The following is a 46,227-nucleotide window of genomic DNA, read 5'->3' on the forward strand; positions in this document are numbered from 1 at the left end:
GCGAAGCGTTCCGAGACGCCCAGTGCCGCTGTGACATGCCCCACTGCCGCCCGGCGGCGTGCGGCGCTCAGAAGTTTCCCGAGGCGGCTTCCTTCAGCACCAGCTTCTCCAGCGTCAGATCCGCCACAGCCTTGCGCAGTCGGCCATTCTCCTGCTCCAACTGCTTCAGCCGCTTCACCTGGTCCAGCTTCAGGCCACCGTATTCCGACCGCCAGCGGTAGTAGGTCGCCTCCGTCACCCCAATGACCCGGGCACCCTCGGCCACCGTCTTGCCCTGCGCCACTAACACCTCGACCTGGCGCAGTTTGGCCACGATCTCCTCCGGCTTGTGCTGCTTCCTCGCCATCTCAACCTCCTCCCCTCCGCGTCCCGCCAATCTCACATCAGCGGCGGTCCACTTTTAAGGGGGCAGGTCAGCTCTACGGGATCGCGCGTGGCATGCCCACCTTTCCTAGCTGGCTAGAGTGTCCCCCATTAAACCGGCCACGGGGCTGGTTGAGACTGGGTACGGATGAACTCACGGGGTGAGCGCATCCGCAAGCCTTTATGAGGGTGGGCCTCGTTGTAGTCCTCGAACCAGGCGGGGATCTGCTGGAGGACGGAGATGGCGTCCGGCCTTGGGTTTACGCGGGCATAGTCGCGCTTGAGAGTTTTGACGAAGGCCTCGCAGACGCCGTTGCTTTCGGGGCTGCGGACCGGCGTGAAGCATGGAACAAGGTTCAGCGCGGCGGCGAAGTCGGTCGTGTCCGCAGCGGTGTAGGCAGAGCCGTTGTCAGCGAGCCACTGGACGGGCTGCGGGGCGCGGATGGCGTCGAACCGGCGCTCAACGCAATCCAACATCATGTCGCGGATCATCTCGCCGGAGATGCCGCCGCCGGAGGTGGCGACCCAGGCGATGATCTCGCGGTCATGGGTATCGATGGCGAAGGCGACGCGGACGGCCTCGCCGTTCCAGCAGGGGATCTCGAGGCCATCGGAAGCCCAGCGCTGATTGGAGGCAGGGGCGATGACGGTGCCCTCGTGGGCGCGGATCGGCCGCCTGCCAGTATGGGGCTGAAGCAGCATTGAGAAGAGGCGCATCAGCCGGAAGATGCGCTTGTCGTCTAATCGCGGTCAACCTCGCCTTCGTATGACGTCCCTGTGCCGCGGACCTTGTCGTCTTCGAGGTCGAGACGGGCTCGCCTCATCATGGCCCTCGCCAGCTGGTCCCCCGATGTGATTCACGCGCTCCCTCGCGGGTCGCGTAAGCGGATCCGGGGTGACCTGGCCAGCGTCCCGCTCAGGACGTCTCCCGCCAGTGAGGCGGGAGCTCAGTGGGCTGGTGCGGCCTCGAACTCCGTACCGTCCAGCCAGATGCGGTGCAGGACCGTGGCCAGCTTGCGAGCGACGGCCACCTTCGCCTTACGGCTGCCGATCCGCTTGGCCAGGCTCAGCCCCCAGCCGCGCAGGGCGCAGTCCTTGCGCACCCGCGTCATCAACGCGTTCGCTGCCTCAAACAGCAGGCTGCGCGCTGTGCGGTCTCCCGCCTTCGAGATGCGCCCAGCCAAGTCGATCTCGCCGGACTGGTAGCGCTTCGGTGTGAGCCCGAGGTAAGCCCCGACGTCGCAGGAGCGCCGAAACCGGGTTGGGTCGTCGAGCGCCGTCACGAAGGTCAACGAGGTGATCGCGCCCACTCCCGGGACCGTCGCCAAGCGGCGGCAGACGTCCTGCTCACGCGCGATCCGCACCAGCTGCCGCTCGAGTGCCACCTTCCGTTCGCCCGCAACCTTCCAGGCGCACAGCAGGGCGTCCACCGCGTCACGCACCAACGGATCGTCCGGACACTCGGCGTTCACAGCCCGCTCGAAGGTTCCTCCAGTTCCTGGACCCAGAACCACGCCGAAGGTCTTCAGCAAGCCGCGGATCTGGTTGTAGAGGCCGGTCCGTACCTCGACGAGCTGGCGCCGAGCCGCCAGGATGGCCCTCACGCGGCAGCTTTGCATGCTCTTGATGGCCACGGGGCGATACCAGCCCGAGCGGACCACCTGGGCGATGCCGTGGGCGTCGTTGGTGTCAGTCTTGTTCACCTGCAGCGACAGGGCCGCGGCGACGTGGCGGGCGTGCAGGCACTCGATCGGGACACCCAGAGCTTTCAAGCCATGCCACAGCCAGATGGCAAGTGGTCCGGTTTCCATGCCGACCTTGGCGGCATCCGGCGCCCGCTGGCGCAGCGCATCGGCAATCGCGTCGGGCCGCGAGGGGCACTTGCCGCGCCAGGTGCGACGGCCTTCCGCGTCGAGGACGCAGATCTCCGTTTCCCTCTGCGACACGTCCAGGCCTACGTAGAGCATCATCGCATCCTCCAGCGCGTGGAACCGGGACAGAGCCTACCCCCACTCCGGATGCGATTAGGCCATGTGATTGAGCGGGGGCTCGCCGGAGCTGCGCCTGGCGCGGTTCAGCAGGGCGGTGACGCGGCGATAGCCGTAGGTGGGGCGTGCGTCGGTGATGGCGCGGATCTCGGCCAGCACGGCCTCGTCCTCGGCGCGGCGGTAGGGGCCACGCCGCGGCCGGTCGGGGCGCCGGAGCTGGTCGGCCAGGTTGGATCTGGCGACGCCGAGCGTGTCGGCCACGGCCTTCACCGGGAACCGCCCCGTGGCGGCGACGGCAAGCGCAACGCATGTTTTTTTGGGCGTGCGGCTTCCAGGGCCTCGCGGAGGATCTCGGTTTCCATGGTCTTGCGGCCGAGGAGGCGCTCCAACTCGCGCACCTTCGCCTCGAGCTCGCGGACGCGGCTCGCGGCCACCACGTGCCCGGTTCTGGTCCGACGGCGAGGACCGCGCTCGCACTGCCCTGCGCCTTCAGCTGTCCCCTGCCCCGCCGCTCGAAGGCAGGGTTCAGAGGATGGATTCAGCCCACCGGATCCCCGAGGCCGCGGTTCCGCCCCACACTGGTGGAGGACGGCGAGCCTTGCCTAGGCGCCGGTTCCGCGAAGAGGGCCTCGCTCATCCTAGACACCTCAGCCTTCAGCAGACCGACCACCTCTGGCACTCGGTCGGCCTCGAGCCGCGGCGCGATGGCGCCGATCCCGAGCGAACCGACGGGGTGACCCCGTGGCGACAGGATGGGCACGGCGACTCCCGTCACGCCCGGCAGGATCGGGCCCGCGTCGTAGACGTGGCCGTCTCGGCGTACCTGCTCCATGTCCCGCTCGCTGGGCACCTGCCCGCCGAGTTGCGCGATCCGGGGGGCGTTGTGCTCCAGGACGACCTCCCGCTCCTTCGGCGGCAGGTGGGACAGGATAGCAAGGCTGCCCGGCCCGAGGCCCAGCGGGGTGACCCCGCCGATGCCGCCCGTCAGGCTCCGGATCGTGTAGCCGCCGTCCTGCCTGTCAACGCAAACGGCATCGAAGCCGCTCGGGGCCATAAGGAAGACGCAGTCGCCCGTGGCCGCCACGGTCCGAAGGACCGAGGGCCTCGCGGCGACTACCAAGCCGCCGGGCTCGCGGTGCCGCGCCGCGAGACTGAGGAACCGGAGACCGAGGACGAAGCGTTTGTTTTCCGGGAGCTGGTCCACCAGCCCTCGCCTCGCCAAGCCTTGGACTAAACGGTGCGCCGTGGCGACGCTGAGCCCGCTCGTGGCCGCGATGTCGGTGATGCGGAGACCGTCACTCGCCTCGGCGATGGCGAAGAGGAGATCGATGGCCCGGTCGAACGCCTGGGTACCTGTCGCGCGGGGTGGCATGTCTTCCCAAAACCTTTTTCCACACTGTGGTAATGGCTCCGAGAATTTCCGCAAGATGTGGGAAACCGTTTGACACGACGGTTCGGGACCGGAAGGATACCGTTCAAGGTTTCGCTCCCGGTGCCGGGTGGATCCGGCAACCCTCAGACGGAGGATTGGTGGATGCAACTTGACCGGCGTGCACTCATGGCTCTCGCCCTCGGAACCCTCGCAACGGCCTCGTCCGCCCTCGCCCCGCCGGTACGGGCACAAGCCCCGGCCTCCGGCGAGACGGAGCTCCAGCGCATCGTGCGCACCAAGCTGGTCCGGGTGGGCGCGGTGGAAGCGGCCCCCTGGTACATGCGGGATCTGCGCAGCGACAAATGGATCGGCGTGGTTCCAGAGCAGGTCGAACTCATCTTCGGCAGCATCGGCGTGAAGGTGGAGTACGTGCCAACGCAGTGGGGCTCCGCTGTCGCGGGCCTGCAATCGGACAAGTTCGACATCATGGGCGCCTTCGTCGCGAACCCGCAGCGCGCGCTGGTCGTCGATTTCACGACATCTCCCTACGACGGCCGCAACGGATTGGTGGTGCTCAAGGGTGAGGTGCCGGACGGCGCCCCTTGGTCCAGCCTGAACAAGCCGGAAACCAAGGTCGCGGGCGTGGACGGCGCGGGATCCACCACCGCCATCCAGCGCCTCATCCCGGCGGCGACCTGGACCATGGTGCAGTCGAATGACGCCCTGATGCTGGAGTTGGACAGTGGCCGCGTCGACATGATCGCCTCCAACGAGCCGACGCTGCGCTCCTATGTGGAGAAGCGGCGGCGCGGGAAGATGGTGATGCCGACGCCGCTCATCACGACCGGGTCGAACTTCGCCATGCGCAAGTCGGTAGACGGCGAGCTGCTGCGCTGGATGGACACCGCCCTCGACTATTTCCGCAAGTCGGGCCAGTTGCAGATGATCGGCGACAAGCATCTCCTGGGCGGACCCTGACGACGGGCGGGAGCCGAGATGGACGTCCCCGCCAAGCCCCTTCTGACCATCAGGGGCCTTGAGAAGAGCTTCGGCCCCCTGAAGGTCCTCAAGGGCATCGACCTCGCCGTCCGCCGGGGCGAGGTCGTTGGCCTGATCGGGGCCAGTGGCTCCGGGAAGTCGACCCTGCTCCGCTGCATCAATTTGCTGGAGGCGCCGAGCGCGGGCGAGATCCGTCTCGATGGCCAGCGCGTCGGGTTCCGGGAGGACGGGTCACGCAGGCTGCGGGACGCCGAGGTGAGCGCGCAGCGCCGCCGCATGGCCATGGTGTTCCAGCAGTTCAATCTGTGGCCGCACAAGACTGCCCTGGAGAACGTCGTCGAAGCCCCCGTCGTGATGAACCGCCTGGGGCGGGAGGCCGCGCGCGCGCTGGGCCTCCGCATGCTCGAGAAGGTCGGGATGACGGCGAAAGCCGACACCTATCCCAGCCGACTTTCGGGAGGACAGCAGCAACGTGTGGGCATCGCCCGCGCGCTGGCGCTGGAGCCGGACCTCCTCCTCTTCGACGAGCCGACCTCCGCGCTCGACCCCGAGCTCGTCGACGAGGTGCTCAGGGTGATGAAGGCGCTCGCCTCCGAGGGAACGACGATGATCGTGGTGACCCACGAGATGGGCTTCGCCCACGAGGTCTGCGATCAGGTGGTCCTCCTCGCCGACGGCGAGATCGTCGACCAAGGCTCCGCGCGGCACATCTTCGAGACGACCGGCAATCCGAGAACGCGCGCCTTCCTCGAGCGGTACAGACGGTCCGGCCAGGCGCAGGCGGCGGCAGACGCAGGGGGGAACGTGGCATGAACGGCGCCTACAACTGGGACTTCTCGGTTGTCTGGGAATACCAGGACATGCTCGCCCGCGCTGCGGTCCTAACCCTCGGCGTGGCGGCGGGCACCATCGCCTGCGGTGTCGTCTTCGGCCTGCTACTTGCCATGCTTCGCCTGTCCCGCCTGCGCACGCTGGCCGCCGTGGTGATGATGGTAATCGAGGTCCTGCGGGCGGTGCCGCCTGTGGTTCTCGTGGTCTGGATCTACTACTGCATGCCGATCCTGACGGGCTGGTCGCTGAACGCCGTGCAGACCAGCATCATGGCGCTCGCGCTGTACTCCGGCGCGTTCTACGCGGAGATCTTCCGCGCTGGAATCCAGTCGGTGAGCCGGGGGCACCTGGAAGCCGCCTACGCCTGCGGCATGACGCGCTTCCGGACGATGACGCGGATCACCGCGCCGCTCGCCTTCCAAAGTGTGCTGCCGCCCTTCATCAGCCAGTGCGTGCTGGTGGTGAAGAACACCTCGCTCGCGAGCTTCATCGCGGTGCCGGAGATCGTCTACCAGGGCCAGCGGCTGAGCATCCAGACCTTCCGCCCTCTGGAGATCCTGACCTCCATCGCGGTCATCTTTATCGCGCTGATCATCCCGCTGACCCTGCTGGCCAACCTGGCCGAGGCGCGGATCCGGCGCAAATATTACGCCTGACCCGGCGCCGCCCGGGTTTGCCCCGGGATCCACGGCCGAACCCGAGGACAACCCATGCCATCCAGCTCCGGACCGCTGACCGCCGATTTCAAGGCTAAGCCCTACTGGTGGGAGGCGGCGGCGCCCGACGGAACCGCGTCCGGCCCGCTGCCAGGCGAGGCTGACGTCGTGGTGGTCGGCTCCGGCTTCGCGGGCCTCTGCTGCGCCCTGGAGCTGGCGGAGGGCGGCCACTCCGTGGTCGTGCTGGACGCCGAAGAACTTGGCGCGGGCGCGAGCACCCGCAGCGGCGCCATGGTCACCGGCGGGCAGAAGCTGGTCGTGACCGACGCCATCACTGGGCTCCCGGCGGAGCGCCAGGCGGAGATCCTGCACGACGCCAAGGAGTCGCTCTCCATGATGGAAGAGCGGGTTTCCCGCTACATGCTGGATGCCGACTACCACCTCTACGGGCGCCTGATCGTCGCGCACGTACCGAAGCACATGGAGAAGCTCACCCGCTGGGCGGAGCTGCTGCGCAGCCGCGCGGGCTCCGAGGTGGAGGTTCTCAGCACGGCCACCCTGCGCACCGAGTTGGACAGCCCGCGCTATTACGGCGGCATCCTCATCAAGGACTATGGTGGCATCCATCCGGCCAAGTACCATCGCGCGCTGCGTGAAGCGGCCCGCGCCAGGGGAGTGTCGCTGCAGCCCTACTCGCCCGCGACCGCCATCCGCAGGTCGGATGGAGGCTTCGTTGTCGCGACGCCGCGCGGCGAGATCCGTTCGCGGCACGTGATGGTTGGCACCAACGCCTACACCGGCGATGTCACCCCCTGGATGCAGCGGCGCGTCATCCCAGTGGGCGCTTACGCCGTCGCCACGGAGCCCCTGCCCGGCGGCATGGCCTCGGAACTCATCCCTAGGGCACGCATGGTCTCGGACACGCAGCGCGACCTGTTCTGGTTCCGCCAGTCACCCGATGGTACGCGCATCATCTTCGGCGCCCGTCCGTACCTGCGCGAGACGACGCCGGAGGCCGCGGCACCGGTGCTGCATAGGATGCTCGCCTCCGTCTTCCCGCGGCTGGCGGGCGTCCGCATCAGCCACGGCTGGCGCGGCAACGTCGGCATGTCCGCTGACCACGTGCCACACATGGGCGTGCACGATGGCGTCCACTACGCCCTCGCCTGCAACGGGAGTGGCGTCGCCATGATGAGCTATCTCGGCTTCCAGACTGCGCGAAAGATCATGGGCCGCCAGAACCGCCCCTGCGCCTTCGATCGCGAGTCCTTCCCGGCCGTCCCCCTTTACAATGGGAACCCGTGGTTCGTGCCGATCGTCTCCGGCTGGTACCGCATGCAGGACAAGGCCGAGCAGGTGGCGGCGCGCCTGCTCTGACGCGCAGACGCCCGCCGTGCACCGGGTCGTGATCGCGAAGAGGTTCTACGGCGCCGATCTCCGTAAAGGATGCCCAGCGACGCCAGAAGCTGAACCCGCGCAGCCTCACACCGACTGAATTTCGTAGCGGCTGTTGCCTCAGATGCTTTGCTGGCGAGTGCAAGTGACTGGCTGTGGACTACGACAGGTGACCCCCGTTGGCAAATGCAAAACCTGCGCCCGCCTGCGCCGTTCCACGTGGGAGAGGTGGCAACATGGTCGCTGCATCCAAGGCTCCCCCTGGCGCGCTCATCCGCGTCAACCGCGCCCCCGTCCTGACCCTGTGGGCCGCGGTGGTGGCCGAGCGCCTCGGCCATCCGCCGGACACCGCGTTCAGCCTGGCCAGCCATGTCGCGGGCACCGCCGCCCGCGCCAAGGCGCGACGCCTCGGCATCGCCGAAGAGAGCGAGCACCGACAGGACACAGCACCGGCGAAGCCGCGCGAGACGACGAGGCTGCTCGGCAAGGAGGTGCCGCTGGCCCATGACGCGGACGGCGTGGTGCTGGCCGACGCGGGCGGTGGCAAGCCTGCCCCCGCCGCCCCAGCGCGGGCCTACGTCGCCAGGGCGTTCGGCAAGCGCCTGGAGGAGGTTCGCGCGGCCATGCAGGCGCTGGCCGCCCACTATGCGTCGGACGAACTGAACCGCGTTGGCTTCCGGCTCTACGAGCACTTCCGCCCCGAGGTGCCGACGGATGTCCGGGGGTGGGGCGCCAAAGGTGAGTTGGACCTGGAGAAGATCAGGACGGCGGCGCCCTGAGACGACGGCTGCCGCTGCCGCGACTCGCCCACGACCCCAGCTTTCCCCGTTTTCCACACCATTCCCGGCCTGAGCGAGCCATCACGCTGCTTCCCTAAACCTTTTTGTTCGCTTTATGTTCTCTCCCCTGAGTAGAGGAAGCCATGGCGGCAACGGGCAAGGCAGCACGGTTGGAGGAACTGCGCGAGCAGGTGGCGCGGCTGGAAGGCCACGGCGCCGGGCACGCCCGCGCGGTGATTCCGTTTGGCGTGCCTGCGCTCGACGCCGGAGTGCCGGGCGGCGGGATCGCCATGGGCGCGCTGCACGAGGTCGCCGGAGCCGGTCCCGACGTCGAGCACGCCTCCGCGGCGGCGCTGCTGGCGGCAGGCATCCTGGCCCGGACAACCGGGCCGGTCCTCTGGGCCTCTGAGCACTTCGATCTCTTCGCGCCCGCCCTGGCAGCCGTCGGCCTGGAGCCCGCGCGCGTCCTGCACGTCGAGGCTGGACGCGATGTCCTGCTCGCCATGGAGGAAGGCCTGCGCCACCCGGGACTGGCCGGGGTGGTCGGCGAGATTTCCGGCCGCCTGCACCTGACCGCGTCCCGCCGCCTGCAACTCGCCGCCGAGTCGTCGGGTGCGGTGGCCTTTGCCCTCCGGCGCGGCCGCAGGCTCGGCGAGGCGCTGCTCCAGGAGCCCACGGCGGCCGTGACCCGCTGGCGCGTGACCTGCCTCCCCTCCCCGCCCCCGCTGCCCCACGCGCCCGAGACCCCCGGCCTCGGACGGGCGCGATGGCTGCTTGAACTCGTGCGTTGCCGTGGCGGCGAGCCCGGCTCCTGGATTGTGGAGGCCTGTGATGCGCAGGGTCATCTCGCTCTACCTGCCGACCTGGCCCACCGACCGGCTGCGGCGCCTCAACGGAGAGGCCGCGAGGTGCAGCACCTCCGCCGGGCCGCCAGTTGAGCGGCCGTTGGTGACGCGGATGCATGACGGCCGCCGGCAGGTCCTGGCCGCCGCCAATCGCGCGGCCCTGGCGCTCGGCCTGCGCCCTGGCATGGCGCTGGCCCACGCGCAGGCCATGGTGCCTGACCTCCAGGTGGCCGAGGCCGATCCCGAAGGCGACGCCGATGCGCTGGTCGACCTGGCGGCCTGGTGCCTGCGTTGGTCGCCGCTGACCGCGCCCGCGGCGCCGGAGGGGCTCTGGATCGATGCCACCGGCTGCACGCACCTGCACGGCGGCGAGGAGGCGATGCTGGCCGCCATCCTCGGCCGCCTGGAGCGGGCAGGCATCAACGCGCGGGCCGCGCTGGCCGACACGCCCGGTGCCGCCTGGGCGCTGGCTCGGTACAGCGCACGGCCCATCACCATCGTGCCGCCGGATGCGCACGCGGACGCCGTCGCCCTGCTGCCGGTCAGCGCCCTCCGCCTGGAGGACGACACCGTGCAGGCCCTGCGCCGCCTCGGCATCGACCTCGTTGGCCAACTTGTCTCCATGCCGCGTGCCCCGCTGGCGCGGCGCTTCGGCAGCGAACTCCTGCGGCGGCTGGATCAGGCGTTGGGGCGGGAGGCCGAGCCCCTCACGCCGGTGGTGCCGCCCGAGGCGGTCCAGCAGCACCTTGCCTTCCCCGAGCCGTTGCTGACCGCCACCGCCCTGGAGATCGCCATTGAGCGCCTGGTGGCCACGGTCTGTCCCTTGCTGGAGCAGGTCGGGCTAGGCGCCCGCCGCCTCGACCTGGTCTTTGAGCGGGTGGATGACGCCGTGCAGGTCGTGCGCGCCGGAACCGCCCGGCCGACCCGGCATGCGGCACACCTTGCCCGCCTCTTGCGCGAGCGCCTCGAGGGCGTGGATCCCGGCTTCGGCGTCGCGTCCATGCGGCTCGTCGTCACGCTGGCCGAGCCGCTCATGCCCACGCAGGCGACAGCCGCCCTGGACGGCAAGGAAAATGGCGAGGTGGACCTCGCGCCCCTGGTGGACCGGCTCGCCAGCCGCTTCGGTGAGAGCCGGGTCTTCAGCCTGCTGCCGGTGGAGAGCGACGTCCCGGAGCGCGCCGTGCGCCCTGCCCCGCCGCTGGCGCCGCTGACGGCAGCCATCTGGCGCAAGGATTGGCGGCGGCCGGTCCGCCTGCTGACGCCGCCGCAGCCGGTCGAGGCGCTCTCCGCCCTGCCGGACCATCCCCCGGCCATCTTCACCTGGCGCCGCATTCGGCACCGCGTGCGGCGGGCCGACGGGCCGGAGCGTATCGCGGGCGAGTGGTGGCGCCGCGACGGCGAGGTCGCCGCGGTGCGCGACTACTGGGCCGTAGAGGACGAGGACGGTCACCGCTTCTGGCTGTTCCGGCGCGGTGACGGCGCCGATCCGGCGACCGGCGACCTGTCCTGGTTCCTGCACGGCCTCTTCTGACAAGGACAACACGTGACCAACGAGCCCCCCCTGCATCCCGCCTCCGCCGAGGAAATCGCCGAGTCTTTGTCCTACGCCCTGCGGTACGACGGCCGGAAGCGGGTGCACCAAGCCGATGAGGCGATGGCCCGCATCACCGCCGAGCGCCTGGTGCGGCATCTCGAGCGCTGTGGCTACGTGCTGATGCGAAAGCCCGAGACAACGGCGCCGTCCACCACGCCGCACCACCGGCGGTGAGCGCGCCCTACGCCGAATTGCAGGTCACCACGAACTATTCCTTCCTGCGCGGCGCCAGCCATCCTCAGGAACTCTTCGCCCAGGCGGCCGCGCTGGGCGTGCCCGCCCTCGGCATCACCGACCGCAACAGCCTGGCGGGCATCGTGGCCTGTCACCGCGCCACCAAGGAATTCGGTGTCCGGCTGGTGGTGGGATCCCGCCTGGACCTGACGGATGGCCCTTCGGTTCTGGTGTACCCGATGGATCGGGACGCCTACGCGCGCCTGTGCCGCCTGCTGACTCTGGGCAAGGCGCGCGGTGGACCCGGCGCCTGCCTGCTGTCCTGGCGCGACCTGGCTGCCCACGCCGACGGGCTCCTCGCGATCCTGGTGCCGCCCTCCGCCGCCCAGGAATTGGAGGCTTGGCTCCAGAGGCTTCGGACCACCTTCCGCGACCGCGCCTATCTGGCCCTGACCCTGCTACGGCGCCCGGACGACGCGGTCCGGCTGCGAATGCTGGAGGACGCGGCGCAGGCGGCCGGGGTGCGGGCCGTCGTGACCGGCGACGTGCTCTACCACGACCCACGACGGCGAATCCTCCAGGACGTGGTCACCTGCATCCGCGAGCGCTGCACCATCGACGCCGCCGGGTTCCGGCGCGAGCGCTCCGTCGACCGCCACCTGCGCGAGTCCACCGAGATGGCGCGCCTGTTCCGCCGCCACCCTGAGGCCCTGGCCCGCTCCCTCGAAGTCGTCGAGCGCTGCCACTTTTCCTTGGACGAGCTCCGCTACCAGTACCCCAGCGAGGTGGCGGATCCCGCGTTGTCGCCGCAGCAGGCCCTCGAAGCCTTGGTCCAAGAGGCGGCGCCCGGGCGCTATCCCGACGGCGTGCCGGACGACGTCGGCGCGCAGCTTCGCCACGAACTCCGGCTCATCGAGGACCTTGGCTACGCCCCCTACTTCCTCACCGTGCATGCCATCGTGCGCTACGCCCGCAGCAAGGAGATCCTCTGCCAGGGGCGCGGCAGCGCGGCCAATTCGGCGGTCTGCTATGTCCTGGGCATCACCTCCATCGACCCGGTCCGCTCCGGCCTGCTGTTCGAGCGCTTCGTCTCCGCCGAGCGCCGCGAGCCGCCCGACATCGACGTGGATTTTGAGGGCGAGCGGCGCGAGGAGGTGATCCAGTGGATCTACGGCCGCTACGGCCGGGACCGCGCGGCGCTCTGCGCGACGGTGATGCGCTTTCGTGCCCGCGGCGCCGTCCGCGACGTCGGCAAGGTCATGGGCCTGCCGGAGGACGTCACCGGCGCCCTGGCCTCCCAGGTCTGGGGCTGGGCCGAGGACGGTGTGCAGCCCGAGCATGCGGCCGACCTCAATTTGAACCTCGCCGACCGGCGCCTGCGGCTGACCCTGGACCTGGCGCGCGAGCTCATCGGCTTTCCCCGCCAGCTTGGCACCCATCCCGGCGGCTTCGTGCTGACGCGGGACCGGCTGGACGACCTGGTGCCCATCGCCCCCGCCGCCATGGCCGGGCGGCAGGTGGTCGAGTGGGACAAGGACGACATCGACGAGCTCGGCTTCATGAAGGTCGACGTGCTCGGCTTGGGGATGCTGGGCTGCCTCAGGCGGGCCTTTGAGCTCATCGAAGAGCACCACGGCCACGGCCTCGACATGGCCACCGTCCCAGCGGAGGACCCGGCGACCTACGCCATGATCCGGCGCGCCGACACGCTCGGCACCTTCCAGATCGAAAGCCGCGCGCAGATGGCGATGCTGCCGCGGATGCAGCCCCGGACCTTCTACGACCTCGTCATTCAGGTCGCGATCGTCCGCCCCGGCCCGATCCAGGGCGACATGGTGCATCCCTACCTCAGGCGCCGCGAGGGACTGGAACCGGTCAGCTACCCGAAGCCGGAACTGCGGAGGGTGCTCGGCAAGACACTCGGCGTGCCGTTGTTCCAGGAGCAGGCGATGCAGGTGGCTATCCACTGCGCCGGGTTCACGCCCTCCGAAGCCGACCAGCTTCGCCGCTCCATGGCCACCTTCAAGTTCACCGGCGGCGTGTCGGTGTTCCGGGACAAGCTGGTCAGCGGCATGGTGGCGCGCGGCTACACCCAGGAGTTCGCCGAGCGCACCTTTGGGCAGCTGGAGGGCTTCGGCAGCTACGGCTTTCCTGAGAGTCATGCCGCCTCCTTCGCGCTGATCGCCTATGCCAGCGCCTGGGTAAAGTGCCACCATCCCGAAGTGTTCTGCGCCGCCCTGCTGAACAGCCAGCCCATGGGCTTCTACGCCCCCGCCCAGGTGGTGCGAGACGCCCGCAGGCACGGCGTCGAGGTTTGCCCCGTCTGCGTCAACGCCTCGCGCTGGGATTGCACGCTGGAACCCGCGCCGGGTTCACGGCTGGCGGTGCGGCTGGGCCTGCGGATGGTGAAGGGCCTGAACAACGCCGATGCCGCCCGCTTGGTCGCCCACCGCGGCGCCGAGCCCTACCGCAGCATCGAGGAGGTCTGGCGCCGCGTGCGCATCCCGCCCGCCGCCCTGGAGCGGCTGGCCGAGGCGGACGCTTTTGGCAGCCTGGGCGTGGACCGGCGCCAGGCACTGTGGGCGGTGCGGGGGCTAGCCGAGGCGGCACTACCCCTCTTCGCGGCGGCCGACCAAGGCCGTAGACCGGAGCCCGAGATCGTCGAGGCGCCGGTCAGCCTGGCTGCCATGCGCGAGGGCCAGCAGGTTGTCGAGGACTACCGCAGCACCGGGCTGAGCCTGCGGGCGCACCCGGTGTCCTTCCTGCGGCGGGATCTGGCGGCCATGGGCATGGTCCCCTGCGGCGACCTAGCATCGATCCGTGACGCCAAGCGGATTTCGCTCGCGGGCATGGTGTTGGTGCGCCAGAAGCCGGGCTCGGCCAAGGGCGTCATGTTCCTCACCCTCGAGGACGAGACGGGCGTGGCCAACCTGATCGTCTGGCCGTCGCTGTTCGAGGAACGGCGCCGGGTGATCCTGTCGACGGGCATGATGGGATGCCGCGGCCGGGTGCAGCGCGAGGGCGAGGTCATCCACGTCATCGTGCAGCAGGTGGAGGACCTCACCGAAATGCTGCAAGGCGTCGCACAGCGGGAGGGCGGTCGGGGGAATGCAGCAGATCTTGCCGTTCACCGGGCGCGGGACATCTACATTCCGGATCTGCGGCTAGGGTCGGAGATCAAGATTCCAACACGCGATTTTCGGTAGGTAGCCGGATCGATCTCGAGTGGTGAAAGCTGGCGGCGGACCACCAGCCGGCGGGCAAGCACCCAGGACGCGGCAATCAACAGGCCAAGTTGGCGACATGCCTCGAAGTCTTCATCACAGGCTTTGGGCTGGAATATTGGGCCCCGCTGAGCGCGAACCCGACATGGCCGGGTCTGGCCGAAAGCGGAACGGCGGCTTTCGAGCCCGAACGCTGGAAAGCGGACGTCGTTTCCGGAGGCACACCCGACGGCTGTCGACCTATAGCCGCCCTATGGCCACGATAAACAGCGGTGGGCCCGCCGGGCTGGTTACCGCCATACCGCCTGGACCAAGCGTAGAATTGAAATACATTTAGCCGCATCGAGGGAGGACACGATGACGAAGATCCTAGGAATCGATCATGTTGCCGTCACCGCCGCTAACCTTGAGGAGACTTGCGCCTTTTACGGCAAGCTGTTCGGAGTCGAAACTCAGGCGCAATATGTGTCTCAAGGCAGGGTGTTGGTCCGTCAGATCTCAATCGGTGGCGCTGTCCTGAGCGTGCATCAGGCAGGAAATGGGGTGGAGCTCGTTGCCCGAAATCCGACTATTGGCGCCGCCGATATATGCTTCCGCTGGAACGGTAGCATCGAAGAAGCCATTCAACTTCTGACGACGCATGATGTCGGGATTATCGAAGGGCCAACACCTCGCCGCACCGCTGACGGCTTTGCGAGCCTGTCCGTGTTCTTTCGTGATTTGGACGCAAACTTGACCGAGCTTATGGCTGCTACCTAGAGCATAATCTGATCAATCTGGTTCATACCCTGAGGCGGTGAAGTAGCTGGCGCACTCCTGTGGTGAGAACTGCGGGAGGGCGTCGCGGATGGCGTCCCAAAGAGCGTCGATGGTGCGGGTGGCAGCCTTGCGCAGGAGCGCCTTGAGCTTGGAGAAGGCATTCTCGATCGGGTTGAAGTCCGGCGAGTAAGGCGGCAGGAACCGCAGCGTCGCGCCTGCGGCTTGGATGGCTTCCCGGACGGCAGCACCCTTGTGGGCGGGCAGGTTGTCGAGGATGACGATGTCGCCCGGGCGCAGGGTGGGTGCGAGAACCTGCCGTGCATAGGCGGTGAACCACTCGCCGGTCATCGCGCCGTCCAGCACCATCGGCGCGGTCAGGCCAGACAGGCGCAGCGCGCCGGTGAAGGTGGTTGTCTTCCAGTGGCCGTGCGGCACGGGTGCCCGGCAGCGGGTTCCGCGCTTCGAGCGCCCATACAGCCGTGCCATCTTGGTGGAGGCGCTGGTCTCGTCGATGAAGACCAGCCGCTCCGGATCCAGGTCAGGCTGCGCCTCGAACCAGACCTCGCGTCTGGCGGCCACATCTGGCCTCAGTTGCTCGGCCGCGTGGGCGGTCTTTTTTTGACCGTCATGTCGTGGCGGTCCAGCAAGCGCCAGACGGTGCTCGGAGCCACTGCGACACCGTGCTCCCGCCGGAGCATCTCCGCCAGCTCCACCAGCGTGATGTCGACCCTGGCGTCCACCGCCGCGAGGATGATGTCCTTGTAGGCTTCAGCCCGCTGCGACCGGCGGTCGCCGCCCTGGCGGCGTGCCCTGTCCTGGCCGCTCTCTCGCCAGTCCTGCATCCAGCGGATCGCGCTGGACACGGAGACGCCAAACCGGGCCGCCGCGGCGCGGCGGGATGATCCCGCCTCCACGGCCGCAATGACGCGCGACCTGAGGTCGGAAGACAGCGCTCTGCTCATCCCAACCGACCTCCTCCCGGCCAGCAGGGTGAATCAGATTTTCAGCCGCCCGGGAATCCCTCTCCGACTCCGTCAGGTCAGATCATGCTCTAGATAACCTGCTGGCCTCGCTGTCACTTAGGTCGGCTTTCCAGCCAAGTCGGCCATACGCAGCCCGACCGGTCGCGACCGCTTTCTGGAACGCGGGCATGCCATGCGGATAGCAGAGAAGGGCGGATTCCGTTGACAAAGTCGGTGCTCGGCTCGGCTGAGGTCCGGGCCTGTCTGGCCTGGGTGGGCGCTTGCCCGATCAGGTAGGCATTGGCACTGGCCTGATCGGCAGCATCTTGGCCAGCCTGCGGAGGTTCTGGGCGGTTGCGGCGAGGAGGAACTCATCCTTGGCGCCGTTGGGACCTCGGAGGCGGAGGCGATCCAGCTTCAGGATGCGTTTGAGATGCGCGAACAGCATCTCCACCCGCTTCCGCTCGCGTTGCGAGGTGGCATAGGCATCGGTCCTGGCCAGATCACGTGCCAGATCCCGCGCGCCCTCATGAACCGAGCGCAGCACCTTCCGGCCAACATCACCTGGGCGGCAGCGTTCTCTGAACTCGCACGCATGGCAATCCACCTTGCGGGCCCGGTACCTGTAGAGCCCGTCAGCAGGCGGCTTGGCTTTTGCTTCCCGCCCGGGCTGCCAGAACGGCCGGAGCTCCTTCCCGCCAGGGCAGGTGTAGCTGTCTGTCCGGTGATCGTAGATGAAGTCGTCACGGCCGAAGCTGCCGTCGGTGCGGTTCTTCTCGAACACCGGGATATGCGGCTCGATGCCGCGTTCACGGACCAGCCAAGCTAGGTTCGCCGCGTCGCCATAGCCACTGTCAGCGGCAAGCCGCTCCGGCCAGAGGCCGAACCGCTCCTGCGTGCGGTCGAGCATGATCCGCTGTGCGGTCACCTCAGCCTGGCGCACGGCCGTTGTGGCCTCCACGTCCATGATGACAGCATGCTTCAAGTCGATGAGGTAGTTCGTGCAGTAGGCGAAGAAGGCCAGCCCACCATTGGCGCCGGTCCAGCGGGATGCCGGATCGGCCACCGAGATGAACTTGGGGGTGACCGGCGTTGCGCTACCAAACGCAGCGTCACCGAGCACCTCCAGGTACTCCTGCACGGCGCGGCCCGGGGCCTCGGCGGGCAGCCCGTCGCTGCCAGGTACCGAGCGCTGGCGGTTGGCATCCGCCTTGACCACGCTGGCATCGACCGCGAAGCCGTCCCCGCCCACCAGACCCTCGGCCATGCAGCGCGCGACCGTTGTTCTCCAACTCACGCAGGAGATTGCTGTCGCGGAACCGGCCGTGCCGGTTCTTGGAGAATGTCGAATGGTCTGGCACCGCGCCATCCAGGCCAAGACGACAGAACCACCGGTATGCCAAGTTGAGATGCACTTCCTCGCACAGGCGGCGCTCAGAGCGAATGCTGCAGCAGTCGCCGATAATCAGCATGCGGATTAACAGTTCTGGGTCGATCGAAGGCCTGCCCGTCTCGCTGTGGTAGGGCCGCAGGTGCTCCCGGATCCCATTCAGATCGACAAACCTGTCGATCGACCGCAGCAGGTGATCCGCTGGCACATGCTGCTTGAGGCTGAAGCTGTAGAACAGCGCCTCCTGCATCACTGCGCGCTCACCCATCATGGCCCAGCCCTCCGCCACCAGGAGAACTGAATCAGATCGCTACGACGACTTCAACGACGGGTTCTTCAACGCAATCAGCGCAAAGCCGCCATGACTGGCGCCGGTCGAGGGCAGAAGCGGCTGCCGCGAGTGTCCCTGGTGCGAGCATCAGCCGAACGGGTTGGGGATCTGGGTCACGTCGGGCCTGCCCAGGTCCTTCTCCGGCAACTGGTCGCCTTCCCCTTCGAGCACCCGCACGACCGCCTCCAGCAGCGCCCGGAGACGCCGGGCGTCCTCCAGGCCCCGCCGGTCCCGCGTGAGGTCGAGCGCGCCATACAGCGACACCCGGTCGAGCCGGTTCTCGATCGTGAGGCTGCCGACCGAGGTCGAGGCGGCCTCGTCGGCGAAGGGGGTGATCGTCACGGGATCCGCGCCATCGGCGCCTTCTGCGCGCTTGGACATGCCCTTGCTCCTTCAGCGTCGCCCCAGCACCCGGACGAGCAGGATGATCATCACCACCGCAAAGAGACTGCCGACAAGGAGAATGGGCCGGCCCCAGCCGGAGGACCGGGCCTGTTGCGGGGGCGAGGCGGGCGCCGTCGGGCTGGCTCGGCCGGCCTGCGTTCCGCTGCCGGGGCCTGCGCTGGCGATCTCATCCTGCCGCGCACAGGCACCCGCGATGTTGTTCGGCTCCGGCTCCGGGAGCGGGAGGCGCCGATCGCGAGCAGCGGGCGAGAGGCCAGGGAATACTTCGATCCCGGCGATCTGGCGCAGTTCGGACAGGGAGACCGCCCGCCAGGCCAGGCCCGGGGCGTTCTCGGTGAGGTAGGCGGCGGCGCCGCGCCCGGGAAGATAGACGGCCTTGTACAGGGCGGTCGGCACCAGCACGCGGCCGCCGATCCGCTGCAGGGTCTCCCCCGCGAAGACCGGGCCGGTGACCACAAAGACCGCACCCGCGTCCTCCGCCAGGCGGCGGACCGAGGATTCAATGCCTTCCCAGAGGCAGCGGTTCGAGCCTGGGTTCTGCGGCACCATGTTGGCGAGCGAGAAGCTCTCGGCCATGGCGGTGGCGGTGGCCATATCGCCCGCCGGCGCCATGTGGCCGCGGTCGAAGCCGGAGCGGGCGTAGTCGGAAAGCCGCGCCCGTGCGTCGGGCGGGAGCTGTCGTTCCTCATGGAAATTGCCCTCGCGCCGGATCTCGCCCGCTGCCGCCATCCGGGCGCGGGTGAGGTGCTCAGCGACGGCCAGGGGTGTGCGGGAGATGCCGCTGTACAGCACCGCGTAGCCCTCGAAGCACAGCGTGCTGACCTGCGCGGCGAGGGTCGGGCGGACGATGTCGGGGGCGCTCCCGGACGCGAAGTGTTCCGGGCAACTTGTCGGAGCGGCGGCGGCGGGTGCGGAGGCGGTCAGAAGCCCCGTGAGGAGCACCAGGCAGGCAGCATAAGCGAAGGTGCGGCCCCGCCCCATCCAGCGGCGCTTCCTTGCCTCCCCAGGCGCATCACAAGCGGTGCGTCCTGGCACTTCAAGCGACAGTCTCAGCCTAAAGGTGGCCGAAAGCTGCACCCTCGCCTGGACCCATCCTCGCCCGTTGGTCATGCCGAACCGCGCGATCATCCACGTCCACATAGGCCTCTTGTACGCCGCCATCGACAGGACGGCGATCACCAGGTGCGATGCCGGCCGAGAGCAGCCTGGCTGTTTCCAGGATGTCGAGCAGGAAAAAGCGGACGCGCCCTCCCAGCTAGAGCGGTTTCCGGCCTGACTGAATCGCTTGTGACCCTCACGGCCGCCTGAAGCTGATTCACTCGCCCTGTGGCAAAGGGGCGATGGGCATGTCGAAGGCACTGTCGGTGGATCTGCGGGAGCGGGTGGTCGCAGCGGTGGCCTCAGGATCATCCTGCCGGGCGGCAGCCGCCCGCTTCGGGGTCAGCGCGGCGAGTGCGGTCCGCTGGTGCGCGTTGGCGCGTCAGGCAGGTTCGGTCGCGCCGGGGCCTCTCGGCGGCGACCGCCGCTCGGCGCGCCTTGAGGCCCATGCGGCCCTCATCCTGAGCCTGGTGGACCGGAAGTCCGACATCTCGCTGGTGGAGATCCGGGCCGGGTTGGCGGAGATGGGTGTGGCTGTCGGCATCGCCTCGTTGTGGCGCTTCTTCGACCGGCACCGCATCACACGTAAAAAAAGTCGGCGCACGCCGCGGAGCAGGACCGCCCGGACATCCTGAGGCGGCGCTGGGCCTGGTTCGAAGACCAACCTGACCTCGATCCTGACCGCCTAGTGTTCATTGATGAAACCTGGGCCACGACCAACATGGCCCGGACCCACGGCCGGGCACCCCGGGGGGAGCGGTTGCGGGCCGCCATCCCGCACGGGCACTGGAAGACCACCACCTTCGTCGCTGGCCTGCGCAACACCGGCATGATCGCGCCGATGGTTCTGGACGGACCGATCAACGGCGAGTTCTTCCTCACCTATGTCGAGCAGGTGCTGGTACCGGAACTGCGCCCCGGCGACGTCGTCATCATGGACAATCTGGGCAGCCACAAGGGCGCGGGCGTCAGGGCCGCCATCCAGGCCGCGGGGGCGAGCTTGCGCTATCTCCCGCCCTACAGCCCCGACTTCAACCCGATCGAGAACGCCTTCGCCAAGCTGAAAGCCATGCTCCGCAAAGCGGCCGAGCGCACCCTTGAGGCCCTCTGGAGCACCCTCGGCCGCATCACCGAGACCTTCACGCCCGCCGAGTGCACCAACTACTTCGCCGCCGCAGGATACGATGCAGACTGATCGGAAACCGCTCTAAGCGGCGCACCATTCCGGCTGTCGGAGGGCAACATCCAGTGCGAGGCTGGAATTGAAGCAGCGCTCGGCTAAATCCTGCGGGCAGACGCGCCATGGTGGATGCTCGCCTTTGCGCATCAGAATTCCTGAATCCTAGAACCTCAAGAACCGGCTGACGCTGGCAACCCCCCGCGCCGGGAGTCCCGACGGTCGAGGAAGGAGCTGAAGCGATCATGCGGGCGAATGTAGCGCTCAGAAGAGGAAGTCATCCAAGGTCTTGGCCCATGAATTCAGGCGAGCCGAGACCTGCGGGGTAAGAGCCTCGAAGGCAAAGTAAATGCCCATGAGCGCTGCCACCATCACATATCCCATCACCAGTTTGTTCACGATCCACTCGCGTAGAGACAGCTTCAGAAGCCGCTGCTCATTCGCCAGCAACGCAACAGCGGGAATAGCCAGCCCGAACAAAACTACAGCGGTCATGTAATACTTCTCAAAGAACGGAGAAAATGGCTGCGGCAGGTAATTTATCCAAATCATGATGTGGAGCGGAAGCAATACAACCGCCACCATACCCATGAAGGCCGACAAGGCTATTGCGAAGGAGGCGTTGAACCACGTCCTGAAATTGATCGGCCGATTTGGGAATATTTTGTTAGTATAATAGAAAATAGCTGAAACAATGACAACAAAAATCCAAATACGGAACAGAACCTTTGTCGGTGAGCCGGCATCAGAGACGTCAATTGATCTTAGGGCTTGGCTTGTTTTGTCCGTGAGGATGATGATCGCTACGCTGTAGAGCCAATCCTGAAAGAGGGTTTTTGAGGTCGTTTTCGATTCCAGATCAAGCACGGCTGGCAAATTCAAGATGGACCGAGTGATTGAAGAAAGCCGGTCCAAGTAGGCCTTCAGTCGCAATGCGCCTTTGACGGCTTCCTTCCGAAAAGGCCAGTCCATCGTCTGCGGCTACCCCCCAATCGCGGCGCGAGTGGGATGGTATGGGGCCGAATTGTAATTTGATACGAATTTCGGCGCTGCAAGCGGAGCCAAGAACGGCAGCGCCTGGGTGGCACGGGGTCCGCAGAACGTCCGCAGTTGAGGCGAGGTCATGCGGACGCGTTGCGGAACGGTGTCTCCGGCTGGATCTGGACCCAAGCCTTGGGGTGAGGAATCGGCCATTCAGCAGGAGAGAGGCACGTCGGGGGTAAACTTGAACCTTTGAGCAGCGCAGGAGAACGCAGACGCTGATCGTCACACGTGACGGATCCAGGCGCCTCAGTGAATGTCAGCTCGGGGAGCACCAGAGGCAGTGTTGAGTGTCACACACGGCCGCCAAGCGCCCCTTGATGCTGAAGCACCGCCTGCGTTCTCCCAGATCAGCCGTCGCGAGCCAAACCTGACGCTACCGGCCCAGGATCCATCCTTCCCAAGCGGCGGTGCCGTCATGCCGCTCGGTCGCCTCCGCTCGGCGTCCCTCGGCGACCTCGATCATTTTCAGCAGTCCCAGCAGGGCGTCGAACTGATCCTCGCCCCTGGCCGAGGATCCAAAGCCCGAGGCCAGAGCGTCCGCTGCGGGCGCTGTGAAGACCACGCCATGGCGCTCCGCCCAGGCCCAAATGGCCGCCGCCTTCTCCTGCCGGTCCGCTTGGCGCCGCTTGCTCTGCCCTGGCATAAAGCCCGCCCCTACCATGCGGTAGGCCTCGGCAGGATAGGTCTCGGCGAGAACCACGCCGGACGTGCGGGAGAGGTCCGTCAGATTGCCGTCGAAGGGCCAGAGGGCGGCGCCGCGAAGCAAGGCCGGTCGGATCACCGCCTGCCAGCCGGAAAGCGCGCCCTTACCGACCTGGTTGCCGCCAAGGGTCCAGAACAGCGAGCAGGCCGCCTGCCGGTGCGCGGTCCGCCGCTCGCAGACCCGCAGCAGCTCGTCGAAGCTGCCCACCCCCAGGCCGGCCACCAGTTCCGCGCGCGAGACGCCCTTGGTGGCGGAGAGCGGATAGAAGGGGCGGGTGATTGCGATCTCCGCCGGAAGCCGTGCCACCGCGAAGAACTGGCTCCAGCGCCCTTCCCCCAGCAGCGGCAGCAGCTCCCGGAAGCTGCGGATGCCCGTCTGCGTGCCATAGGCCACCGGCACGCCGATCAGAAAGTCAAAGCCAAGCAGCACGCGCTGCTTCCTTACAGCGACAAAGGCGCGGTCGAGGAAGGCTGCAGCCGGTCCGACCAGGGCCGGCGGCTCGACGACCCAGTGGCCGGCCTGGCGCTCTGCGGTGGCGGCCCAGCGCTTACCGGGGCTCACGCTCCAATCCGAATGGATCAGCTTGTCGAACACCGGCTCTCCTCCTGCGCGTCCGAGCATAGGCCGAGGTCGAGCTTCCGCCTACAGCCAGCGAGTAAGCGGCGGCGGCTGGCCGATGAACCCGGTCACCCCACCCGCGTTGATGTGCCATGGAACTCGCTGACCAGGGAGACTACCGGGATGCCAGCCGATGACCGCGTGCTTACGGGAGAGGAGTTGCACGCGTTGGAGAAGATCCTGGCGAAGCTGAGCGGCCAAAGCGGTGATCTGCCCGCGCCGCTGTTTCGCTTCATCACGGAGACGACGCCGACACCGAACGTCGATCTGCTGGTTCGAGACGAGGCGAAGGGCACTCTGCTGGCTTGGCGCGACGACGCGTTCGGGAGCGGCTGGCACGTTCCAGGCAGCATCATCCGTCACCGGGAGGAGGTCGCGCAGCGCGTCGCGGCCTGCGCCCATGACGAGTTCGGCTGCGCGGTCGAGGTGGCTGACCGCCCCGTGGCGCTGATCGAGATCTTCGACGACCGCGGCCACACTCTCGGGCTGTGCTACCAGACCACCTTGCGCGGCAGCCCCAGTAAGCGCGTCATCGGGGCGGACGAACGCCCCGAGGTCGGAGATCTCCGCTGGTTTCCGACGCTGCCCGCCGAGCTTTACCCAAGTCACGTCGTCTACCGAGACCTCTTGGACGCGCTCGACAAGGGTCGGCTGGGCCAGGGTGTGCGCCTGTTCACGCACAACGCCGGCAGCCGCGACAGCGCACAGTCCTCGCCAGGCGGCAGCATCCGCTCGGACGTGCCGCTCACCGGGCCATCTCGGCCGAGCCGCGCGTCCGCGAGGTAGCCGCCGGCGACTGCTACGTCCGATCCGGCACAATCAGCGCGACCGTTGGAAAGTCGCTGTGGTAGCGCGCCGCATCCCGCGTCAGCAGCGGCAGCCTCATCACCGCGGCCTGTGCCCCGATCAGGAAGTCGGGCAGGACCCCGGTGCGGGAACCCCCTCGGGAGCGGTAGGCCTTGAAGACCTTGCCGGCCAGGAACAAGGCCGGGCGGGTGAGCGGCTCCAGCTGGAGGCCAGCCTCCGCCACAAAGGCGTCCACCTGTTCGATCCCGGGAAAGCGGACCGACAGCTCAGCGTAGATGACGTCATTGATCAGCAGCGGTCCCTGTGCCGCGGCCGCCTCGAGTTGCCGCAGGGACCAGTCCGCCCAACGCGGGTCGTCCGTCGCGAGGTCCAGCAGGATGTTGGTATCGACCAGCGTCGCCAAGGGCCGCTCAGCCCTCGCCGCGGGTCAGCGCCATGATCTCGTCCGTGGTCATGCCGGGGCCGGCGGCCCCGCGCAGCCGCGCAAAGCGGCTCCGCGGGCGCGCTGCAGCGTCGGCCCGGGTGAGCAGGACCTGACCCTCGGGCGTCAGGCGAAACTCGACCGCGCTGCCGGTGGTGATGCCCAAGAGATCGCGCACGGGCTTGGGGATGGTGACCTGACCCTTGCTGGTCACGGTGGTGGCCATGGCTGCCTCCTGTAATACACTGCAACTGGAAGGTATTACCTAGGGATCTCCGGGGCCACTGCCAAGCGTGCTCTGGCGCAGGCGGAGGGCGTCGTGGCCGCGAGCCGTCTTCCTCTTACAGAAGGATCGGGTTTCTCAAGACGTCGTCGAATTTCCTGCCTCCTCTGCGGCGCTCAGCTCCCGGCCGAGCGCCATGATCAGTGCCCTGGCGGCATCGGTCTGCCCCATCTCTTCCGCCCCCGACCTGGCGCTGCGCCACCCGGGCTCGTTGAGCATCGAGGTGCTGGCCATGGCCGAGGTGCGGCGCCCGTCTGGAGGAGGTCGCCTGCAGGAATATCGTCTTATTCTACGCGGACGCTCGCAGCGTGGATGACACGGCTCCAGCGGTCGATCTCGGCCTTGAGGAAATCGCTTGCTTCCGTAGGCGTGCTGCCGACAGTGATGAAACCCAGTTCCTCCAGTCGTGCCGAGATCGCGGGCTGGCGCACCATGTCTCCGACTTCTGTAGCAATGCGGTCAATGATGGGAGCCGGCATTTTAGCGGGCGCCAGAAGCATGCACCACGTGCTTGAGACAAAGTCGGGTACGCCCCCTTCGGTAAAAGTGGGAAGGTCGGGCGCAAACTTGGTGCGGGCCGCGCTGGCGATCGCCAGGGGGCGAATGGTGCCTGCGTCGAACTGCGGCTTCAGCGTGGAGTAGGTATCGAACATCGCCGCGATGTTGCCCGCCAGAAGGTCCTGCAGAGCAGGCTGCGTGCCGCGATAAGGAACATGGGTCAGCCGGGCTCCAGTGCGCGCCTGGAGATCCTCCATGGTAAGATGCGCGGCCGCGCCGATGCCGCTTGAGCCATAGTTGAGGTCACCAGGCCGCGCCTTTGCTTCGGCCAAAAACTCGGGGAGCGTACGGGCGGCGATCTTTGTGCTCCCAGCCAGGATCAGAGGCGCCGAGACCACGTGCGAGACGGCAGCAAAGTCAGCAACGGGATCGAACGGGAGCTTTCCTGCATAGAGCGTCGCATTCGCCGCATGCGCCCCGATCACCATGACCAGCGAGTAGCCATCCGGCGGGCTCGATGCGACATTTCCAGCACCGATGATGCTGTTGGCGCCCGGCTTATTCTCAATCACGACGGCCTGGCCAAGCCTCTGGGAGAGCTGCTCCCCCACCATCCGCGTGGCGATGTCCGTGGTACCGCCTGGCGCATAGGGCACCACGATGCGAATAGGCTTTGTCGGGTAGTCGGCGGCCCGAGCCAGTTCGGCTCTGGCTGTCATGCCGCCCAAAGTCGCTGCCAAGGTGAGAGCAGTGCGCCGCGTGATCGCCGCAATGGCCCGGTCGGTCATGGAGTATTCCTCAGCGTTCTTGTTGCTGCCCCGCGCCTCGGCGGAGGAGTGACTTGTCCTGGGGCCGGCCTCTTCCTCTGGCTCCAAGCGACGCCGGTCACGCTGACTTACCCCATGGCAGTCGTCAACCTGGAGGGGGGGGCATGCGCAGTGCCGCACCATGAGAGCCGCGCCCGGCGTTCGGCCGGCGGTTTGCCTTACAGGAACAGCGGCTCGCCCAGGAACCCCTCGAGCTCCGCCGCGCTCCCGGCGTCGCTCATCGCCCGCCCCAGCGCCATGATCAGCGCCATCGCCGCATCGATCTTCTGCTCCGGCCGGGCCTTGCGCGGGTAGACGTTCCCCCGCGCGTCGTAATGGCCGACCACGTTGCCGACGCACCACTCCAGCACCGGGTTGCCGTCGTGCCGCAGCCGCCCGGCCAGCATCGCCGCCCCCAGCTCCTTGGTCGGCTCCGAGAGGTTGCCCGTGCGCATGGGGAACTCCACCACCGGCAACCCGTCGGCCGCGAGCGACTGCCGCATCTGCCGCGCCTGCCAGGGATCGAAGGCCAGGCTCCGCACCCGGAACCGCGCGGCCAGTGAGCGGAGATCCGCCTCGACCGCCTGCATGTCGGTCTCGTTGCCCGGGGTGACGGTCAGCCAGCCCTCCGCCGCCCAGCCCGGGTAGGACGGGTTCCTGGCCTCCAGCACCGCCGCCTCGTTCAGGTAGCAGCGGGCGAGGAGGTCGTAGTGCAGCTTGCCGTCCAGGCCGCGGGCGGGAAACACCAGCGCCAGCGCGGTCAGGTCGGTGGTCGCGGCCAGATCCACCGCCACGTGGCACTCCCGCCCCTCCAGGCGCTCCAGGGTGAGGTCCGGATCGCCGCAGGCCCGCCAGGCGCGGGTCGAGAACAGTGCCTCGTCGGCGCCCACCCAGACGTTCAGGTGCCGGGTCTTGGCCGCCGCCTCCTGGGCCGGGTTGTTGCGGGCCTGCCGCATGATGGCGCGGATCGCCTCCGGCTGCACCGCCTGGCCCCAGGAGGGGTTGGCCTTGACCCAGCTGGCCTCGTCCCAGGGATCGTCCCCATCGTCGATCGTGTAGATCAGCGCGAACAGCCGGTCGTCCTGCTGCAGCCCGTCCAGCACCCGCACCGCATAGTCCCACATCTGTTTCCCGATGCCGCTGTTGTTGCCGGTGGCAGTGCTGATCGACAGCAGCAGCGGGTGGCGGCGTTTGCCCATGGCGGTGAGCAGCACGTCATAGACCAGCGCGGTGCGGTGGCTGGCCAGCTCGTCGCAGACGGCCACGGTGACGTTCAGCCCGTCGAGCGACTTGGCGTCGGAGGAGACCGGCGTGAAGCGGCTAGCGGTGTGCTCCTGGTAGATGGCGTTGGCCCGCTCGGCCACCCCGAAGGCGGTGCGGAACTCTGGGCTGCGGCGGACCATCTGCTGCGCGGCGTCGAACAGGATGCGGGCCTGGTCGCGGGTGACGGCGGCGGCATAGCCCTCGGCGCCGCCCTCCCCCTCGATGAAGGTCAGGTAGAGCGCGATCGGCGCCGCAAAGGTGGTTTTGCCGTTGCCACGCGGGACATAGACCACCGCCTGGCGGAACCGGCGCGTCGTGGTGCCGCGTTCGACGAAGCCGAACAGGCTGGCAAAGACAAAGCGCTGCCAGGGCATCAGGCGCAGCGGCCGCCCGGCCTCGGGGCCCTTAATGTTCGGCAGCTGCGCCGCGAACAACATGGCCGCCTCGGCAAGCTCGGGGCGGAACGCCCAGGGTCCCTCCCCGCGTTCCGCCGCGGCCTTGTCCGAGAGGAAGCGCGCGGCCGCCTGCTGGACGTAGCGGCAGGCGGGGACTTCGCCGCCAGCCACCGCGAGCGCGTAGGCGACCGCCGCCGCGACGCCGGGACAGGGCTCAGGAGGCGTCCGGGCCACCGTGGATGACCTTGAGGCGGGTCCAGGGGCTCTCGACCGTCGGCGCCTCGGTTTGCCCCGGTGCCAGCCGCGGGCGGGAGGCCGGGGTGAAGCCGAGCTCACTGGCCGCCCGCAGCATGGTCTCCGCCGCGTGCCGGATGAGGCGCAAATACGGCGAGGCGATCGGCTGGCCGTCCTTGCCGCGCGTCATCAGCGGCAGCGAGGAGGTGGCGTCCAGCTTGGCCTGCTGGATCACTGCCGTGCGGTGGCGGTCCTCCGCCTCCACCCAGATTGCCAATACGCCGCGGTCGATCGCCTTCAGGATGCCCTTCGGCGCATGCGCCATGGCGTAGGCCCAGCTTTCCTGCTGCCCCGGGCTCATCCACTCCGGCGCGGCAGCACTGAGGTCGCCATCGGCCTCGGGCTCACCGGTGCGGTCGCGGCCATGGCGGGTGGCGTTGAAGGAGCCGCGCAGCTGGTGCAGCGCGGTCGGGATCGGCTTGGGGCCAGGGCGCGGCATCAGGCGGCCTCCACCGCCTCAGGGCCACGTGTGGAGGCAATCTCCGCAAAGCCCCGGCCATCGCCTTCCAGCACTGCCACCTGGCCGCTGAAGGCCTGCCAGCGCAGCACGGCGACGTCGACGTAGGCGGGATCGAGCTCCAGCGCGTGACAGGCGCGGCCACTCATCTCGGCGGCGATCAGCGTCGTGCCCGAACCCGAGAAGGGCTCATAGACCGCCTGGCCCGGCGAGGAGTTGTTCTCGATCGGCCGGCGCATGCATTCGACCGGCTTCTGCGTGCCGTGCACCGTCGTGGCATCCTGGTCGCGCGATGGGATGGACCACAAGGTTGTCTGCTTGCGGTCGCCGGACCAGTGACCCTTCGTTCCCTCCCGCACCGCATACCAGCAGGGTTCATGCTGCCAATGATAGTGGCCGCGGCTCATCACCAACCGATCCTTCGCCCAAATGACTTGCGCGCGGATCTGGAAACCCTCGGCCGTGAGGCTCTCGGCGACGGTCGTGGCATGCAGTGCGCCGTGCCAGACATAGGCCACCGCACCAGGGAACAGTGCCCAGGCGGCGCGCCAGTCGGCGCGGTCGTCGTTCAGCACCTTGCCCGTGCGCCTGGTGCCGGAGAGACCCGCCTGGTTCCGCCAGCTCGGGTCATAGGCCACGCCATAGGGCGGATCGGTGACCATCAGGTGCGGCGCAACGCCGTTCAGCGCCTTCGCAACGTCATCCGTGCTGGTGCTGTCGCCGCAAACCAAACGATGCCGGCCAAGCTGCCAGACATCACCCAGCCGACTGGCCGGCGCGGCAGGAACTTCGGGCACCTCATCCGGATCGGTCAGCCCAGCAGCGCCCTCCGCCGTCAGCGCCGCCACCTCCTCCGCACTGAAGCCCGTCAGCGACAGATCGGCGCCCATCCCGGCGAGATCGGCCAACTCGGCGCGCAGCATCGCCTCATCCCATCCCGCGTTCAGCGCCAGCTTGTTGTCGGCCAACACGTACGCACGCCGCTTGGCCTCGGACCAGCCGCGCGCCACCATGACCGGCACCTCGGTCAGCGCCAAGCGCTGCGCCGCCAGCACGCGGCCGTGGCCCGCGATGATGGTGCCGGCCTCGTCGACCAGCACCGGCACCGTCCAGCCCCATTCGCGGATCGAGGCGGCGATCTGCGCGACCTGCGCGTCGGAGTGGGTGCGCGCGTTGCGGGCGTAGGGTGTCAGGCGCGCCAGCGGCCAGCGTTGCACCTGATCGGCCGGCCACTCGCAGGTCTGCATGCCCAAGCTCTCCTGCCCCGAAAAATGGTCGAATGCGCAACCGTGAAAATTGTGCGGGGGACGCGGTCGGGCGCGAAGCGCGGCCAGGTTTTGAGCCGCCCCCGGGGGTCACGCGATAGCACTCGGATCACCGGGAGAGTCTCGCTGATCAGCCACGCAGGGTCAACAGAAATCTTCCATTTTCTCTCGATAAATCAGCTGGTTAAGAGTTCCAGACGAACGCCTTTGCACGCAGGCGGATGCCACCACACGCACTCGGAAAAACACCCGGGAGGCGTGCGCGCGACGCGTCGGTCCGGTGTGTTGCTGCAAGCGGTGCGGCGTGCTGGCTGGACGCTCCTGCATGCGCAGCGCCGCCCCGGGACAGCCATGTGCCGAGGCGCGGGGGCTGCAATGTTGCAAATGTTGCCTCGCGCGCGCGGGGCACAGGGAGAGACAGGAAGAAGAAAGACACCAGAAAATGCCTTTATGCTCCACGCGCGCGAGGCAACATTTGCAACATTTCCCGCGTTCGAACGGCGGTCCGCGCGCCTCGCCAGCTTTTCTGCGGCTTTCCGCGCGCCTCGCGACGCGCCAAAAGCACCGAAACTGCTGCAACCGTGAAAAGCCGCCACCAACATTTGCAACATTCTCATCGTGCCGCCTGCTGCCGTTTGCGGATCAGTGTTCCCATCTCCGCCTGCGCCTGCTGGCGACGGCTGCGCTCCGCCGCACCCTGCGCCGCAAAGCGCTCCAGCACCTGCGGATTGACCAGCCAGGCGCTCGGCGGGCGCGTCAGATCCGCCCGCGCCTCCGGCCGCACCCAGCCCATGGCGACCAAGCCCTCCATGACCTCCAGCAACTCGCGCCGCCGCTCCGGCGCGCGCAACGCGCCATAGGCCTGGACGATGTCGCGGACCGCGATGCGCGGCTCACCCCGGGCCAGGAGATGCCCGGCGATCCAGCGCGCATGCCCGGTCTGCCGGGTGGCGTACATCACTGCGTCGGCTCGCAGCAGATGCGGCAAAAGGATCTGCTCCAAGTAGGCCGAGGCCCGCCGCGCGGTGGCTTCGCTGAGCACCTCCAAGCCGAGCTGGCCTGCGCTACGGGCACGCCGGTCGGCGGCCTCGATGAGGTGGAAGGTCAGCGCGAGGCGTGCCCAGAGGCCGGGCCACTTGCCGTAGGCCGCCTGCAGCCGCGCCGAGGTGTCCGGCATGGCGGACAGGGCCTGGGCGAGCTCGTTGCTGCCCTCACGGTGCCGGTGCGCCGCCGCGGCGAGCACCACAGGTCGCGCTGGTGCCCCGCACATCCCGCTGGCGGGCCGCAGGCTGGTCAGCGCCTCAATAAGCCCCTGGTAGCGCTCCAGCGCCATGCGGTTGGGCGCGCGGTCCTGGCCGGTGGCCTGGTGGCCGGGCACGCAAAAGCAGAACCGCTGCAGCAGCCCGTCATCCTCCGCCTGCTGCGCCACCTTCTGGATCGGCCCGGGCTGGATGCCGCCGATGAAGCAGGCCGACCAGTTGGGGATGGCAAAGCTGCCGCGCTGAATGCGGTCGATGGTGTAGCGCCCGCCGTTGTAGAGGCGCAGATAGGCCCCGCGATCGGCACTGCCGTTGCTGCCGCTGCGGTAGCGGTCGAAGCCCGCCAGCCACTCGCTCATCTCGTCCTGGCGGACCAGCACCTTGCCGGCCGGCGCGCGCTGCCGCGCCTCGGGATCGTCGCGCAGCGCCTCGGAGAGCGCCTCGATGGTGGCGCCCTCCACCAGGAAGCGGTCAATTCGCGGCGGCTTGGGCTCGTCCCGATCCGGCGCCTTCTCCGCCTTCCAGGCCCTGAGCTCCGCCTTGTGGAGCCGCAGCGCCTCGGCATAGCGCTCGCGACTGGCAGCATCGAGCCGGTCGATCGGACGGGTGCAGGCGCTGATCACCGGCGACTTCAGGATCGAGGGGTCGCCGACGATGGCACACCAGAGGCGCGGGCTCTCGGTCCAGGTGTCGTCATGGCGCTTAGGCTGGATCCGCCAGTCATCCGTCACCACTGCGGCGCAGCTTGCCAGGGCTGCCAGGGCAACACTGGCCGGATCGACGCCCATGCGCGCCGCGGTGTCCTCGACGAAGGGGTAGAGGGCCTCAGGGATGTGCTCCGGCCGCAGGTTGGGAGCGCCGGTCAGCGTGTTGTCGGCGAGGAAGTCGATCGGCTCCGGCCAGGCGTCGGGCTCCTCCTGCGGTGGCGCACGCCGGCTGCGGCCTTGGCCCGCTGAGGGCGCTTCGCTCGCCCTGCGGTGCCCGGCGTCCTTGGCGCGTGCCTCAAGGCCGTAGATGTCGTCCAGGCAGCGATCGAGGTCGTCGCGCCGCGTCCGCCAGCGGGCATCCCGGTCCGGCGGAAACACCGCCTCCATTGCCTCGATCAGCCGCTGGCGGGCCTCCATGTAGGGCACGCCATCCCGCGCCCACCGACCGAGCAGGCGCACGGAGGCGGCGTGGTAGGCCTGGCCGGAGCGGATTTCCTCCAGCAGCGCCGCCTCGTCCAGCGGCCCCTGGCGCGGCTTGCCGTCGGCGCTCCGCGCAGAGGTGGTGTTGGGCTTGCCCTGCCAGATCGGGTCGAGCTCGTGCAGGTGGTCGATCGGCATGCCGTCGACGAGTTCCACCCGGTGCGCCGGGTTCCCGCCCACCGCGCCGAAGTAGTAGGCCTGCGACAGCGCCCAGCTCTCCGTGCTGAAGATCCCGCGAAAGAGGCCGTTCAGCCGGCCCAGGAGCGTAGAGCGCCGCTCGGGCAGCAGATCCTCCGCGGTGGGGCAGAGCACCCGCCAGCGCGGCTTGGCGGCCGTGTGCGACGGCGAGGTGTAGAGGAGGCAGAGCAGGTCGGCCTTGGTGGCGATCTCCACCGCCTCCTCGAACGGCATCGCCTCGCCATCGTAATCGGCCTCGATCCCGGTGATCACCAGCATGTTGCCGTCGTGGCGCAGGCTACCCTTCTCGGACCGCCGATCGCCAAACCGGGCGAGCTTGAGCCAGGGCAAGTGACCTTTCTCGGGCGCTGTCACCGCCTCAATCTGCCGAGCGAGGCTGCGGAGCGAAACGAGCTGCTCGCGCTTGGCGCTGGCGGCGTAGTTGTCGAAGATGGTGATGGCAAAGGGCCGGTCCAGCAGACCGGTCATCTCGGTTCCCAGGCTCCAGCTGCCGTCCATCAGGCGGTCCTCCCGAGGCCGGCCGCGGCGAGTTGGTCCCGCACGGCCTGCAAATGGCGATGGCCTGTGGTTCGAGGCGCCGCGGGGATATCTCGGTCCACGAGGCTCGTGACAACGGCGGCCTGGGCCGGGCTGAGCCGGTCCAGTGCACGACCGAGGTCGAGGCGCAAAGCCAGCGCCACGGTCGGTTCGTGGCGATTGACGGCGTGGCTGCTGTGCAGCCGGAAGCCGTGTCGCTCACGGATCTCCCGCCGGTGCGCCGATACGGCGCGCGCCGCGCGATGCTGGAAACACACCTGCGCAAAGGCCCCGAGGCTACCGCGCGCCGGATCGTAGTGGCGCAGTCGGCGCAGCAGATCGAGCAGCAGGTCCTGCCGCAGATCCTCGCGATCTGCCGTGGGCAGGCGGCCGCTACGAACCGTGCGCCGCGCCATCCGGTCGGCGTCACGATACAGCGTCGCAGTATCGAGGGTGGAGGGGCTGGCGCTCATTGCCCGGCCTCCATCCGCTGCTTGGCGGCCAGGGCGGCGGGGATACTGGCGAACAGCAGCAAGGTGGGCCGGCGATTCCGCCCCGGGCTCGGCGGAATCTCCAGCGCGGCGCGCGGCAACCCGTCAGGATCGGGCGCGTCGAGCAGCAGGTGCAGCTTGATGGAGGGAAGCGAGGGCGAGCGCTTGGGGGTGCTCGTCGGCCGGCCACGTCGGGGGCCGTTCTTGTTGGTCATACGAGGTCCTTTGGTGTGCAAGGACCGCGGAAAGACTGGCGAAGCGCACGGGAGGTCTGCTATGAAGCGGGTGTTGGTCGTCCGCGTTTCACATAGCCCAAAGTGTTCCCGCAGCCCGCCCGGTTCTCACCGCGGCGGGTTGCTTCGTTTTAGGCCGCGTAGCGCGGCAGGCGTTCGAGCCAGCGGCGGAGGCTGCTGTCCAGCACCAGGGTGGTGCGGCCGAACTTGACCGCCTCCAATTCACCGCTGCGGAGCGCGTCATAGATCCGCGTGCGGCTGGCACCGGTGATCGCCACCACGCGATCGATTCGGTGGCTGAGCGGGGTGACCTGTGATTCGTCGTTCGGCTGCATGGCGCTGCGTTCCTCTGTGTGAACGCAGCGACCATCGGTGATCACCCCCCGTGGTGGTGAAGCGCCGTAACTAGTTACGGCTGGCTGTGACCGGTTGTGGCTACTCGACGTACATGGGCGCTTTGTAGGCCGTGGCAGCTTTCAGCAGATCTGGCGGCAAAGGTCCGAGTGGGGGCTGTTGAGCTGTAATGCCGGCTGGAAGCTCCACGGCCTTCTCACGACGCAGCAGCGGCGCCGAAGCACCGCGAGCTTTGTGCTGCAGGCTGAAATCGCGCAACCAAGCCATCCAAGGCAGAAGCTGGCGGAGCAGACGGCTTTGCGCCATCGCTTGTTCTGGTCGCAAACCGCCACTCGCCCAATACTCCTGAGCCAGTAGCACCGCGCCGAACACAGGAGCGACACCGCCGCATCGGCTCCAGACCTGTGGTAGATCTCTCTGGAGGGGGATGGGACCAGTTCGCCTTCCCCATGCCTCCAGGATAGCCAACGCTCGTTTCGTGGAGGCGGTCAGGGTTGGGTGAAAGAGAGCAAGCTGAACAATGAAGAGAAGAAGCCGTCCTGCTGCCATGGCGGGGCCTCTCTGAGCGCGCAGCAGTTCCCTCTCCCAGCACTGCCGCGAGTCCGCATCCCGAAGGCGGCTAACGCCGCCCGCTGGGAGGAACAGGGTGCCGACGACTCTACGATGATACCGCCCCAGCAGGGTCTGTTGGTCGTCATGCAGCAAGCTGACGGCCGCGACTTGCTCGAGCCGTCGGGCAACATAGGCAGGGGCAGTCTCCAGAAGGTCTGCTGCCATGACTGCCAAGAACTCTTTCTGACGCCTTTGATCGAGAGGAGCGGCCAGAAAGGCCATCAGCTGGTAAGCCGCGATGTCGCTATCAGGATGCAGTTTGAGCACGGGCTGTTGTTTCGGCGTTTGAGCAGCCATGAGCACTCCGGCTTTCTCCGCAGGAAACCCAAGGCAGTCCGATGCAGAGGATCCGGACGTTCGGCAAAGCCTAGCCTCGGTCCACCAGCGTACCTCTGTACGCGCATTTGTTCACTTTTCGTTCTCGTGAGCGCGAGGGCCCTCTGAGCGGGCCGAAGATGGAACAAATCGCTGCCCACCTGAGTAGAGACTGGGTGTGAGAGCCCATTCCGCTGCCGGTTTCCCGGCCAACCTCTACCTTCCCCCCCACCTCCGCGAAGTCTGCACCCTGCTCGCCACTGGCCTCCTGCGGCTCCACAGCCGCACCGCCGAGGATCTGGCCCGTGATGCCGCAACAGCCCGGGGCTCGGGAGAGGTTTCGCTACACTTCTGCGCCCACCAGAGCGGTCCTGTGGCTCCACCGACTCGGAGCCCCGCATGACCCGACGCGCCACCGCCCGCAGGCCAGAGATCCCGCCGCCAGAATCCTGCTGCAGGCCTCCAGCACCACCCCTCCCCGCCATCCCGCCGGCGGACGTCCTGGGCCGCTTGGCCGCGCTGCCGGGGGCCGACATCCAGGACCTGAAGCAGCAATGGCGCGAACTCTTTGGCGCCGCGCCACCGCCCTACAACCGTAAGTTCCTGGAGAGCCGCCTCGCCTACCGCATCCAGGAGCTCGCCTATGGCGGGCTGAAGCCGGAGACCGTGGCGCGCCTCGAAGCGCTCGGTGAGCAGCTCGACGGCGGCAACGTGGTGCTCCGCCGCATCCGGGCGGGGGATGGCCCGGTTGCCGGCACGCGGCTGGTCCGCAGCTACCAGGGCGTCGAGCACACGGTGACCGTGCTACCGGATGGCTTCGAATACGAGGGCCGGCCCTACCGCTCCCTCTCCGCCATCGCCCGGCACATCACCGGCACCCGCTGGAACGGCTGGGCTTTCTTTGGCCTGAAGAACCAACGAGGGGTGGCATGAGGCGCAAGGGAACCGCCGCAGCTGAAACCGCCCTGCCGGCCACGGTGAAGAAGCGCCGCTGCGCCATCTACACGCGCAAGAGCACCGAGGAAGGGCTGGAGCAGGCCTTCAACAGCCTGGACGCCCAGCGCGACGCCTGCGAGGCCTTCATCGCCAGCCAGCGTGCCGAGGGCTGGGTCTTGGTGCCGGACCACTATGACGACGGCGGGGTCTCCGGCGGCACGCTGGAGCGCCCGGCCCTGCAACGGCTCCTCCAGGACATCCGGGCCGGGCAGGTCGATGTGGTGGTGGTCTACAAGATCGACCGCCTCAGCCGCTCGCTAGAGCGGTTTCCGGCCTGACTGAATCGCTTGTGACCCTCACGGCCGCCTGAAGCTGATTCACTCGCCCTGTGGCAAAGGGGCGATGGGCATGTCGAAGGCACTGTCGGTGGATCTGCGGGAGCGGGTGGTCGCAGCGGTGGCCTCAGGATCATCCTGCCGGGCGGCAGCCGCCCGCTTCGGGGTCAGCGCGGCGAGTGCGGTCCGCTGGTGCGCGTTGGCGCGTCAGGCAGGTTCGGTCGCGCCGGGGCCTCTCGGCGGCGACCGCCGCTCGGCGCGCCTTGAGGCCCATGCGGCCCTCATCCTGAGCCTGGTGGACCGGAAGTCCGACATCTCGCTGGTGGAGATCCGGGCCGGGTTGGCGGAGATGGGTGTGGCTGTCGGCATCGCCTCGTTGTGGCGCTTCTTCGACCGGCACCGCATCACACGTAAAAAAAGTCGGCGCACGCCGCGGAGCAGGACCGCCCGGACATCCTGAGGCGGCGCTGGGCCTGGTTCGAAGACCAACCTGACCTCGATCCTGACCGCCTAGTGTTCATTGATGAAACCTGGGCCACGACCAACATGGCCCGGACCCACGGCCGGGCACCCCGGGGGGAGCGGTTGCGGGCCGCCATCCCGCACGGGCACTGGAAGACCACCACCTTCGTCGCTGGCCTGCGCAACACCGGCATGATCGCGCCGATGGTTCTGGACGGACCGATCAACGGCGAGTTCTTCCTCACCTATGTCGAGCAGGTGCTGGTACCGGAACTGCGCCCCGGCGACGTCGTCATCATGGACAATCTGGGCAGCCACAAGGGCGCGGGCGTCAGGGCCGCCATCCAGGCCGCGGGGGCGAGCTTGCGCTATCTCCCGCCCTACAGCCCCGACTTCAACCCGATCGAGAACGCCTTCGCCAAGCTGAAAGCCATGCTCCGCAAAGCGGCCGAGCGCACCCTTGAGGCCCTCTGGAGCACCCTCGGCCGCATCACCGAGACCTTCACGCCCGCCGAGTGCACCAACTACTTCGCCGCCGCAGGATACGATGCAGACTGATCGGAAACCGCTCTAATGCACTTTGCCCGGCTGGTCGAGGTGTTCGACGCGCACGACGTCACCTTCGTCTCGGTGACGCAGAGCTTCAACACCACCACCTCCATGGGCCGGCTGACGCTGAACATCCTGCTCAGCTTCGCGCAGTTCGAACGCGAGGTGATCGGCGAGCGGGTGCGCGACAAGTTCGCCGCCTCGCGGGCGCGGGGCCTATGGATGGGCGGGCCGGTGCCGCTCGGCTACACGGTGCAGGACCGCCGGCTGGTGGTGGACGAAGAGGAGGCGGCACGGGTGCGGCGGGTCTTCGCGGGCTTCGCGCAGCTTGGCTCGGCCACGCGGCTGGCCCTTGCCCTGCGCCAGGAGGGCCTACTGACCAAGACCGGCCGGCCCTTCGACAAGGGCGCGGTCTACCGGCTGCTGAACAACCGCACCTACCTCGGCGAGGTGACGCACAAGGGGCAGGTCTTTCCGGGCGAGCACGAACCGATCGTGTCCCAGGAACTCTGGGACCGGGTGCATGCCATCCTGCAGGAGAGCCCCAGGGCTCGCGCCAACCAGAACCGGCGGCAGAGCCCGGCCCTGCTCAAGGGGCTTATCTTCGGGCCAGACGGGCGCGCCCTGTCGCCCACCCACACGCGGCGGCGGGGGCGGCTGTATCGCTACTACGTCAGCCAGGCGGTGCTGAAGGGCGGCGTCGACGACTGCCCGGTCCGGCGCCTTCCCGCGGGCGAAATCGAGACGGCGGTGCTCGACCAGGTCCGGGCGCTGTTGCGGCAGCCGGAGGTGGTGGTCGGCACCTGGCAAGCGGCGCGGGCGGAGGCGCCGGACCTGACCGAGGCCGAGACGCGGGAGGCGCTGGAGCAGCTGGATCCGCTGTGGGACGAGCTGTTCCCGGCCGAGCAGGCGCGCATCGTCCGGCTGCTGGTCGAGCGGGTGGAGGTCAGCCCAACCGGCGCGGATGTGCGGCTGCGGGTGGCAGGACTCGCCAGTCTGGTGCAAGATCTCGGTGGTGTTCCCACTGCGGCGCAGAGGGCGGCATGACGGCGGCCGGCAGCATCACCGTCCGGGTGCCGCTGACCATCCGCCACCGCGGTGGACGCAAACGGGTGGTCACGCCGGACGGCAGCGCGCCGGGTGCCGCGCCAATGCGCGCACGGGCGGACCCAGCTCTGGTGAAGGCGCTGGCCCGGGCGCACCGGTGGAAGCGACTGCTGGAAGATGGTCGCTACGGCTCCCTCAGTGAGCTGGCCACCGCGGAGAAGATCGACCGCTCCTATCTCGGCAAAATGCTGCGGCTGACGCTGCTGGCGCCGGACATTGTCGAGGCAGTTCTGGATGGACGGCAACCCGTGGAGGTGAGCCTACCAAAGCTACTCGAATGTTTCCCGCTGGAGTGGGCGAGGCAATCACGAGCTGCGCCTGCACAGCCACAGGCGTGAAGAAGGCGCCGTGTCCTCAGACAGCTATAGGCTTCTTACGAGAAACCGTTTGAAGGCTTACGAAATCGCGGTAGCGGGCTTCCAAGCTCCGCCGGCTCGGACCCTTGGCTGGATCCTTTGGAATGCGAAGGAGCTTGCCCGCAAGCTTGCCATAGGATGAAGCCCTCAAGGCATCGGCGACAACTACCGTTCGCCTCTTTGGCTCAATCGAAAGAAGGCCGCAGTCAAATAGGGTGTGAAGATCGGTCCGCAGAAGCAGGCCATTCCACACATAATTCGTATGCGCACCCAGATAAGGCGTTATATGGGCTGCTTCGAGGACATCTTCGACGGCACAGCCCGTAATCGCGCAGCGGCCCCCATAGGCTTCTAAAAGCGCGTTGCGAAAAGCCGGTTGGCCCCGACGGACCCGGATCGAGCGGATTGCACGGTCCCGCAGATCATTTTGGCTGTCAGGATCAAAGGCCGGGTCATCCGCTGCGGCCTGATCGACTGCATGCCCGGCGCTTCCGACGGGCGCGAGAAGCCTCTCAAGTTCGGATATGCTCCCCGAAGGAACGGCGGTTCCGCTCGATTGGATCGCGATGAGCGTCGTCGGCACGAGGTCTTGGATTGTCGAAAAGTCGAGCAGAAAGGTATCCAGCGGGTCTACCAGCTGCGTGAAGCGTATGGTGGCGCGATACGTCAGCCCGCCCTCGATATCATCGGGGTCAGGCTGCATGCTCGGTGGGCCGACAATGTCTCCAACGCCAAAAATGCCCTTCGGCCCCGTCCCTTGTTTGAACAGATACACACGATCGCCAATCTGCGCCGCCTTGTGCGAGGCGAGGCGCCATAGAGCCGTCGTGCCTGCCGGATCCGCCTCGAAGCGGCGAACCAGCTCACTCATTTTCTCGGCGGGCCACCCCCTCGGGGAGGAAGATCCGAGGGGCTTATAAGTTAGCCAAAAGGCACGCATCACAGGCTCCAGATGGATGGAGGGTGCAGGGAAGTGCTGTGCCTGAATGCACGATGGTAAGGACGGCCCGCCATCCGCTTACGCAACCGCGCGGCGTCGCACTTCGTCCAGCAAGTCGATCAACGCGACCACCTCTGCTTCCCGGAACACCCCTTCGACGCCCTTGGCACTGAGGCGGGTATAGGGCGCCTCGTACAGGCGGCCTGGATCGACCACGCCAGTTCGCGTCAGGTTCTCAATGATAATCTGAATGAACTCGAGCTGGTTGGCCGAGAGGGTCCGCCCCTCGATGAAAGCGGCCACCGCCTGCTGCGCCGCGGCCCGATCCAGTCCGACCAGGCTGCGCACAAATAACCCCAGCCCCTCGCTCTCCGCCTTGGCCTTGTCGATTTCCTCCGGCGTGCCCGTGCCGCTCTCGACCAGCATCCGCTCCAGCTCCGCGAGGTCGGTGGGCGTCAACGGCAGGTTGCCGCGCAGGCGGTGCACGGCGACATGGTCTTCATGCGCTTGGAGGAACGCGCGCGCCTTCGCACGAAAGCGGGCAAAGGCATCGGCGGAGACGAACTTCTCGAAGACGACTTCCTCGGCCGGGCCGATCTCGTCGGTGAAGTTGGTGTAGAGGATGGGGCGCTTGGTGCGCTCGATCAGGTGCACAAGGCCGCGCAGACGTCGGCGCACCGCCTCCAACTCCGCCAGGCTGACATCCTGCCACCACGCCTCACTCTGAATGTCCAGGATCAGCGGAAGCTCGGCGGCGATGGCGGGGATCGCCTTGCTCTCTGCCAAGGCGGCGGCAATGCCGGTCAGCTTGTCACGAAAGCCGTCATAGCCCGCGCGGGCACCCAGCACGCAGAGCTGCAGGTTCAGCAGCAGCAGGTCGAATTGCTTGGCCTCGATCCTCTCCGGCTCAATGGCCGCAGGGAGGCCAGCCAGTTCCGCGGAGAGCGCCTCACGCGCCGGGTTGTCCAACACCTCCCAGGCCTCGGCCTTGGCGAAGCGCTCCACCAGCCGCCGGTGCGGGCGGACCAGGAAGTTGTCCAGGGTCATCGCCGCCACCTCGGTGCGGAGATGGGCGGCGAGCTCCGCGCGCAGCGTCGTCTCGGCTTCCTGCGCATGGCCGGTCTTGCGGCGCGCATCCAGGCTGCCGATCGCCTCCAGCCGGGCGCGGAACAGCCGCGCGGAGAGGCTTTCCGCCGTGCTACCTTCGACGCGCGGCGCATCCTGGCTGAAGAACTCCAGATTCTGGCAGAAATCGAAGACATAGAAGAATTCTTTGTGCTGACCGGGCCCAAACAGATCCGGGCAGAGCCGCGTGCCGCGGCCGATCATCTGCCAGAACTTCGTCTTTGAGCGCACCAGCTTGAAGAACACCAGATTCACCACCTGCGGCACGTCGATGCCGGTGTCCAGCATGTCCACGCTGATGGCGATGTGCGGCGCCTTGGCAGGGTTGGAGAAGTCGTCGATCAGCGCCTGGGCGTAGTCCACCTGGAAGTCGATGACACGCGCGAAGCTGCCCTTGAGCTGCGGGTAGTTGGCATCGAAGCGCTGCTGGATGAACTCGGCGTGCTTGTGATTCTTGGCGAAGATGATGGTCTTGCCGATGCGGTCGCCGCCCTCGACCTTTTGGCCGTGGGTCATCAGGTGCTGCAGCACCTTGTCCACAGTGTCCTGGTTGAACAGCCACTGGTTGACCGCCTCGGCCTCCACGCGGTCGGGTGGTCCGTCTTCCTCCTCCCATTCCATCTCGTCCCAGCGCTCCTTCTCCTCGTCGGAGAGCTGGTCGTAGAGGATGCCCTGACGCTGGAACTTCAGCGGCACGGAGACAGCCCGCATCGGCACCAGGTAGCCGTCCTTTACCGCGTCTTCCAGCGGATAGGCATCGGTCGGGATGCCGGTGTCGAGGTCGAAGAGCGAATAGGTGTTCTTGTCGATCTCGTCCTTCGGGGTTGCGGTGAGGCCGACCAGCAGGCTGTCGAACCAGCGGAAGATGGCGCGGTAGCGGCGGTAGATGGAACGGTGCGCCTCGTCCACGATGATCAGGTCGAAATGCCCGGGCCCGAAGCGGCGGCCATTCGGGCCCACCTCATCGATCAGCGTCATCATGGTGGGGTAGGTCGAGACATAGACCCGCCCCTGCGCGCCGCGGTCGGTGAGCAGGTTGACGGGCGCAACCTCCGGCAGGTGCGTCTTGAAGGCGTTCACCGCCTGCTTCACCAGCGCGGTGCGGTCGGCCAGGAAGAGAATGCGCTTGGCCCAGTTGGCGCGCATCAGCAGGTCGCACAGCGCGATCACGGTGCGCGTCTTGCCGGCGCCGGTGGCCATGACCACCAGGGCCTTGCGGCGGCTCTCCTGCTCGAAGGTCTCGCCGATGCGGCGGATGGCGCGGGTCTGGTAGGGGCGCTCGGCGATGCTGGCGCGGATCTCGGTCTCGCCCAGCGGGCGGCGGGTGGTGCGGCGCTGGACCAGCAGCTCCAGCTCCTCCCGCCGGTAGAAGCCCTGCACCTCGCGCGGGGGATAGGCGGTGTCGTCCCAGATCCAATGCTCATAGCCGTTGGTGGTGAAGATGACCGGCCGCTGGCCGTGCATCTGCTCCAGGCAATCGGCGTAGAGCTTGGCCTGGTGCTGGCCCTTGGCCGGGCTGTGGCGGGTGGCCTTGGCCTCCACCACCGCCAGCGGCTTGCCATCGGCGCCCCAGAGCACGTAGTCGGCGAAGCCGGTTCCGGTGGCGTTGGGCATGCCGGTGACGGGCACCTCCGCCACGCCGGGGGCGTTCGGGTCCCAGCCGGCCTCGCGCAGCAAGCTGTCGATGTAGAGGTCGCGGGTCTGCGCCTCGGCGTAGTCGTGCGTGTCGGGGCGGGCGGCGTTGGCGGCGGCGGCCCTGGCTACCTCGGCGCGCAGCGCGGCCAGCTCGGCATCCAGCGAGGCGCGGGCGGCGCGTTCCTGTTCCAGTTCCTCGTCGCGGCGGCGCAGGTCCTCGTTCAGCTTGCGGAGCTGCTCCAGGCTCTGGCGCGCGATGGCGATGGCGGGCGGCGGGATCTTCTGCGGGTCGAAGGCGAGGCTATCGGGCGGCGGGGCGGTGCGCGCGTAGTGGCGGGCGAGCCAGAAGCCGATCTGGAAGAGCTCGGCCAGGAGGGCGCGGGATTCCGCCTCGGCCACCGGCTTGTTGCTGTGCACGGCGCGGTTGCCGGCATCCTTCACCAGCACCGCCTTGCGATACACCGCCTCCCCCGCCAGCCGGCGGAATGAGGGTTCATGCACCAGCGCGGCCAGATTGTCCTGCACCGGCGGGGCCAGGCGCTGCTCGGCGCGGTAGAGCCAGGCCAGCGCCAGCTCCAGGAAGCGGCGGGCGTAGAAGACACTGGCACGCGGGTCGCCGCGCGCCGCGGCCTCGGCGCGCGCGGCGGCGGTGTAGAGATCCGGCCACTCAGGTTGGAGAAAGCCGAATTGCGACATGGGGCTGCCTTTTTACAGCTCGCCGCGGAAGGCGCGGTGTTGGAGGGAGGAGAAGAGGTGATCTGTTTCAGCAAAAGCCACCAAGCTGGATAGCTGTAGATCGTCAAGTTCATCCAGAGCAGCCGAGAATTCTTGCTGGAGGTGAAGAGGTGGTAGGATCACCCTCAACTGTCGAAGTTTGGCTTTAGATATGTTCGGCATGGATCCAGCCGATCCACCAGCTAGTTTCTGGACCGCCGCCCGTTGCACAGGAAACACCAATAGACCTTGGAGGAAAGCTGCCTTCACGGAAGCGGTGGGTTTAATCCTCAGACGAAAGATGAGATCCGGCAACATCAGACGTGGCGGTGTTCTGCGAACATAGGCGCAAGCGGCTACTAGATCGTGCGTATTTTTTCGGGTGAAAAGAAGGTCGCCAGGTTTCACCTCAAGAGCGGGCCGTGGCGCCAACTGAGAGGGAAGTCCCTTGTTTTGCGTGGGGTCGAAGATGCACCGAGTAACTGCCCCAAGCTTTAGGACACCCCACTCATCGCCTTCGGCTGGCCGGTCTAAACATGTCGGGCTCCAACCGCTCTCGATGTCTTCGAGCAGATCATCAAGAGCAACTGTGCCCCACTCCCTCTCGTTTACCTGCGGATCCCCGAACATCTCCACAAAAATCGCCCGCGCCATCTCGTCGAGTTGCGCCAGCACCGCCCGCCGCTTCGCCCGCAGCGCGTCGGCCTCATCGAGGATGGCGGCGATGCGGCGCTGTTCGGGGAGAGGGGGAAGAGGGATCAGCGATTGCCGAACAATTCGATCCGTGACAGCCGGGTAGCTCGCGCCTGTCGCGTGGCGGACCATATGCTCAATAAATGTGGGCGACCTAGCCCAGTGAAAAAGGTAATTTTGATTCAGATGATTTTGATTTGGCCGCAGAACACAAAATCCGGTCGAAGCAATCGCTCCATCTAAATCCGAAGGGACTATTGCGATGCCATTCAAATTAGGACGGACTGTTGAAACCAGAACGTCACCGCTACAAATCACTTGCCTTGCACGGCTTGGCGCCTCTGCCCCGGGTATTTTGCGTGCGCCGTTGATAATTTTATTATCCTGATCAACGGCGCTGAGGTCCACATAAGTGAATTCGTTTTCCGGTGCCACAGAGGCTGGGTTGACGGTTCGGACAGGCTGGACGTGCAAGCCAATGTCCACCAAAGGATAGCGTCCTTTGTGCTGAACACCATCCAGCATCACGACAGCATCCCCTCCAGCCGCGCCATCCCCTCGCTGATCTCCGCCTCCAGCCGGCGCAACTCGGACAGAATCTCGCGCGGGCTGCGGTGTGCCACCTCTTCCCGTACCACCTCTTTGTAGCGGTTGAGCGAAAGATCATAGCCCGCGGCGGCGATATCTTCGCGCGGCACACAGAAGCTTTGCGCCGTGCGCGGGCGGTTCCGCTCCTCCCTCGCGCGCTGGCGCCAGCGGGAAAGAGCATCGGGCAGGTTGTTCCTAGTGTGCTCCTCCGGCACCAGGGCCTCCGCCGGGGCGGGGCCGAGCTTCGCCTCGGGCAACAGGGGCGTGCGCTTGTCGTCCAGGCTCCAGCCATCGGCCTGCATGTCGTAGAACCACACCGGGTCCGTGCCGCCGCTGTCCGTGCGGGTGAAGAACAGGATGCCGCAGGAGACGCCGGCATAGGGGCGGAACACGCCGGAGGGCAGGCTCACCACGCCCTCCAGCCTGTGGTCCTCCACCAGCATGCGGCGCAGTTCCTTGTGCGCCTTGGAGGAGCCGAAGAGCACGCCATCCGGCACGATCACCGCCGCGCGCCCGCCCGGCTTCAGCAGGCGCAGGAAGAGGGCGAGGAAGAGCAGCTCCGTCTTGCGCGTCCGGACGATGGCGGTCAGGTCCTTGGCCACCGTCTCGGCATCCAGGCTGCCGGCGAAGGGCGGGTTGGCCAACACCAGCGTGTAGCGCTCGGCATCCTCCGCATGGTCCTGCGCCAGGCTGTCGCGGTAGCGCACATCGGGGTTCTCCACCCCGTGCAGCAGCATGTTCATGCTGCCGATGCGCAGCATGGTGGCGTCGAAGTCGAAGCCGTGGAACATGTGGTGGTGGAAGTGCTCGCGCGCCGCATCCTCCAGCAGGGCCTCGGCGTGGTGGCGCTGCACATGCTCCTGCGCGGCGACGAGGAAGCCGCAGGTGCCGCTGGCCGGGTCCACGATGATGTCCTGCGGCACCGGCGCCGTCATTTCCACCATGAGCTGGATGATGTGGCGCGGCGTGCGGAACTGCCCATTCTGCCCGGCGGTCGCGATCTTGCCGAGCATGTATTCGTAGATGTCGCCCTTGGTGTCCGTCTCCTCCATCGGCACCGCCTCCAGCATGTCCACCACACGGGAGAGCAGGGCCGGGGTCGGGATGGTGAAGCGGGCGTCGCGCATGTGGTGGGAATAGGTGGAGCCATCGCCCCCCAGCGTGCGCAGGAAGGGGAAGACATGCTCGCCCACCACGGCGAACATCTCGGGCGCGGCGAAGTGGCGGAAGCGGGACCAGCGAAGATCCTCATAGGGCCGGCCCTTGGGGTCGGTGCCCTCGGGGAAGAGGCGGCGGGCCATGGGGCGGCGCAGCCGGGCGGCCTTGCGCTCCTCCAGCGTGTGCAGTTCGTCCAGCCGGCGGATGAAGAGCAGGTAGGTGATCTGCTCGATGACCTCGAGCGGGTTGGAGATGCCGCCCGTCCAGAAGCTGTCCCAGATGCGGTCGATCTGGCTGCGAAGTTCGCCGGTTACCATCGAAGTCCCTGTCTCCTGTCGGAGCGCAGGAAGAACCGCCCCGACCATCAGAAGACAAGGATATTGCTAGGCAAGAAGGGCCTTGGCTAGCGCAACTGACGCGTTCGCCATCGGCCAAAAGGCTTAGGCGGAGTTCCGGAGGACCACGCTGGAGTGGGCCGAAACGATGAGTCCTCGCCTCGGAGGCAACTCATGACGGCCCGTCGTCGATAGGATGTTCGGGCCGTGCCGATTCGCCTCCCCTTAGGGGATGCAAACATCGGGCAGTACGCGCCAAACGTAAGCTGTTGATTTTCCATGCCTGGAGACCTTGGGACTAAACCGGCCAAGTCCCCAGGTCCGGAGAGATTCCGCCGTTCAGAGAGAGAATTCAGCTCCTCTCCCGCCCTGGCACTCCCAAGGTCCTCGCGCGAACCCAGGCGGAATCTGCGGTTCCAGGCGCCCTCGGCGCAGCCGGAGAGCGAGTTCTCAAGAAGGAAATGGTGTCCGCGGCGGGATTCGAACCCACGACCCCAGGATTCATACCACTTCGGCTTTCGCCGCCGCCTGTCTGGGCGTTTGTGGTCTGGACTGTCCCTTCACCTTAGGCCGAAGCCGTTAGGTGCCACCCGTCCAGTCTCTACACCTTCCCAGGCTTAGGCCTGGACTTGGCTCGGGATTGGCAGGGCACAATGGCCTGAGCTTTCCCCGACTTTGAGTGGATCCATCGCGCCGTTTCCGAGCGCGACGCCCAGTTAAAAATTACAAGGAATCCTGTGCTCTATCCTGCTGAGCTACGCGGACGCTCGTAGCAGAAAAGCATATAGCATACTCCGATGGGAAGGGAAATGCCCTAGGCGGTGGTGACGATTTCAGCGGAGTAGGATGGCGATTGAGGCGAGCAGAACGAAGCCGCGGAAGTTGGCGAGGAGCTTGTCGTAGCGGGTTGCGACGCGACGGAACTGCTTGAGG

Annotated in this window: 39 protein-coding genes and 5 pseudogenes; 17 read left to right on the forward strand and 27 right to left on the reverse strand. The window is 67.5% G+C overall.

Going from position 1 to position 46,227, the window contains the following annotated elements:
* From QMO56_RS23300 to QMO56_RS23320, 5 genes and pseudogenes are all read right to left on the reverse strand, one after another.
* Positions 1 to 346 (reverse strand): annotated as a pseudogene (locus QMO56_RS23300) (transposase); the annotation flags it as partial.
* A gap of 128 nt (positions 347 to 474) precedes the next feature.
* Positions 475 to 1,065 (reverse strand): DDE-type integrase/transposase/recombinase, encoded by a 591-nt coding sequence (locus tag QMO56_RS23305; protein WP_408906549.1) that lies wholly within the window; start codon positions 1,063 to 1,065, stop codon positions 475 to 477.
* Positions 1,066 to 1,310: 245 nt separating this feature from the next.
* Positions 1,311 to 2,333, reverse strand: coding sequence for an IS110 family transposase (locus QMO56_RS23310; protein ID WP_283529651.1), 1,023 nt, complete (start codon positions 2,331 to 2,333; stop codon positions 1,311 to 1,313).
* Between the two features lie 66 nt (positions 2,334 to 2,399).
* Positions 2,400 to 2,788 (reverse strand): annotated as a pseudogene (locus QMO56_RS23315) (IS3 family transposase); the annotation flags it as partial.
* A gap of 101 nt (positions 2,789 to 2,889) precedes the next feature.
* A complete protein-coding gene (locus tag QMO56_RS23320) occupies positions 2,890 to 3,723 on the reverse strand; it encodes an IclR family transcriptional regulator (RefSeq protein WP_283529652.1) in 834 nt (277 codons plus the stop codon).
* 162 nt (positions 3,724 to 3,885) lie between these two features.
* Here QMO56_RS23320 and QMO56_RS23325 point away from each other — a divergent pair, with 162 nt between their 5' ends.
* The 10 genes from QMO56_RS23325 to QMO56_RS23370 all read left to right on the forward strand — a co-directional run bounded on the left by QMO56_RS23325 (position 3,886) and on the right by QMO56_RS23370 (position 14,979).
* On the forward strand, positions 3,886 to 4,701 hold the full coding sequence (locus tag QMO56_RS23325; RefSeq protein ID WP_283529653.1) for a transporter substrate-binding domain-containing protein: 816 nt from the start codon (positions 3,886 to 3,888) through the stop codon (positions 4,699 to 4,701).
* Between the two features lie 18 nt (positions 4,702 to 4,719).
* On the forward strand, positions 4,720 to 5,535 hold the full coding sequence (locus QMO56_RS23330; protein WP_283529654.1) for an amino acid ABC transporter ATP-binding protein: 816 nt from the start codon (positions 4,720 to 4,722) through the stop codon (positions 5,533 to 5,535).
* Positions 5,532 to 6,209: an amino acid ABC transporter permease gene (locus QMO56_RS23335; protein WP_283529655.1), complete on the forward strand. Its 678-nt coding sequence runs from the start codon at positions 5,532 to 5,534 to the stop codon at positions 6,207 to 6,209. Before QMO56_RS23330 ends, QMO56_RS23335 begins: the two co-directional genes overlap by 4 nt.
* Before the next feature lie 54 nt (positions 6,210 to 6,263).
* A complete protein-coding gene (locus tag QMO56_RS23340) occupies positions 6,264 to 7,586 on the forward strand; it encodes an FAD-binding oxidoreductase (protein ID WP_283529656.1) in 1,323 nt (440 codons plus the stop codon).
* A 254-nt stretch (positions 7,587 to 7,840) separates the two neighbouring features.
* Positions 7,841 to 8,383, forward strand: coding sequence for a hypothetical protein (locus QMO56_RS23345; protein ID WP_283529658.1), 543 nt, complete (start codon positions 7,841 to 7,843; stop codon positions 8,381 to 8,383).
* A gap of 143 nt (positions 8,384 to 8,526) precedes the next feature.
* Complete coding sequence (locus QMO56_RS23350) at positions 8,527 to 9,321, forward strand: ImuA family protein (protein WP_283529659.1); 795 nt, start codon at positions 8,527 to 8,529, stop codon at positions 9,319 to 9,321.
* Positions 9,215 to 10,759, forward strand: a complete 1,545-nt coding sequence (locus QMO56_RS23355; RefSeq protein WP_283529660.1) for a DNA polymerase Y family protein — start codon at positions 9,215 to 9,217, stop codon at positions 10,757 to 10,759. The genes QMO56_RS23350 and QMO56_RS23355 overlap by 107 nt, the downstream gene beginning before the upstream one ends.
* 12 nt (positions 10,760 to 10,771) lie before the next feature.
* Positions 10,772 to 10,996 (forward strand): hypothetical protein, encoded by a 225-nt coding sequence (locus QMO56_RS23360; RefSeq protein WP_283529661.1) that lies wholly within the window; start codon positions 10,772 to 10,774, stop codon positions 10,994 to 10,996.
* Positions 10,993 to 14,202 (forward strand): error-prone DNA polymerase, encoded by a 3,210-nt coding sequence (locus QMO56_RS23365; protein WP_283529662.1) that lies wholly within the window; start codon positions 10,993 to 10,995, stop codon positions 14,200 to 14,202. The genes QMO56_RS23360 and QMO56_RS23365 overlap by 4 nt, the downstream gene beginning before the upstream one ends.
* 375 nt (positions 14,203 to 14,577) lie before the next feature.
* A complete protein-coding gene (locus tag QMO56_RS23370; protein ID WP_283529663.1) occupies positions 14,578 to 14,979 on the forward strand; it encodes a VOC family protein in 402 nt (133 codons plus the stop codon).
* A 12-nt stretch (positions 14,980 to 14,991) separates the two neighbouring features.
* Here the strand turns inward: QMO56_RS23370 and QMO56_RS23375 are convergent.
* The 4 genes and pseudogenes from QMO56_RS23375 to QMO56_RS23390 form a co-directional block, all read right to left on the reverse strand.
* Positions 14,992 to 15,941, reverse strand: a protein-coding gene (locus QMO56_RS23375) for an IS630 family transposase (RefSeq protein ID WP_283529664.1) whose coding sequence is annotated in 2 segments (ribosomal slippage) — positions 14,992 to 15,602 and positions 15,602 to 15,941 — 951 coding nt in all. Because the reading frame shifts where the segments join, the coding sequence is not laid out codon by codon here.
* Positions 15,942 to 16,230: 289 nt separating this feature from the next.
* Positions 16,231 to 17,602, reverse strand: a pseudogene (locus tag QMO56_RS23380) (transposase).
* Positions 17,603 to 17,749: 147 nt separating this feature from the next.
* The gene (locus tag QMO56_RS23385) at positions 17,750 to 18,043 is read right to left on the reverse strand and encodes a hypothetical protein (RefSeq protein WP_283529666.1); all 294 of its coding nucleotides are present in this window, start codon (positions 18,041 to 18,043) and stop codon (positions 17,750 to 17,752) included.
* Positions 18,044 to 18,055: 12 nt separating this feature from the next.
* Entirely contained in the window at positions 18,056 to 19,246 is a 1,191-nt protein-coding gene (locus tag QMO56_RS23390) for a DNA/RNA non-specific endonuclease (protein ID WP_283529667.1), read from the reverse strand.
* A 167-nt stretch (positions 19,247 to 19,413) separates the two neighbouring features.
* Here QMO56_RS23390 and QMO56_RS23395 point away from each other — a divergent pair.
* Positions 19,414 to 20,360, forward strand: a protein-coding gene (locus tag QMO56_RS23395; RefSeq protein ID WP_283529668.1) for an IS630 family transposase whose coding sequence is annotated in 2 segments (ribosomal slippage) — positions 19,414 to 19,753 and positions 19,753 to 20,360 — 948 coding nt in all. Because the reading frame shifts where the segments join, the coding sequence is not laid out codon by codon here.
* A 246-nt stretch (positions 20,361 to 20,606) separates the two neighbouring features.
* On the opposite strand, the gene QMO56_RS23400 is transcribed toward QMO56_RS23395, so the two are convergent.
* A complete protein-coding gene (locus QMO56_RS23400) occupies positions 20,607 to 21,314 on the reverse strand; it encodes a hypothetical protein (RefSeq protein WP_283529669.1) in 708 nt (235 codons plus the stop codon).
* A gap of 445 nt (positions 21,315 to 21,759) precedes the next feature.
* On the reverse strand, positions 21,760 to 22,683 hold the full coding sequence (locus tag QMO56_RS23405; RefSeq protein WP_283529670.1) for a hypothetical protein: 924 nt from the start codon (positions 22,681 to 22,683) through the stop codon (positions 21,760 to 21,762).
* 192 nt (positions 22,684 to 22,875) lie between these two features.
* On the opposite strand from QMO56_RS23405, the gene QMO56_RS23410 reads away from it, so the two are divergent.
* A complete protein-coding gene (locus QMO56_RS23410; RefSeq protein ID WP_283529671.1) occupies positions 22,876 to 23,493 on the forward strand; it encodes a hypothetical protein in 618 nt (205 codons plus the stop codon).
* Positions 23,494 to 23,506: 13 nt separating this feature from the next.
* Here QMO56_RS23410 and QMO56_RS23415 read toward each other — a convergent pair whose 3' ends face one another.
* The 11 genes from QMO56_RS23415 to QMO56_RS23465 all read right to left on the reverse strand — a co-directional run bounded on the left by QMO56_RS23415 (position 23,507) and on the right by QMO56_RS23465 (position 34,343).
* Positions 23,507 to 23,917: a type II toxin-antitoxin system VapC family toxin gene (locus tag QMO56_RS23415; RefSeq protein WP_283529673.1), complete on the reverse strand. Its 411-nt coding sequence runs from the start codon at positions 23,915 to 23,917 to the stop codon at positions 23,507 to 23,509.
* Between the two features lie 7 nt (positions 23,918 to 23,924).
* Complete coding sequence (locus QMO56_RS23420; protein ID WP_283529674.1) at positions 23,925 to 24,161, reverse strand: AbrB/MazE/SpoVT family DNA-binding domain-containing protein; 237 nt, start codon at positions 24,159 to 24,161, stop codon at positions 23,925 to 23,927.
* Between the two features lie 341 nt (positions 24,162 to 24,502).
* Positions 24,503 to 25,504 (reverse strand): tripartite tricarboxylate transporter substrate binding protein, encoded by a 1,002-nt coding sequence (locus QMO56_RS23425; RefSeq protein ID WP_283529675.1) that lies wholly within the window; start codon positions 25,502 to 25,504, stop codon positions 24,503 to 24,505.
* Positions 25,505 to 25,701: 197 nt separating this feature from the next.
* The gene (locus QMO56_RS23430) at positions 25,702 to 27,414 is read right to left on the reverse strand and encodes a terminase large subunit (RefSeq protein ID WP_283529676.1); all 1,713 of its coding nucleotides are present in this window, start codon (positions 27,412 to 27,414) and stop codon (positions 25,702 to 25,704) included.
* The gene (locus QMO56_RS23435) at positions 27,395 to 27,913 is read right to left on the reverse strand and encodes a P27 family phage terminase small subunit (protein WP_283529677.1); all 519 of its coding nucleotides are present in this window, start codon (positions 27,911 to 27,913) and stop codon (positions 27,395 to 27,397) included. The genes QMO56_RS23430 and QMO56_RS23435 overlap by 20 nt, the downstream gene beginning before the upstream one ends.
* Entirely contained in the window at positions 27,913 to 29,178 is a 1,266-nt protein-coding gene (locus tag QMO56_RS23440; protein WP_283529678.1) for a site-specific DNA-methyltransferase, read from the reverse strand. Before QMO56_RS23440 ends, QMO56_RS23435 begins: the two co-directional genes overlap by 1 nt.
* Before the next feature lie 631 nt (positions 29,179 to 29,809).
* Entirely contained in the window at positions 29,810 to 32,338 is a 2,529-nt protein-coding gene (locus QMO56_RS23445) for a DUF3987 domain-containing protein (RefSeq protein ID WP_283529680.1), read from the reverse strand.
* Positions 32,338 to 32,829 carry a sigma factor gene (locus QMO56_RS23450; RefSeq protein ID WP_283529681.1) on the reverse strand — a complete coding sequence of 164 codons (492 nt, stop codon included), beginning with the start codon at positions 32,827 to 32,829 and terminating at the stop codon, positions 32,338 to 32,340. The genes QMO56_RS23445 and QMO56_RS23450 overlap by 1 nt, the downstream gene beginning before the upstream one ends.
* Positions 32,826 to 33,062 (reverse strand): hypothetical protein, encoded by a 237-nt coding sequence (locus QMO56_RS23455; protein WP_283529682.1) that lies wholly within the window; start codon positions 33,060 to 33,062, stop codon positions 32,826 to 32,828. Before QMO56_RS23455 ends, QMO56_RS23450 begins: the two co-directional genes overlap by 4 nt.
* Before the next feature lie 149 nt (positions 33,063 to 33,211).
* Positions 33,212 to 33,415, reverse strand: coding sequence for a helix-turn-helix domain-containing protein (locus QMO56_RS23460; RefSeq protein ID WP_283529683.1), 204 nt, complete (start codon positions 33,413 to 33,415; stop codon positions 33,212 to 33,214).
* Between the two features lie 100 nt (positions 33,416 to 33,515).
* Positions 33,516 to 34,343 carry a hypothetical protein gene (locus QMO56_RS23465; RefSeq protein ID WP_283529684.1) on the reverse strand — a complete coding sequence of 276 codons (828 nt, stop codon included), beginning with the start codon at positions 34,341 to 34,343 and terminating at the stop codon, positions 33,516 to 33,518.
* 417 nt (positions 34,344 to 34,760) lie between these two features.
* Between QMO56_RS23465 and QMO56_RS23470 the strand changes: the two genes are divergently transcribed.
* The 5 genes and pseudogenes from QMO56_RS23470 (at position 34,761) to QMO56_RS23490 (ending at position 38,088) form a co-directional block, all read left to right on the forward strand.
* A complete protein-coding gene (locus QMO56_RS23470) occupies positions 34,761 to 35,294 on the forward strand; it encodes a DUF2924 domain-containing protein (RefSeq protein ID WP_283529685.1) in 534 nt (177 codons plus the stop codon).
* A pseudogene (locus QMO56_RS23475) lies at positions 35,291 to 35,626 on the forward strand (recombinase family protein); the annotation flags it as partial. The gene QMO56_RS23470 and the pseudogene QMO56_RS23475, both read left to right, overlap by 4 nt.
* A gap of 79 nt (positions 35,627 to 35,705) precedes the next feature.
* A protein-coding gene (locus QMO56_RS23480; RefSeq protein WP_283529668.1) for an IS630 family transposase occupies positions 35,706 to 36,652 on the forward strand; the annotation gives its coding sequence in 2 pieces (ribosomal slippage) (positions 35,706 to 36,045 and positions 36,045 to 36,652; 948 coding nt in all).
* A 15-nt stretch (positions 36,653 to 36,667) separates the two neighbouring features.
* Positions 36,668 to 37,690 (forward strand): recombinase family protein, encoded by a 1,023-nt coding sequence (locus tag QMO56_RS23485; RefSeq protein ID WP_283529686.1) that lies wholly within the window; start codon positions 36,668 to 36,670, stop codon positions 37,688 to 37,690.
* Positions 37,687 to 38,088, forward strand: a complete 402-nt coding sequence (locus QMO56_RS23490; protein WP_283529688.1) for a hypothetical protein — start codon at positions 37,687 to 37,689, stop codon at positions 38,086 to 38,088. The genes QMO56_RS23485 and QMO56_RS23490 overlap by 4 nt, the downstream gene beginning before the upstream one ends.
* Before the next feature lie 16 nt (positions 38,089 to 38,104).
* On the opposite strand, the gene QMO56_RS23495 is transcribed toward QMO56_RS23490, so the two are convergent.
* The 5 genes and pseudogenes from QMO56_RS23495 to QMO56_RS23515 all read right to left on the reverse strand — a co-directional run.
* Positions 38,105 to 38,977 carry an HNH endonuclease gene (locus tag QMO56_RS23495; protein ID WP_283529689.1) on the reverse strand — a complete coding sequence of 291 codons (873 nt, stop codon included), beginning with the start codon at positions 38,975 to 38,977 and terminating at the stop codon, positions 38,105 to 38,107.
* Between the two features lie 147 nt (positions 38,978 to 39,124).
* Complete coding sequence (locus QMO56_RS23500) at positions 39,125 to 42,502, reverse strand: DEAD/DEAH box helicase family protein (RefSeq protein WP_283529690.1); 3,378 nt, start codon at positions 42,500 to 42,502, stop codon at positions 39,125 to 39,127.
* A gap of 12 nt (positions 42,503 to 42,514) precedes the next feature.
* Entirely contained in the window at positions 42,515 to 43,738 is a 1,224-nt protein-coding gene (locus QMO56_RS23505) for a restriction endonuclease subunit S (protein ID WP_283529692.1), read from the reverse strand.
* Positions 43,738 to 45,276, reverse strand: coding sequence for a class I SAM-dependent DNA methyltransferase (locus QMO56_RS23510; RefSeq protein ID WP_283529693.1), 1,539 nt, complete (start codon positions 45,274 to 45,276; stop codon positions 43,738 to 43,740). Before QMO56_RS23510 ends, QMO56_RS23505 begins: the two co-directional genes overlap by 1 nt.
* Positions 45,277 to 46,127: 851 nt before the next feature.
* Positions 46,128 to 46,227 (reverse strand): annotated as a pseudogene (locus QMO56_RS23515) (IS5/IS1182 family transposase); the annotation flags it as partial.

The sequence above is a fragment of the Roseomonas sp. E05 genome (assembly GCF_030063475.1).
Classification (GTDB): Bacteria; Pseudomonadota; Alphaproteobacteria; order Acetobacterales; family Acetobacteraceae; genus Pseudoroseomonas.

Bases quoted from the DNA above. Each gene is read 5' to 3' on its own strand.
- QMO56_RS23500 (WP_283529690.1), bottom strand. From the start codon at position 42,502: ATGTCGCAATTCGGCTTTCTCCAACCTGAGTGGCCGGATCTCTACACC.
- QMO56_RS23370 (WP_283529663.1), top strand. From the start codon at position 14,578: ATGACGAAGATCCTAGGAATCGATCATGTTGCCGTCACCGCCGCTAAC.
- QMO56_RS23355 (WP_283529660.1), top strand. From the start codon at position 9,215: ATGCGCAGGGTCATCTCGCTCTACCTGCCGACCTGGCCCACCGACCGG.
- QMO56_RS23445 (WP_283529680.1), bottom strand. From the start codon at position 32,338: ATGGACGGCAGCTGGAGCCTGGGAACCGAGATGACCGGTCTGCTGGAC.
- QMO56_RS23425 (WP_283529675.1), bottom strand. From the start codon at position 25,504: ATGACCGACCGGGCCATTGCGGCGATCACGCGGCGCACTGCTCTCACC.
- QMO56_RS23330 (WP_283529654.1), top strand. From the start codon at position 4,720: ATGGACGTCCCCGCCAAGCCCCTTCTGACCATCAGGGGCCTTGAGAAG.
- QMO56_RS23435 (WP_283529677.1), bottom strand. From the start codon at position 27,913: ATGCCGCGCCCTGGCCCCAAGCCGATCCCGACCGCGCTGCACCAGCTG.
- QMO56_RS23495 (WP_283529689.1), bottom strand. From the start codon at position 38,977: ATGAGTGAGCTGGTTCGCCGCTTCGAGGCGGATCCGGCAGGCACGACG.
- QMO56_RS23450 (WP_283529681.1), bottom strand. From the start codon at position 32,829: ATGAGCGCCAGCCCCTCCACCCTCGATACTGCGACGCTGTATCGTGAC.
- QMO56_RS23400 (WP_283529669.1), bottom strand. From the start codon at position 21,314: ATGGACTGGCCTTTTCGGAAGGAAGCCGTCAAAGGCGCATTGCGACTG.
- QMO56_RS23385 (WP_283529666.1), bottom strand. From the start codon at position 18,043: ATGTCCAAGCGCGCAGAAGGCGCCGATGGCGCGGATCCCGTGACGATC.
- QMO56_RS23455 (WP_283529682.1), bottom strand. From the start codon at position 33,062: ATGACCAACAAGAACGGCCCCCGACGTGGCCGGCCGACGAGCACCCCC.
- QMO56_RS23440 (WP_283529678.1), bottom strand. From the start codon at position 29,178: ATGCAGACCTGCGAGTGGCCGGCCGATCAGGTGCAACGCTGGCCGCTG.
- QMO56_RS23335 (WP_283529655.1), top strand. From the start codon at position 5,532: ATGAACGGCGCCTACAACTGGGACTTCTCGGTTGTCTGGGAATACCAG.
- QMO56_RS23305 (WP_408906549.1), bottom strand. From the start codon at position 1,065: ATGCTGCTTCAGCCCCATACTGGCAGGCGGCCGATCCGCGCCCACGAG.
- QMO56_RS23465 (WP_283529684.1), bottom strand. From the start codon at position 34,343: ATGGCTGCTCAAACGCCGAAACAACAGCCCGTGCTCAAACTGCATCCT.
- QMO56_RS23350 (WP_283529659.1), top strand. From the start codon at position 8,527: ATGGCGGCAACGGGCAAGGCAGCACGGTTGGAGGAACTGCGCGAGCAG.
- QMO56_RS23340 (WP_283529656.1), top strand. From the start codon at position 6,264: ATGCCATCCAGCTCCGGACCGCTGACCGCCGATTTCAAGGCTAAGCCC.
- QMO56_RS23505 (WP_283529692.1), bottom strand. From the start codon at position 43,738: ATGCTGGATGGTGTTCAGCACAAAGGACGCTATCCTTTGGTGGACATT.
- QMO56_RS23510 (WP_283529693.1), bottom strand. From the start codon at position 45,276: ATGGTAACCGGCGAACTTCGCAGCCAGATCGACCGCATCTGGGACAGC.
- QMO56_RS23325 (WP_283529653.1), top strand. From the start codon at position 3,886: ATGCAACTTGACCGGCGTGCACTCATGGCTCTCGCCCTCGGAACCCTC.
- QMO56_RS23320 (WP_283529652.1), bottom strand. From the start codon at position 3,723: ATGCCACCCCGCGCGACAGGTACCCAGGCGTTCGACCGGGCCATCGAT.
- QMO56_RS23420 (WP_283529674.1), bottom strand. From the start codon at position 24,161: ATGGCCACCACCGTGACCAGCAAGGGTCAGGTCACCATCCCCAAGCCC.
- QMO56_RS23470 (WP_283529685.1), top strand. From the start codon at position 34,761: ATGACCCGACGCGCCACCGCCCGCAGGCCAGAGATCCCGCCGCCAGAA.
- QMO56_RS23345 (WP_283529658.1), top strand. From the start codon at position 7,841: ATGGTCGCTGCATCCAAGGCTCCCCCTGGCGCGCTCATCCGCGTCAAC.
- QMO56_RS23485 (WP_283529686.1), top strand. From the start codon at position 36,668: ATGCACTTTGCCCGGCTGGTCGAGGTGTTCGACGCGCACGACGTCACC.
- QMO56_RS23490 (WP_283529688.1), top strand. From the start codon at position 37,687: ATGACGGCGGCCGGCAGCATCACCGTCCGGGTGCCGCTGACCATCCGC.
- QMO56_RS23310 (WP_283529651.1), bottom strand. From the start codon at position 2,333: ATGATGCTCTACGTAGGCCTGGACGTGTCGCAGAGGGAAACGGAGATC.
- QMO56_RS23460 (WP_283529683.1), bottom strand. From the start codon at position 33,415: ATGCAGCCGAACGACGAATCACAGGTCACCCCGCTCAGCCACCGAATC.